The organism is Kitasatospora sp. NPDC088351 (genome assembly GCF_040685575.1).
Taxonomy (GTDB): domain Bacteria; phylum Actinomycetota; class Actinomycetes; order Streptomycetales; family Streptomycetaceae; genus Kitasatospora.
In genome coordinates this window covers 1-56,623 of sequence record NZ_JBFBIL010000043.1, presented here as the reverse complement: position 1 = coordinate 56,623, position 56,623 = coordinate 1, and the positions used below count along the sequence as shown (strand labels likewise).

General features: G+C 73.7%; 50 protein-coding genes. 14 read left to right on the top strand and 36 right to left on the bottom strand.

What is annotated here, in order from left to right:
- Positions 1-341: 341 nt before the first annotated feature.
- A complete protein-coding gene (locus AB0P06_RS26065; protein ID WP_363611332.1) occupies positions 342-1,151 on the bottom strand; it encodes an RNA methyltransferase in 810 nt (269 codons plus the stop codon).
- A gap of 275 nt (positions 1,152-1,426) precedes the next feature.
- On the opposite strand from AB0P06_RS26065, the gene AB0P06_RS26060 reads away from it, so the two are divergent.
- Positions 1,427-4,012 carry a SpoIIE family protein phosphatase gene (locus AB0P06_RS26060; RefSeq protein WP_363611330.1) on the top strand — a complete coding sequence of 862 codons (2,586 nt, stop codon included), beginning with the start codon at positions 1,427-1,429 and terminating at the stop codon, positions 4,010-4,012.
- Positions 4,013-4,060: 48 nt separating this feature from the next.
- Here AB0P06_RS26060 and cobA read toward each other — a convergent pair whose 3' ends face one another.
- The 17 genes from cobA to AB0P06_RS25975 all read right to left on the bottom strand — a co-directional run bounded on the left by cobA (position 4,061) and on the right by AB0P06_RS25975 (position 25,594).
- Positions 4,061-5,338 (bottom strand): uroporphyrinogen-III C-methyltransferase, encoded by a 1,278-nt coding sequence (gene cobA, locus AB0P06_RS26055; RefSeq protein WP_363611328.1) that lies wholly within the window; start codon positions 5,336-5,338, stop codon positions 4,061-4,063.
- Positions 5,339-5,440: 102 nt separating this feature from the next.
- Positions 5,441-9,220: a nicotinate-nucleotide--dimethylbenzimidazole phosphoribosyltransferase gene (gene cobT / locus AB0P06_RS26050; protein ID WP_363611326.1), complete on the bottom strand. Its 3,780-nt coding sequence runs from the start codon at positions 9,218-9,220 to the stop codon at positions 5,441-5,443.
- Positions 9,221-9,705: 485 nt separating this feature from the next.
- Positions 9,706-10,971: a precorrin-6y C5,15-methyltransferase (decarboxylating) subunit CbiE gene (gene cbiE / locus AB0P06_RS26045; RefSeq protein WP_363611324.1), complete on the bottom strand. Its 1,266-nt coding sequence runs from the start codon at positions 10,969-10,971 to the stop codon at positions 9,706-9,708.
- A 143-nt stretch (positions 10,972-11,114) separates the two neighbouring features.
- Complete coding sequence (locus AB0P06_RS26040; protein WP_363611322.1) at positions 11,115-11,750, bottom strand: GNAT family N-acetyltransferase; 636 nt, start codon at positions 11,748-11,750, stop codon at positions 11,115-11,117.
- 183 nt (positions 11,751-11,933) lie between these two features.
- Complete coding sequence (locus AB0P06_RS26035; RefSeq protein WP_363611320.1) at positions 11,934-12,764, bottom strand: MetQ/NlpA family ABC transporter substrate-binding protein; 831 nt, start codon at positions 12,762-12,764, stop codon at positions 11,934-11,936.
- 57 nt (positions 12,765-12,821) lie between these two features.
- Positions 12,822-13,559: a methionine ABC transporter permease gene (locus AB0P06_RS26030; RefSeq protein WP_363611318.1), complete on the bottom strand. Its 738-nt coding sequence runs from the start codon at positions 13,557-13,559 to the stop codon at positions 12,822-12,824.
- Complete coding sequence (locus AB0P06_RS26025) at positions 13,556-14,578, bottom strand: ATP-binding cassette domain-containing protein (RefSeq protein ID WP_363611316.1); 1,023 nt, start codon at positions 14,576-14,578, stop codon at positions 13,556-13,558. The genes AB0P06_RS26030 and AB0P06_RS26025 overlap by 4 nt, the downstream gene beginning before the upstream one ends.
- A 557-nt stretch (positions 14,579-15,135) precedes the next feature.
- Positions 15,136-15,639 (bottom strand): GNAT family N-acetyltransferase, encoded by a 504-nt coding sequence (locus AB0P06_RS26020; protein ID WP_363611314.1) that lies wholly within the window; start codon positions 15,637-15,639, stop codon positions 15,136-15,138.
- A 495-nt stretch (positions 15,640-16,134) separates the two neighbouring features.
- A complete protein-coding gene (locus AB0P06_RS26015) occupies positions 16,135-16,392 on the bottom strand; it encodes a hypothetical protein (RefSeq protein ID WP_363611312.1) in 258 nt (85 codons plus the stop codon).
- Between the two features lie 108 nt (positions 16,393-16,500).
- On the bottom strand, positions 16,501-17,940 hold the full coding sequence (argH, locus tag AB0P06_RS26010; RefSeq protein ID WP_363611310.1) for an argininosuccinate lyase: 1,440 nt from the start codon (positions 17,938-17,940) through the stop codon (positions 16,501-16,503).
- Between the two features lie 84 nt (positions 17,941-18,024).
- Positions 18,025-19,218, bottom strand: a complete 1,194-nt coding sequence (locus tag AB0P06_RS26005; protein WP_363611308.1) for an argininosuccinate synthase — start codon at positions 19,216-19,218, stop codon at positions 18,025-18,027.
- Positions 19,219-19,324: 106 nt separating this feature from the next.
- A complete protein-coding gene (locus AB0P06_RS26000; RefSeq protein WP_363611306.1) occupies positions 19,325-19,873 on the bottom strand; it encodes an arginine repressor in 549 nt (182 codons plus the stop codon).
- 17 nt (positions 19,874-19,890) lie between these two features.
- The gene (locus AB0P06_RS25995) at positions 19,891-21,099 is read right to left on the bottom strand and encodes an acetylornithine transaminase (RefSeq protein ID WP_363611304.1); all 1,209 of its coding nucleotides are present in this window, start codon (positions 21,097-21,099) and stop codon (positions 19,891-19,893) included.
- Entirely contained in the window at positions 21,096-22,031 is a 936-nt protein-coding gene (argB, locus tag AB0P06_RS25990; RefSeq protein ID WP_363611302.1) for an acetylglutamate kinase, read from the bottom strand. Before argB ends, AB0P06_RS25995 begins: the two co-directional genes overlap by 4 nt.
- 60 nt (positions 22,032-22,091) lie before the next feature.
- Entirely contained in the window at positions 22,092-23,243 is a 1,152-nt protein-coding gene (argJ, locus tag AB0P06_RS25985; RefSeq protein WP_363611362.1) for a bifunctional glutamate N-acetyltransferase/amino-acid acetyltransferase ArgJ, read from the bottom strand.
- Positions 23,244-23,257: 14 nt separating this feature from the next.
- Positions 23,258-24,286 carry an N-acetyl-gamma-glutamyl-phosphate reductase gene (argC, locus tag AB0P06_RS25980; protein ID WP_363611300.1) on the bottom strand — a complete coding sequence of 343 codons (1,029 nt, stop codon included), beginning with the start codon at positions 24,284-24,286 and terminating at the stop codon, positions 23,258-23,260.
- 108 nt (positions 24,287-24,394) lie between these two features.
- Positions 24,395-25,594 carry a methyltransferase gene (locus AB0P06_RS25975; protein ID WP_363611298.1) on the bottom strand — a complete coding sequence of 400 codons (1,200 nt, stop codon included), beginning with the start codon at positions 25,592-25,594 and terminating at the stop codon, positions 24,395-24,397.
- A gap of 84 nt (positions 25,595-25,678) precedes the next feature.
- On the opposite strand from AB0P06_RS25975, the gene AB0P06_RS25970 reads away from it, so the two are divergent.
- Together AB0P06_RS25970 and AB0P06_RS25965 are read left to right on the top strand one after the other, a co-directional pair.
- Positions 25,679-26,080, top strand: coding sequence for a VOC family protein (locus AB0P06_RS25970; protein ID WP_363611296.1), 402 nt, complete (start codon positions 25,679-25,681; stop codon positions 26,078-26,080).
- Positions 26,081-26,135: 55 nt separating this feature from the next.
- A complete protein-coding gene (locus tag AB0P06_RS25965; protein ID WP_363611293.1) occupies positions 26,136-26,510 on the top strand; it encodes a S4 domain-containing protein in 375 nt (124 codons plus the stop codon).
- A gap of 60 nt (positions 26,511-26,570) precedes the next feature.
- Here the strand turns inward: AB0P06_RS25965 and AB0P06_RS25960 are convergent, their stop codons facing one another.
- Both AB0P06_RS25960 and AB0P06_RS25955 read right to left on the bottom strand, forming a co-directional pair.
- On the bottom strand, positions 26,571-27,077 hold the full coding sequence (locus tag AB0P06_RS25960) for an FBP domain-containing protein (RefSeq protein ID WP_363611291.1): 507 nt from the start codon (positions 27,075-27,077) through the stop codon (positions 26,571-26,573).
- Between the two features lie 320 nt (positions 27,078-27,397).
- The gene (locus AB0P06_RS25955) at positions 27,398-28,282 is read right to left on the bottom strand and encodes an SAM-dependent methyltransferase (protein WP_363611289.1); all 885 of its coding nucleotides are present in this window, start codon (positions 28,280-28,282) and stop codon (positions 27,398-27,400) included.
- A gap of 266 nt (positions 28,283-28,548) precedes the next feature.
- Between AB0P06_RS25955 and AB0P06_RS25950 the strand changes: the two genes are divergently transcribed.
- A complete protein-coding gene (locus tag AB0P06_RS25950) occupies positions 28,549-29,463 on the top strand; it encodes a polysaccharide deacetylase family protein (protein WP_363611287.1) in 915 nt (304 codons plus the stop codon).
- A gap of 25 nt (positions 29,464-29,488) precedes the next feature.
- Here the strand turns inward: AB0P06_RS25950 and AB0P06_RS25945 are convergent, their stop codons facing one another.
- Positions 29,489-30,307, bottom strand: a complete 819-nt coding sequence (locus AB0P06_RS25945; RefSeq protein ID WP_363611285.1) for an SDR family oxidoreductase — start codon at positions 30,305-30,307, stop codon at positions 29,489-29,491.
- Between the two features lie 284 nt (positions 30,308-30,591).
- On the opposite strand from AB0P06_RS25945, the gene AB0P06_RS25940 reads away from it, so the two are divergent.
- The 3 genes from AB0P06_RS25940 (at position 30,592) to AB0P06_RS25930 (ending at position 33,080) form a co-directional block, all read left to right on the top strand.
- On the top strand, positions 30,592-31,461 hold the full coding sequence (locus AB0P06_RS25940) for a 3-hydroxybutyryl-CoA dehydrogenase (RefSeq protein ID WP_363611283.1): 870 nt from the start codon (positions 30,592-30,594) through the stop codon (positions 31,459-31,461).
- Positions 31,462-31,674: 213 nt separating this feature from the next.
- Positions 31,675-32,841, top strand: a complete 1,167-nt coding sequence (locus AB0P06_RS25935) for a peptidoglycan-binding protein (RefSeq protein WP_363611281.1) — start codon at positions 31,675-31,677, stop codon at positions 32,839-32,841.
- Between the two features lie 14 nt (positions 32,842-32,855).
- A complete protein-coding gene (locus AB0P06_RS25930; protein ID WP_363611279.1) occupies positions 32,856-33,080 on the top strand; it encodes a holin in 225 nt (74 codons plus the stop codon).
- A gap of 9 nt (positions 33,081-33,089) precedes the next feature.
- On the opposite strand, the gene AB0P06_RS25925 is transcribed toward AB0P06_RS25930, so the two are convergent.
- The 10 genes from AB0P06_RS25925 to infC form a co-directional block, all read right to left on the bottom strand.
- Positions 33,090-33,641, bottom strand: a complete 552-nt coding sequence (locus AB0P06_RS25925) for an NUDIX hydrolase (RefSeq protein WP_363611277.1) — start codon at positions 33,639-33,641, stop codon at positions 33,090-33,092.
- Between the two features lie 81 nt (positions 33,642-33,722).
- Positions 33,723-34,085, bottom strand: a complete 363-nt coding sequence (locus tag AB0P06_RS25920; protein WP_363611275.1) for an SET domain-containing protein-lysine N-methyltransferase — start codon at positions 34,083-34,085, stop codon at positions 33,723-33,725.
- Between the two features lie 467 nt (positions 34,086-34,552).
- Entirely contained in the window at positions 34,553-35,395 is an 843-nt protein-coding gene (locus AB0P06_RS25915) for a chitosanase (protein ID WP_363611273.1), read from the bottom strand.
- A 288-nt stretch (positions 35,396-35,683) separates the two neighbouring features.
- On the bottom strand, positions 35,684-38,185 hold the full coding sequence (gene pheT / locus AB0P06_RS25910) for a phenylalanine--tRNA ligase subunit beta (RefSeq protein WP_363611271.1): 2,502 nt from the start codon (positions 38,183-38,185) through the stop codon (positions 35,684-35,686).
- Positions 38,185-39,306 (bottom strand): phenylalanine--tRNA ligase subunit alpha, encoded by a 1,122-nt coding sequence (gene pheS / locus AB0P06_RS25905; protein ID WP_363611269.1) that lies wholly within the window; start codon positions 39,304-39,306, stop codon positions 38,185-38,187. Before pheS ends, pheT begins: the two co-directional genes overlap by 1 nt.
- A 292-nt stretch (positions 39,307-39,598) precedes the next feature.
- A complete protein-coding gene (locus AB0P06_RS25900) occupies positions 39,599-40,702 on the bottom strand; it encodes an ATP-binding protein (RefSeq protein ID WP_363611267.1) in 1,104 nt (367 codons plus the stop codon).
- Positions 40,703-40,828: 126 nt separating this feature from the next.
- Positions 40,829-41,695, bottom strand: coding sequence for an RNA methyltransferase (locus AB0P06_RS25895; protein WP_363611265.1), 867 nt, complete (start codon positions 41,693-41,695; stop codon positions 40,829-40,831).
- A gap of 85 nt (positions 41,696-41,780) precedes the next feature.
- A complete protein-coding gene (gene rplT, locus AB0P06_RS25890; protein ID WP_030055649.1) occupies positions 41,781-42,176 on the bottom strand; it encodes a 50S ribosomal protein L20 in 396 nt (131 codons plus the stop codon).
- A gap of 107 nt (positions 42,177-42,283) precedes the next feature.
- Positions 42,284-42,478: a 50S ribosomal protein L35 gene (gene rpmI, locus AB0P06_RS25885; RefSeq protein ID WP_030055648.1), complete on the bottom strand. Its 195-nt coding sequence runs from the start codon at positions 42,476-42,478 to the stop codon at positions 42,284-42,286.
- Between the two features lie 142 nt (positions 42,479-42,620).
- Entirely contained in the window at positions 42,621-43,346 is a 726-nt protein-coding gene (gene infC / locus AB0P06_RS25880) for a translation initiation factor IF-3 (RefSeq protein WP_363611360.1), read from the bottom strand.
- Between the two features lie 459 nt (positions 43,347-43,805).
- Here infC and AB0P06_RS25875 point away from each other — a divergent pair, with 459 nt between their 5' ends.
- Positions 43,806-44,183: a DUF1844 domain-containing protein gene (locus AB0P06_RS25875; protein WP_363611263.1), complete on the top strand. Its 378-nt coding sequence runs from the start codon at positions 43,806-43,808 to the stop codon at positions 44,181-44,183.
- A gap of 84 nt (positions 44,184-44,267) precedes the next feature.
- Here the strand turns inward: AB0P06_RS25875 and AB0P06_RS25870 are convergent, their stop codons facing one another.
- Positions 44,268-45,011 carry an SseB family protein gene (locus AB0P06_RS25870; RefSeq protein WP_363611261.1) on the bottom strand — a complete coding sequence of 248 codons (744 nt, stop codon included), beginning with the start codon at positions 45,009-45,011 and terminating at the stop codon, positions 44,268-44,270.
- Positions 45,012-45,111: 100 nt separating this feature from the next.
- Between AB0P06_RS25870 and AB0P06_RS25865 the strand changes: the two genes are divergently transcribed.
- From AB0P06_RS25865 to AB0P06_RS25855, 3 genes are all read left to right on the top strand, one after another.
- On the top strand, positions 45,112-46,359 hold the full coding sequence (locus AB0P06_RS25865) for an alanine racemase (protein ID WP_363611259.1): 1,248 nt from the start codon (positions 45,112-45,114) through the stop codon (positions 46,357-46,359).
- Positions 46,360-46,440: 81 nt separating this feature from the next.
- Positions 46,441-46,884, top strand: a complete 444-nt coding sequence (locus AB0P06_RS25860; protein ID WP_363611257.1) for a hypothetical protein — start codon at positions 46,441-46,443, stop codon at positions 46,882-46,884.
- 297 nt (positions 46,885-47,181) lie between these two features.
- Entirely contained in the window at positions 47,182-48,102 is a 921-nt protein-coding gene (locus AB0P06_RS25855) for a lytic polysaccharide monooxygenase (protein ID WP_363611254.1), read from the top strand.
- A gap of 137 nt (positions 48,103-48,239) precedes the next feature.
- On the opposite strand, the gene AB0P06_RS25850 is transcribed toward AB0P06_RS25855, so the two are convergent.
- From AB0P06_RS25850 to AB0P06_RS25835, 4 genes are all read right to left on the bottom strand, one after another.
- Positions 48,240-49,346: a DUF2510 domain-containing protein gene (locus AB0P06_RS25850; RefSeq protein WP_363611252.1), complete on the bottom strand. Its 1,107-nt coding sequence runs from the start codon at positions 49,344-49,346 to the stop codon at positions 48,240-48,242.
- A 111-nt stretch (positions 49,347-49,457) separates the two neighbouring features.
- Positions 49,458-50,264, bottom strand: coding sequence for a 3-oxoacyl-ACP reductase (locus AB0P06_RS25845; protein ID WP_363611250.1), 807 nt, complete (start codon positions 50,262-50,264; stop codon positions 49,458-49,460).
- Between the two features lie 10 nt (positions 50,265-50,274).
- Complete coding sequence (locus tag AB0P06_RS25840; protein ID WP_363611248.1) at positions 50,275-51,642, bottom strand: aldehyde dehydrogenase family protein; 1,368 nt, start codon at positions 51,640-51,642, stop codon at positions 50,275-50,277.
- Positions 51,643-51,647: 5 nt separating this feature from the next.
- A complete protein-coding gene (locus tag AB0P06_RS25835) occupies positions 51,648-53,033 on the bottom strand; it encodes a glutamine synthetase family protein (RefSeq protein WP_363611246.1) in 1,386 nt (461 codons plus the stop codon).
- Positions 53,034-53,188: 155 nt separating this feature from the next.
- Here AB0P06_RS25835 and AB0P06_RS25830 point away from each other — a divergent pair, with 155 nt between their 5' ends.
- The 3 genes from AB0P06_RS25830 (at position 53,189) to AB0P06_RS25820 (ending at position 56,339) form a co-directional block, all read left to right on the top strand.
- Complete coding sequence (locus tag AB0P06_RS25830; RefSeq protein WP_363611244.1) at positions 53,189-53,932, top strand: gamma-glutamyl-gamma-aminobutyrate hydrolase family protein; 744 nt, start codon at positions 53,189-53,191, stop codon at positions 53,930-53,932.
- A 381-nt stretch (positions 53,933-54,313) separates the two neighbouring features.
- Positions 54,314-55,378 (top strand): cation diffusion facilitator family transporter, encoded by a 1,065-nt coding sequence (locus AB0P06_RS25825; RefSeq protein ID WP_363611242.1) that lies wholly within the window; start codon positions 54,314-54,316, stop codon positions 55,376-55,378.
- 58 nt (positions 55,379-55,436) lie between these two features.
- Positions 55,437-56,339, top strand: coding sequence for a 5'-3' exonuclease (locus tag AB0P06_RS25820; protein ID WP_363611358.1), 903 nt, complete (start codon positions 55,437-55,439; stop codon positions 56,337-56,339).
- Positions 56,340-56,623 lie beyond the last annotated feature (284 nt).

Here is a 56,623-nt window from a genome sequence, read left to right as displayed (position 1 = left end):
CGGGCGGAGGGCTCGGTGCCGGTGGACCTGGTCCAGCTGTTCTCCTTCAACGGGGACACGCCCGTCCCGCTTGCCTCCCGTTCCTCGGCCGCGGATCCGCAGTCGACGGCGACCTGGCGGCTCGACAACGGTGCGCTGGTCCGCGAGGAGCGGGTCACCCAGACCGGTGCGGTCACGTCCACCCGGTACACCGTGCGGGGCGACGGCACCATCGAGGAGTCCTGGCCCGGCGCGGGCGCTTCCGGCGGCACCGGCCTCAGCTCGGTCGCGCCGCCCGCCGCGGCCCCCGCGCCGCCGACCTCTCCGACGGGCTGACGGCACGGACGGGGGCGCCGCCCGGTTCAGGAGGCGGCGGTGACGGCGTAGAAGGCCACGGCCGCGGCGGCGCCCACATTGAGCGAGTCGATGCCGTGGGACATCGGGATGCGGACCGGACGGTCGGCCGCGGCGAGGGCCTGCGGGGTGAGTCCGTCCCCTTCGGCACCGAGCAGCAGGGCGGCCTTGGCGAGGCGGTGCGGGGCCAGGGCGGCGAGGTCGACGGCGGTGTCGGCGGGGGTGAGGGCCAGCAGGTCGAAGCCGGCGGCACGGACCGTCCCCAGGGCAGCTGGCCAGGGCTCCAGCCGGGCGTAGGGGACGGCGAAGACCGCACCCATGGAGACCTTGACCGCGCGCCGGTAGAGCGGGTCGGCGCAGTCGGGCGAGAGCAGGACGGCGTCCATGCCGAGCGCGGCGGCGCTGCGGAAGATCGCGCCCAGGTTGGTGTGGTCGACCAGCCCCTCCAGGACGGCCACCCGGCGGGCACCGGCCAGCAGCGCGGCGGCGTCCGGCAGCGGCTTCCGTTCCATCGAGGCGAGCGCGCCGCGGTGGACGTGGTAACCGGTGACGGCCTCGGCCAGGGCGGGTTCGACGACGTGGACGGGGGCGTCGGCCTCGGCGATGACGTCCGCCATCACGTCCAGCCACTTGGCCGTGAGCAGCATCGACCGCATCCGGTAGCCGGCGGCGAGGGCCCGGCGGATGACCTTCTCGCCCTCGGCGATGAACAGGCCTTCGGCGGGTTCGCGTCGGCGGCGCAGTTCGACGTCGGTCAGGCCGGTGTAGTCGCCGAGGCGCGGGTCGGCGGGGTCGGTGACGGTGCTGGGTTCGGACACCCTGCGATCTTGCCAAGCCCGGGAGGAGAAGACCAAACGGGCGTACGGCCGGACCGGCTGGCCTTGGCCCGACGGCGGCGGGAGTGCGAGGATGGCGTATGGCCCGATTTCCGGGTCGATCATGGGCTCCGTCGGCCTCTGGCACTTCCGGTTCCGCCGTATCCTCCCGTTCCGCCGGTGCCACCGGCTCCGCCGGTGGGGGCCCACACGGTCGGCCAGCACAGCCGTCGGCGGCCCGTTCGCGCTCACCGAAGCGTCGGTCGCTGGCCAGGCAGGTGTTCGCGCTCCAGGTGTTCGTGGTGGTGCTGCTGGTGATCGCCGCGGCGCTGGCGCTGGTCGTGCAGTCGCGCAACAACGCCACGGACGAGGCCCGCAACCGGTCGGTGGCGGTGGCCCAGACCTTCGCCAACTCCCCCGGCGTGGCCGCCGCGCTGGTCGGCCCCGATCCCACGGCCGTCCTGCAACCGTCGGCGGAGGCCGCCCGGACGGCCTCCGACGTGTCCTTCATCGTCGTGCTGAACCTCTCCGGCGTCCGCTACACGCACCCGAACCCGAACCTGATCGGCGGGATGTTCAACGGCACCTTCGAGCCCGCGGTGCACGGGCAGGTGGTCACCGAGAAGGTCAACGACTCGCTCGGGCCGCTGATCCAGGCGGTGGTACCGGTCTACGGGCAGAACCACACGGTGGTCGGGCTGGTGTCCGCCGGGATCACGATCGCCAGCGTGAGCAGCGCGAGCGAGCGGCAGCTGCCGCTGGTGCTGGCGGCCGCTGTGGTCACGGTCGGGCTGGCCACCTGCGGGACGGCGCTGATCAGCCGGCGGCTGCGGCGGCAGACGCACGGGCTCGGTCCGGCCGAGATGACCCGGATGTACGAGCACCACGCGGCGGTGCTGCACGCGGTGCGCGAGGGCGTGCTGATCGTCGGCGGTGACGGCCGGCTGCTGCTCTGCAACGACGAGGCGCGCAGGCTGCTGGACCTGCCGCCGGACGCCGAGGGCCGGCCGGTGACCGAGCTGGGGCTGGACCGGGCACCCGAGGAGCTGCTGACCGCGAACCGGCCGGTCAGCGACGAGGTGGTGCTGGCCGGTGAGCGGCTGCTGGCGGTGAACATCCGGCTGACCGACCGCGACGGCGGCCCGCCCGGCTGCGTCGCCACGCTGCGCGACTCGACCGAGCTGCTGGCGCTCTCCGGGCGGGCCGACGTGGCGCAGCAGCGGCTGCGGCTGCTGTACGACGCCGGGGTGGCGGTGGGCAGTTCGCTGGATGTGACGCGGACGGCGGAGGAGCTGGCGCAGGTGGCGGTGCCGCGGTTCGCGGACTTCGTCACGGTGGACCTCGCCGAGCAGGTGCTGGAGGGCGAGGAGCCGCCGCCGGGGCCGGCGCTGGGGCGGATGCGCCGGGCGGCGCTGAGCGGCGTCCGGGACGACGCGCCGTTCTATCCGGTGGGCACGGTGCTGAACGTGGTGCCGTCGGCACCACTGGCGGGAGCGCTGAACAGCGGGCTGCCGGGGGTGGAGCCGCGGCTGGCGGAGGCGCACGAGTGGCGGGAGCAGGATCCGGAGCGGTCCGCGCAGGTGCTGGCGTACGGGGTGCACTCGCTGGTCCGGGTGCCGCTGCGGGCGCGCGGGGCTCTGCTGGGGGTGGCGCGGTTCTGGCGGGCGGACCGCACGGAGCCGTTCGAGGAGGACGATCTGGCGCTGGCCGAGGAGCTGGTCGCGCACGCGGCGGTCTGTATCGACAACGCGCGCCGGTACACCCGGGAACACGCGATGGCCGTGACCCTGCAGCACAGTCTGCTGCCGCGCACCCTGCCGGACCAGAACGCGCTGGAGATCGCGCACCGGTATCTGCCGGCGCAGGCGGGGGTGGGCGGGGACTGGTTCGACGTGATCCCGCTGCCGGGGGCCCGGGTGGCGCTGGTGGTCGGGGACGTGGTGGGGCACGGGCTGCACGCGGCGGCGACGATGGGCCGGCTGCGGACGGCGATCCACAACTTCTCGACGCTGGACCTGCCGCCGGACGAGCTGCTGGGGCACCTGGACGACCTGGTGAACCGGATCGACCAGGAGGAGTCGGGGACCGGGGCGGCGGTGACCGGCGCGACCTGCCTGTACGCGATCTACGATCCGGTGTCGCGGCGGTGCACGCTGGCCAGCGCGGGGCATCTGCCGCCGGCGCTGGTCGGCCCGGACGGGCGGGTGGACTTCCCCGAGCTGTCGACCGGGCCGCCGCTGGGGCTGGCGTCGATGCCGTTCGAGACCACCCAGCTGGAGGTGGCGGAGGGCAGCCGGCTGGTGCTCTACACCGACGGGCTGGTCGAGGACCGCGAGCGGGACATCGACGTCGGGCTGGAGCTGCTCCGGACGGCGCTGAGCGGGCCGGACCGGACGCCGGAGCAGACCTGCGCGGACGTGCTGCAGACGATGCTGCCGGCGCATCCGCAGGACGACATCGCGCTGCTGGTGGCACGGACCAGGGTGCTGGCGCCCGACCAGGTCGCGGAGTGGGAGGTGCCGTCCGACCCGGCCGCGGTGGGCGAGGTCCGGGCGGCGGTCGCGGAGCGGCTGACCGGGTGGGGGCTGGAGGAGGCGGCGTTCGTCACCGAGCTGATCCTGAGCGAGCTGGTGACCAACGCGATCCGTTACGGGACCGGGCCGATCCGGGTACGCCTGCTCCGCGACCGGGCGCTGATCTGCGAGGTGTCCGACACCAGCAACACCTCGCCGCATCTGAAGTACGCGGCCACCACGGACGAGGGCGGGCGCGGGCTCTTCCTGGTCGCCCAGTTCGCCGACCGCTGGGGCACCCGGTACACGGGGACGGGGAAGGTGATCTGGACGGAGCAGCCGCTGGAGTAGGCGGTGCGCCGGGCGAACGGGGTGTTCGCCCGGCGCGCCGCGCCGGTGTCAGAGACGCAGGCCGGGGGCCAGCACGTTGACGACGTCGCCGACGACGATCACGGCGGGGGGCTTGATCCGCTCGGCCTCGACGGTGGCGGCGACGGTGCCGAGGGTCGCGTCCACGCGGCGCTGCGCGGCCGTGGTGCCCTCCTGGACGACGGCGACCGGAGTGTCGGCGGGGCGGCCGCACTCGACCAGCCGGGCGGCGATCTCGCCGATCTTGTCCACCGCCATCAGCAGCACCAGGGTGCCGCTCATCCGCGCGGCGGCCTCCCAGTTGACCAGCGAGCGCGGGTCGGAGGGACCGACGTGGCCCGACATCACCGTGAACTCGTGCGTCATGCCGCGGTGGGTGACCGGCACGCCGACGGCCGCCGGGACACTGATCGAGCTGGAGATCCCCGGGACCACGGTGACCGGCAGCCCGGCCTCGGCGCAGGCGAGCAGCTCCTCGCCGCCGCGCCCGAACACGTACGGGTCGCCGCCCTTGAGCCGGACCACGAACTTGCCCGCCTTGGCGTGCTCGACGAGCGTCCGGTTGATCGCCTCCTGGGCCATGAACCGCCCGTACGGGATCTTGGACGCGTCGATCACCTCGACGTGCTCCGGCAGCTCGGCCAGCAGCTCGCGCGGGGCGAGGCGGTCGGTGACCACCACGTCCGCGGCGGCCAGCAGGCGGCGGCCGCGCACGGTGATCAGATCGGGGTCGCCCGGGCCGCCGCCGACCAGGGCGACGCTCCCCCGGCCTGACGGCCTGGAGGTACCCCCAGCGCCGTGCGAGCGGAACCGGCGGGCGGCCAGCGAGCCGTCCCGCAGGCCGTCCACGATCGAGTCGCGCAGGGCCGCGGAGTGCCGCGGGTCCCCGGTGAGGACGGCGACGGTGACGCCCGCGTCGCGGCCGCTGGCCGGGGTCCAGGCGGTGGCGGCCGACGCGTCGTCGCTGCGGGCGCAGAACACCCGCTCGCGCTCGGCCTCGGCGCTGACCGCGGCGTTGACGGCCGGGTCGGCGGTGGCGACCAGCGCGTACCAGGTGTCGGCGAGATCGCCGTCCTGGTACGGGCGGGCGTGCCAGGTCAGCTCACCGGCGTCGGCCATGGCCTGGACGGCCGGCGTGGTGGTCGGCGACACCAGGTGCAGCTCCGCGCCCGTGGCGATCAGCGCCGGCAGCCGCCGCTGAGCGACCTGGCCGCCGCCGACCACGACCACGCGGCGGCCGGCGAGCAGCAGGCCGACCGGGTACGGGGTACGTCCCTCGGTGCTCGGGTGCGGGTTGGGCGCGGTCATCGGCGGAACTCCTGGATCGGGGACGGACAGGTGGGGGTACGACGGCACCGCCGCGCGTACCGGCCCGGGGGTGCGCCGGTACGCGCGGCGGTGCGGGCGGCGTCAGGCCTTCTCGGTGACCCCGGCGGAGTCGAAGGTGGCTACATCGTGCATCGCCCGGGCCGCGCTCTGCACCAGCGGCAGGGCCAGCAGGGCGCCGGTGCCCTCACCGAGCCGCAGGTCGAGGTCGATCAGCGGGCGCAGACCGAGCTTGGCCAGCGCGGCCTGGTGGCCGGGCTCGGCGGAGCGGTGGCCGGCGATGCAGGCGGCGAGCACCTCGGGGGCGATCGCCTTGGCGACGAGCGCGGCCGAGCCGGCGATGACGCCGTCCAGGACGACCGGGGTGCGCAGCGAGGCGGCGCCGAGCAGGAAGCCCGCGATGGCCGCGTGCTCCAGGCCGCCGACGGCGGCGAGGACACCGATCGGGTCCGCCGGGTCGGGCTCGTGCAGGGCGAGCGCGGCGCGGACGACCTCGACCTTGCGGGCGTGCGTCTCGTCGTCGATGCCGGTGCCGCGGCCGGTGACCTCGGCCGGGTCCAGGCCGGTGAAGACCGAGATCAGGGCGGCGGAGGCGGTGGTGTTGGCGATGCCCATGTCGCCGGTGACCAGCGCCTTGTTCCCGGCGGCGACCAGGTCGCGGGCGGTCTCGATGCCGACCTCGATGGCCTTGAGGGCCTCCTCGCGGCTCATCGCCGGACCCTGGGTCATGTCGTCGGTGCCGGGCCTGACCTTGCGCGGCAGCAGGCCGGTGGTACGGCCCTGCTGGACGGCGTCCGGCAGCTCGGCGGCGACGCCGACGTCCACCACGCAGACCTCGGTGCCGATCTGCTTGGCGAAGGAGTTGATCACCGCTCCCCCGGCCAGGAAGTTGCCGACCATCTGGACGGTGACCTCCTGCGGCCAGGGGCTGACGCCCTGGGCGTGGACGCCGTGGTCACCCGCGAAGATCGCCACGCAGGCGGGCTCGGGGACCGGCGGCGGGCACTTGCGGGAAAGACCGCTCAGCTGCGCGGAGATGATCTCCAGCATGCCGAGGGAACCGGCCGGCTTGGTCATCCGCTTCTGGCGGTCCCAGGACTCGCCGAGCGCCTTGGCGTCCAGCGGGCGGATGCCCCGCAGGGTCTCGGACAGCAGGCCGTGCGGCTCCTCGCCCGGCAGCGCGCGGTTGCCGTACTGCTCCTCGTGGACGACCCAGGACAGCGGGCGCTTCCTGGCCCAGCCCTGCTGCTGGAGCTCGGGCTCGTCCGGGAAGGCGTCGACGTAGCCGACGCAGAGGTAGGCGACGACCTCCAGGTGCTCGGGCAGGCCGAGCTCCCGGACCATCTCGTCCTCGTCGAAGAAGCTCACCCAGCCGACGCCGAGGCCCTCGGCCCGGGCGGCCAGCCAGAGGTTCTCGACCGCGAGGGCGGCCGAGTACGGCGCCATCTGGGGCTGGGTGTGCCGGCCCAGGGTGTGGCGGCCGCCGCGGGTGCGGTCGGCGGTGACCACGATGTTGACGGGCGTTTCGAGGATGGCCTCGATCTTGATTTCCTTGAACTGCTTGGCCCGGCCCTTGGGGAGCGAGTCCGCGTACGCCTCGCGCTGGCGCTCGGCCAGTTCGTGCATCTTGCGGCGGGTCTTGGCCGAGCGGATCACCACGAAGTCCCACGGCTGGGAGTAGCCGACGCTGGGCGCGGTGTGGGCGGCCTCCAGGACCCGGATCAGCACCTCGTGCGGGATCGGGTCGGGGCGGAAGCCGTTGCGGACGTCGCGGCGCTCGCGGATGACCTGGTGGACGGCCTCGCGGCCGGCCTCGTCGTAGCCGGGGGCGGCCGGGCCGCGGGGCTCGGCGGGCTCCTCGGGAGCGGGCTCCTCGGCGACGGGCTCGGCGGTGACGGGCTCCTCCGCGGCGGGCTCCTCCGCGGCGGGCTCGGCGACCGGGTCGGGTGCGGGGTCCTGCCCGGGGGCGGGGTCCTCGGTGGCGTCCTGCGCGGCGGCGGTGTCCGGTGCGGCGGCGGGCTCGGCCCCGGGGCCGGCCTCGGGCTGGGGCCCGGCCTCGGGGGCCGTCTCGGCGACGGGCTCCTCGGCGGCGTCCTGACCCGGAGCGGGTTCCTCGGCGGCGTCCTGCGCGACGGCGGGCTCGGCCTCCGCCACGGCCTCGGCCCCGGGCTCGGTTTCGGCGGCGGGCTCGGTCACGGCGGGCTCGGCGGCCGGGGGGACCTCGGCGGTGGCCGGCTCGGCGGGTCCGGCCTCGACCGGGGTGGCCTCCTGCGGCTGCTCGGCCGACGGGGCCACGACGGCCTGCCCGGAGGGCATCTCACCGGTGCCGGCGGCGGTCTCGGCAGCCTGCTGGGTCTCGGCGGCGACCGCCGTCTCCGTGGTCTCGACGGTCTCAGCGGTCTCGCCGGCCTCGACCGCCTCGGGGGCCGGGGCGGCAGGCTGTGCCTCGGTGGCGGTGTCCGCCGGGGCGGCCTGCTCCGGCTCCGTGGCAGCCTGCGCCGACGCGGCGTGTTGTGCCACCTCGGCAGGGTGTGCCACCTCGGCGGCCGGTGCGTCACCCTGCTCGGCGACCGCTATGGGGGCGGGCTGCTGGGCGGTCGTCTCCGCGACCACCGGAGCGGGCTCGACCGCCTCGACCTGCGGGAGGCCGTGCGGGGTGGGGGCGGCGAGGAAGGCGGAGATGCGGCGGGGCTGGCCGGCCGGGGCGGGCTGCTCCTCGGCGGCCACGGCGGGGACGGCCTGCTCGGCGGGCACGGTCGCGGCCCCGGCCTCGGCGGCACCGGGCGCGGGGACCTGCTCGGCGGCGGGGGCCTCGGCGGTGTCCTGCGCGACGGCGGGGGCCTCGGTGACCGGCTCGGTGACCGGCTCGGCGGTCGGCTCGGCGACGGGCTGCGCGGTGGCGTCCGCCACCGGGGCGGCGACGGCGGCCTGCGGGGCCACCGGGGCGGCGGGCTCGGCCTCCGGCACCTGCTGGACGTTCTGAACCGGCACACCCGGCTGCGCCGACCCGGCCGGCGCGGCCTGCGGCGCGAAGCCCTGAGCGGGCACCGCGGCCTGCGGCTCCGGCTGCGGGCCGACCACGACGGGAATGCCGTGCGCGGGCGTCGCCCCCTGCGAGGGGCCGCGGTCGGCGAGCGAGCGGACCGGGACGTGGCCGGTCATCAGCGACGGGTCCGGGATCGGCGGGCCGGCGTGCAGCGGGCGTCGCGGCGCCTGAGCCACCGTCAGCGGCTCCGATCCCTGCGCCTGGACCGGCGGCTGGCCATGCGGCTGACCCTGTGCCTGGACCGGCTGTCCCTGCGTCTGTGTCTGGGGCTGCGCCTGGACGTACGACTGGGCCTGCGCGTGCAGGGCGGCCGGGTCGGCGGCGCCCAGCAGCGGCGGGTCCAGCGGCGGCCAGGACGGCTCGACCGGAGTGCCGGGCACGGCGGCCCCGGTCTGCTCCTCGGCGCCGTACGCCAGCTGGTCGGCGGGGACGGGCGGCTCGCCCCAGGAGCCCTGCGGACCGGGCATCAGCAGCACATCGTCCTCGTCGTCGAGCGGGTCCGGCTGGTCGGGCTGGTCGAGGAAGTGGAAGGCCGGGCGCGGGGCACCCGGGTCGACGGCCCAGCCCCCGCCGGGCGCACCGACGGCCGGAGTGCCGTGGCCGGGCACGCCCTGCGGCAGCCCCTGCCCGTGGACGCCCTGCGGCGGGATCCCGCCCGCCCCCGGCACCGCGGGGTTCGGGACCGCACCGCCGTCCATCGCGACGCCCTGGACGGGTGCGACGGGTACCGCGACGCCCTCCGGGCCGCCGAGCGGGGCGGGCCCGGCGAGCAGGTGCTCCGGCAGTCCCTCGTTCGGGACGTGGCCGCCATCGGTCATGTCAAAGCTCCTTCCAGGCCGCTGCCGCGCCCTTGGCGACGCGATCACCGACCGCAGCGCCCATCCGCACGGGCCGGGCCTGCACCGACCCGCCCCTCAACCACACACGGCCGCCGCGCCGAGGCGCTGCGGCCGAAGTCCTACTTCCGGCGCGCTGCGGCACCCCGGCCCACGCACCACCCACGAGGAGCGGCGCGCCATCTGAAACAACGACAACCCGGGGCAACCGGCACGTCCGCACCGGACCCTACGGCATTCTCCCGGTCCGGCACGCGGCCCGTCGAATTGCCCACACTCCGAGCCACACCGGGTTGCACCACGTCAAAAAGGCGACAAACCGACCGGATCGGGCAGGTCACCGGCCGCCACAGCCGCCCAGGACGCCACACTACCGGCCCGGCGGTGTCACCTCTCGAATCGGTGTCCGGATGCGACCTGGATCACCGCCGGGCGCCTTCGGGACCACGGGCGGCGGCACTTCGCCTTCACACGATCTGCTCACCCCAGAGCAGGAGCACGCCCGGCTCCCCCGCCCCGAACCGCAGCCCGCCACCGCTCCCGTCCGTCCGCAGGGGCGTGGACTGGAGCAGCGCGCCGTCCGCCCGGTAGCCGGCCTCGGCGATGGCCCGGCGGATCTCCTCCGCCTCCGCGAGCGTGCGGGCCACCGCGACGAACCGCTCGGGCCGGCGGGCCAGGACGGCGCGCACCACCTCGGAACCGCCGGATTCGACGACCGCCGCGTCCGGCTCCGGCAGACCGCCGAGCACCTCGGGGCCACGGCCGTGGACGGTCTCCACCTCGACGCCGTAGCGGCGGGCGTTGACGGCCAGCCGGGCGCAGGCCGAACGGTCGGACTCGACCGCGACCACCGCCGCGCCGAAGCGGGCGGCCTCGACGGCGAGGGCTCCGCTGCCCGCGCCCACGGACCAGACCAGGTCGCCGGGGCGCGCGCCCAGCCGGGCCAGCACCAGCGCACGCACCTGCGCGGGGAGCGCCTCCGACGCGCCGGGCTCGTCCTCCGCACGCCCGGCGCCCGCGTAGGCATCGCCGGGGAGTGCCCAGCCGCGGTCCGCGCCGGGGAAGCCGACCGGACGCCCGGCCAGCCAGCCGGCCGCCTCACCGGGCGCGCCCGACTGCGGGCCGCCACTGTGGCCGCCGATGACCAGTACCACGTTCGGGTCGCGCCAGATGTGGTCCGCGACCCGGTCCGAGGTGAGCACCGTGACGTCCTCGTCGGGGGTGCCGAGGGCCTCGCAGACGACGAAGGTCCGGTGCACCCCACGCAGCATCAGCGCGAGTTCGCTGGGCCCGGCGCCCGGGGCGGTGAGGACCGCCACCTTCGGGTTGGCCCGGCAGATGTTGGCGGCGCGGCGCAGTCGTCCGCCGTGGGCGCTGACCACCTGGGCGTCCTCCCAGGGCATGCCGGCCCGGGCGAAGGCGACGGCCACCGAGGAGACGGCGGGCAGCACTTCGAGTTCGAGGCCGTACTCGGGCCGGCGCAGGGTGCGGACGACGCCGAAGAAGCCCGGGTCGCCCTCGGCGACGACGACGGCGGCGCCGCGGTGCTCGGCGATCCTGCGGGCGGCCAGCTGGACGCTGCCGAGGGCCAGCCGTTCGGCGGCGGGTGGCACCGGGAGGGCGTTGAGTTGGTAGGGTGCGCCGGCCACCAGGGTCGCCGCGGCGAGGGCCGCGCCGGCGGCCTCGGTCAGCGGTGTGCCGTCCCACCCGATGACCGTGATCCGGTCAGCCATCTGCGGCTGTTCTCCCTCGCCTTGGTACGCCGACATCCCGCGCCCGTGTACGGCGCCGGAGCAGAGGCTACCGGGTGTGATCCCCTCGGCGCCGACATCTCGTACACATGTCCGCCACCGGTCGCGTCCGGTGGACGGGGCAGTCAGTCGCGGAGCACGTAGTGGTGGTCGCCGGGCCAGACCGTGACGTCGGCGGGCTCGGTCTCCATGTCCTCGGGGAGCAGGCTCCACAGGATGAGGTCGCTGCGGCTCTCCCCTCCGGCCCGGAGCCCGTCGCCGCGCACTATCCAGGCGCTGCGCAGGACGCCCTCGCTGATGCCGCCGATCTTCTGGGCGACCTGCTGGGCGGCGGTGTTCCCGGCGGCGGTGCGCATCTCCAGGCGCAGGAAACCGCGGTCCTCGAAGAGCCACTGGGCGACGCCGAGGACGGCCTCCGGCGCGTAGCCCTCGCCGCGGCCCCAGGGCGCGGTGACATAGGTGATCTCGGTGGAGCGCAGCCGCCAGTCGGTGTTGCGCAGTTCGACCAGGCCGACCAGGCGCTGGGTGAGGTGCTCGGCGACGGCGAAGACGATGCCGCGGCCGGCGGCCCGGTGCCCGGGCGCGAGGGTACGGGCGAGCGTGGCGGCGTACTCCTCGGTGAAGGGGTGCGGCAGGTCCGTCCAGGCCAGGACGAGTTCGTCGGCCATCATGGCGGCCAGGCCGGGGGCGTCGTCCTCCGCAAGGGGGCGCAGCAGCAGCCGTTCGGTGCTGATGGCGGTCTCGGGGAAGCTCGCTGCCATGCCGTCTCTCCTCGCCGGGTCCTGGACACACCGTACGCCTCGCCGGTACCCGGGTGTCACGCGGTGCACGGCTCGCACGACGGTACGTCAGAACTCGGCCTGTCAGGGTGTCACTCCCGCATACTGCCCGACCGGGCCCCCGCCGAGGTGTGGCGGGGGCCCGGTCGAACGGTGCGCGACGGATCAGAAGGCGGGGATGACCGAGCCGTTGAAGGTGTCGTCGATGTACTTCTTCACCTCGGGCGAGTGGAGCAGCTCGGCGAGCTTCTTGACCCGCGGGTCGTTCTCCTTGCCCTTCTTGACGGCGAGGATGTTGGCGTAGGGGTTGCCCTCGGCCTTCTCCAGGACCACCGCGTCGGTGGCGGGCTTCAGGCCGGCGTCGATCGCGTAGTTGCCGTTGATGACGGCCGCGTCGAGGTCGCCGATGGAGCGGGGCAGCTGGGCGGCCTCCAGCTCCTTCCACTTGAGGTTCTTCGGGTTGCCGGTGACGTCGGCCGGGGTCGCGGCGGTGCCCGCGCCCTCCTTGAGCGTGATCAGCTTGTTGTCGGCGAGCAGCTTGAGCGCGCGGCCCTCGTTGGTGGCGTCGTTGGGCAGGCCGATGGTGGCGCCGTCGGCGATGTCGCCGATGGACTTGACCTTCTTCGAGTACACGCCCAGCGGCTCCAGGTGCACCGGCTCGACGGAGACGATGTCGGTGCCGTGCTTCTTGTTGAAGTCCTCCAGGTACGGCAGGTGCTGGAAGTAGTTGGCATCGGCCGAGCCGTCCTGCACCGCGGTGTTGGGGGTCACGTAGTCGGTGACCTCCTTGATGTTGAGCTTGAGGCCCGCCTTCTCCGCCAGGTTGTCCTTGACGAACTTCAGGATCTGGGAGTGCGGCGTGGGGCTGGCGGCGACGGTGAGGGCCGCGTTCGGGTCGGAGGACCCGGACGACGAGCCGGAGCTGCCGCAGGCGGCGAGCGAGAGGGCGATGCCGGCGGTGGCGAGGACGCTGGTGAACTTCAGGGCGTTGCGCACGAAAAGTGCCTTTCTGCGTGATACGGGGAGCCGCGTCCGGAGTCGGACGGCGGGAAGTCAGGGGGCGACGAGGTCCTCGTCGGGGGTGGCCGCCGGGGTCGCGCCGCCGCGGAGCAGCCGGGTGCGGCCGCCGCCGCGGCCGCGGTTGGCGAGCCGGCGGACGGCGTAGTCGCCGAGCAGCTGGATGGCGGTGACGATGATCGCCAGCTCCGCGACGATGACCCACATGAAGGTGGTCTCGAAGCGCAGGTAGCCATAGGTGATGGCGAGGTTGCCGAGGCCGCCGCCGCCGACGGTGCCGGCCATCGCCGAGTAGCTGATCAGCGTGATGACCGTGGTGGTCAGCGAGGCGGTCAGGCTGGGCAGGGCCTCCGGGATCAGCGTCTTGCGGACGATGGTCCAGGTGCTGCCGCCCATGGCCCGGACGGCCTCGACCAGGCCGCCGTCCACCTCGCGCACCGAGGTCTCGACCAGGCGGGCGAAGAACGGGATGGCGCCGATGGTGAGCGGCACGGTGGCGGCCTGCCAGCCGAGGGAGGTGCCGGCGATCAGCTTGGTGAAGGAGAACAGCGCGACCATCAGTACCAGGAAGGGCAGCGAACGGGCGATGTTGACGACCGTGCCGATCACCCGGTTGAGGAAGACGCTCTCCAGCGCGCCGCCCTTGGCGGTGAGCACCAGCAGGACGCCGAGCGGCAGTCCGAACAGCACGCTGCCGACGGTGGAGACGGCGACCATCTGGAAGGTCTCCCAGGTGGCGGGCCACAGCAGTTCCTGCATCTGGTCCCAGGTCATGCCACCGCTCCGTTCACGTCGAGCACGTCCACCTGAAGGCCCTGCTCGCGCAGGTAGCCGATCGGCACCACGTTGTCCTGGTGGCCGCCGGGGAGTTCGACCCGCATCCGCCCGACCATGCGGCCGGCGATGGTCTCGACGGCGGCGCCGAGGATGTTGACGTCGATCTGGTAGGTGCGGGCGAGCTGCGAGACGAAGGGCTCGGCCGAGGTTTCACCCTGGAAGGTGACCTCCAGGACGGTCCCGCCGGGGTGGCCGGAGCCGAACTCGCTGAGCGGGAAGAGCTCGCGGGCGAGCTCGGAGCCCGGCTTGGCGAGCAGGTCGGTGAGCTCGCCGGACTCGACCACCCGGCCGCCGCGCATCAGGGCGGCGGAGTCGCAGACGGACTTGATGACGTCCATCTCGTGGGTGATCAGCAGGACGGTGAGGCCGAGCTGCTGGTTGAGGTCGCGCAGCAGCTTGAGGATGGAGCGGGTGGTCTCGGGGTCGAGCGCGGAGGTGGCCTCGTCGGAGAGCAGCACCTTGGGGTCGCCGGCGAGGGCGCGGGCGATGCCGACGCGCTGCTTCTGGCCGCCGGAGAGCTGGCCGGGGTAGCTGCGGGCCTTGTCGGCGAGGCCGACCAGGTCGAGCAGTTCGGAGGCCTTGCGGCGGCGCTCGGTGCGGTCCAGTCCGATGATCTCCAGCGGGAGTTCGACGTTCTGCTGGACGGTACGGGAGGCGAGCAGGTTGAAGTGCTGGAAGACCATGCCGATGCGGCGGCGGGCCTCGCGCAGCTCCCGGCCGGCCCGGTTCTCGCCGCCGGACAGCGCGGTGAGCTCGACGCCGTCCACGGTCACCGTGCCGGAGCTGGGGCGCTCCAGCATGTTGACGCAGCGGATGAGGGTGGACTTGCCGGCACCGCTGGTGCCGACGACTCCGTAGACCTCGCCGGGGCGGACGTGCAGGTCGACGCCGGCAAGGGCGGTCACCTCGCGGCCGCGGGAGCGGTAGACCTTGGTGAGGTCCGTGGTGGTGATCACAGCTGCTTCCGTGGGTCGGGGGCGGGCGGCGGACGGCGACCGGACCGGGTTTCGGGTCGGTGGCGTGGCCGGCGCTGCGCCAGGGGGATCCGGACCTGCCACCCCTTGATCGTGGCCGCTGGGCGACCGGGCCGCGCGACGGCGTGGCCCTTACGAGTCATCGGGGACGACCACCGCCCGTGGGTGGGCAGGCGGAGGGAGAGGGTGCGGCAGGCGGGGCGCGCTCACACGGACGGGAGCGGGCGGGGTCTCGCTTCGGGGCGCGAGGAGGGGGGTGCTCCCAGCCGGAGGCTGGGAGGGAACAGTGGCCCTCAGCGGTGACACATTCGACGACACATGGCACGCTCACCTGCCGGCAGAGTGCCGGTGGGGGTCCATTTCGTCGTCGCAGTCATGTGAGCCAGTAAATCAGATGGGCCGGTTTCGTCCCAATTATTTGGATCCGCTGTCCGCAATACGGACAGGAAACGCCGCTACCAGGGACGATACGGCTCGGCGCCGCCACCGAAAGGCTCGAATGGTGGCGGCGCCGACCGGGTGGGGCCGGGTGGCGGGGCTCAGGCGGTGGCGGCGAGCGGCGCCTCGGCGGACTTCTCCAGGTGGACCAGGCTGATCCGGCCGTCGGCCTGCTCGACGGCGGTCTGCCGGTAGCCCTGGCGGGCATAGAGGCGCAGGTTCCCGAGGCTGCGGTGGCCGGTCACCAGCCGGTAGGACGTCACCGGGCGGCCGTCCTCGGCGAGGCGGCGCTCCAGCGCCTCCAGCAGGCGCCCGCCGAGGCCGTGCCGCTGCATCCGCGGGTGGACGACCAGGCGCTCTATCCGGCCGACGCCGTCGGGGCCGATCCGGCCGCGCACCGTGCCCACCACCTCGCCGCCGAGCCGGGCGACCAGGAAGTGCTGCTCGGTCAGCTCGTCGCGCAGGCTCTCCAGGGTCTGCGTCAACGGCTCGATGGCCCAGTCGCCGTACAACTCGGCCTCGCTCTGGTAGCCGAGGTACTGGAGCTTGAGGATCTGCTCCGCGTCCTCGGCGTCCGCCGCCGAGATGATCACGCTCATGCCCATGTGCTGGGGCCTCCCCAATGTCGTGCCCGGCGCGCGAACGTGAGGGTGCCGCACCGGATGTCCTGCCGGAGATGGACCGGCCGGGGATCCGCCCTGGCCGGGGGTGGCGCACGAACGTACCAGCCGCACGGCCCGGTGGGGCCCACGTCGCCGACGGCGCGCTCACGCTCAGTATCCAAGTGATCGCGCCGTCGTCAAGAGCTACGTTCGCCAGCGCTCTACCCGCGTGTCAGCTTCCCTCAACCTTCCGGCCGCCCGACGTGGCGAGGGTCACGTCGGGCGGCCTGGCGGGGGCGGCGGGCGAAAGGGGCGGTGAGGGCCGTGCGCCCAAGGGGCCGGCCGGGGCGGAGGACGTCCGGCGTGGTGGGTGCGCCCCGGACGGCGGAGGGGTCGGCGGCCGGCCGGCGCGGGGGCGGGAGGGGTGCCCGACGTGGCGAGGGTCACGTCCGAACGGGGGGCGCGCGGTGACTGGGTGTGTCGGAGCACGGGCCGGCCTCAGCCATGACGCTCGCCGTGCAGGAGCACGCGCAGGCAGGCGAGGCAGCGGGAGCGGGTGGGGCCGATGGAGCCGCGCGGCATGCCGAGGCGGACGGAGAGCTCGTGGTAGGTCGGCGGCGGGTCCTCGGCGAGGGCCGCGACCAGCCGGGGACAGCGGCCGGGCAGGGCGGCCACCGCCTCGCGGACGAGACGGCGCCGGAGCTCGGCGAACACCTCGTCCTCGGCGGAGGGGACGGAGGGAACGTTGGTGCGCATACCGTGCATGACCGGGTCCGGGCGGGGGCGGTCACGGTCGGGCGGGCGTGCTCGCGCGGAAGGGGCGTGACGGTCGGCCCGTCACGCCCCTTCCGCCTGGCTCACCTGTCAGCCCTGGACCCACTCCTGCTGGAGCGCGAGGTCCGCCTTCACCTCGGCCAGCTGGACGGCGACGGCCGAGGGGGCGGTACCGCCGCGCCCGTTCCGCGAGGCGATCGCGCCGTGGACGCTGAGCACCGAGCGCACCTCGGGCGTCAGGTGCCCGGAGATCGCGGCGAACTGCTCGTCCGTCAGGTCGGACAGCTCGATGCCCTGGGCCTCGCAGACCTTGACGCAGGCGCCGGCCACCTCGTGCGCGACCCGGAACGGCACGCCCTGCTTGACCAGCCACTCGGCGATGTCGGTGGCGAGCGAGAAGCCGGCCGGGGCCAGCTCCTCCAGCCGCTCCCGGTGCACGGTGAGGGTGGCCATCATGCCGGTGAAGGCCGGCAGCAGCACCTCAAGGGTGTCGCAGGAGTCGAAGACCGGCTCCTTGTCCTCCTGGAGGTCCCGGTTGTAGGCGAGCGGCAGCGCCTTCAGCGTCGCCAGCAGGCCGGTCAGGTTGCCGATCAGGCGGCCGGACTTGCCCCGGGCCAGCTCGGCGATGTCCGGGTTCTTCTTCTGCGGCATGATCGAGGAGCCGGTGGAGAAGGCGTCGTGCAGCGTGATGAAGCCGAACTCCTTGGTGTTCCAGATGATCACCTCCTCCGCGATCCGGGAGAGGTTGATCCCGATCATCGCGGTCACGAAGGCGAACTCGGCGACGAAGTCGCGGGAGGCCGTGCCGTCGATGGAGTTGCCGACCGAACCGCCCTCGAAGCCGAGGTCGGCGGCGACGGCCTCCGGGTCCAGGCCGAGCGAGGAGCCGGCCAGCGCCCCGGAGCCGTACGGGGAGACGGCGGTCCGGGCGTCCCACTGGCGCAGCCGCTCGGCGTCCCGGCCGAGGGCCTGCACGTGCGCGAGGACATGGTGGGCGAAGAGGACCGGCTGGGCGTGCTGGAGATGGGTGCGGCCCGGCATGGCGGTGTCGGGGTGGGCCTCGGCCAGGCCGACCAGGGCGTGCTGGAGGTCGAGGACCAGCCCGCCGATGATCTTCGCGTGGTCCCGCAGGTACATCCGGAACAGCGTGGCGATCTGGTCGTTGCGCGAGCGGCCGGCCCGGAGCTTGCCGCCGAGTTCGGCGCCGAGCCGCTCCAGCAGGCCCCGCTCCAGCGCGGTGTGCACGTCCTCGTCGGCGACGGTCCCGGTGAAGGTGCCCGCCTCGACGTCGGCGAGCAGCCGGTCGAGCCCCTCCAGCATGCCGGCCAGCTCGTCGGCGCTCAGCAGCCCGGCCTTGTGCAGGACCCGGGCGTGCGCCTTGGAGCCGGCGATGTCGTACGGCGCCAGCCGCCAGTCGAAGTGCACCGAGGCCGAGAGCCTGGCCAGCGCCTCGGACGGGCCGTCCGCGAAGCGCGCGCCCCAGAGGCGCAGCTCAGGACCGGTACTGGCGGCGTTCTGGTCGGCAGGCATCGCGCGGGCTCCTTACAAGCTGAAGGGTGTCGGGGGTGGGCCCCGGCCGTGGGGTGGGACGGCCGGGGCCCGGGAGGGAGTGGATCAGGCGAGGTCGCGCCGCGCGGCGATCTTCGAGGAGAGGCCGAAGATCTCGATGAAGCCCTTGGACATCGACTGGTCGAAGGTGTCACCGGTGTCATAGGTGGCGAGGTTGAAGTCGTACAGCGACTGGTCCGACTTCCGGCCGTTGACGACGGCCCGGCCGCCGTGCAGGACCAGCCGGATCTCACCGGAGACGTGCTGGTTGGCCTCGTTGACGAAGCCGTCCAGGGCGCGCTTGAGCGGGGAGAACCAGAGGCCGTCGTAGACCAGCTCGGCCCAGCGCTGCTCCACCTGCCGCTTGTAGCGGGCGAGTTCGCGCTCGACGGTGACGTTCTCCAGCGCCTGGTGGGCGGTGATCAGGGCGATCGCACCGGGAGCCTCGTAGATCTCCCGGGACTTGATGCCGACCAGCCGGTCCTCGACCATGTCGAGCCGGCCGACACCCTGGGCACCGGCCCGCTTGTTGAGCTCCTCGATGGCCTGCAGGACGGTGACCTTGCGGCCGTCGATGGCGACCGGGACGCCGGCGTCGAAGGTGATGACCACCTCGTCGGCCTCGCGCTGGGTGGCCGGGTTCTGGGTGTACTCGTAGACGTCCTCGATCGGGGCGTTCCAGATGTCCTCCAGGAAGCCGGTCTCGACGGCGCGCCCGAAGACGTTCTGGTCGATCGAGTACGGGGACTTCTTGGTGGTGGCGATCGGCAGGCCCTTGGCCTCGGCGAAGGCGATCGCCTTGTCCCGGGTCATCGCGTAGTCGCGGACCGGGGCGATGCACTTCAGGCCGGGGGCCAGGGAGTTGATGCCGACCTCGAACCGGACCTGGTCGTTGCCCTTGCCGGTGCAGCCGTGGGCCACGGTGGTGGCACCGTGCTTCTGCGCGGCGGCGACCAGGTGCTTGACGATGACCGGCCGGGAGAGGGCGGACACCAGCGGGTACTGGCCCTGGTAGAGGGCGTTGGCCTTGACGGCCGGCAGGCAGTACTCGTCGGCGAACTCGTCGCGGGCGTCCGCGACCTCGGCCTCGACGGCACCGCAGTCCAGCGCGCGCTGGCGGATGACGTCCAGGTCCTCGCCGCCCTGGCCGACGTCGACGGCGACGGCGATGACCTCGGCGCCCGTCTCCTCGGCGATCCAGCCGATGCAGACGGACGTGTCCAGACCGCCCGAGTAGGCGAGTACGACGCGCTCGGTCACGGCTTTCTCCTTCACAACTGTGCGAACAGGTTTACGGCGATAGGCATAAGTATGCACTACACCGTATGAAATTCAAAACCCATCGCCGCATCCCGGTGAGCGGGGGTTACTGGGCCTTGGCCTGGGCGAGTTGCATCAGGTGGTCGGCCAGGGCCTGCCCGCCGGCCGGGTCGCGGCTGATCAGCAGGACGGTGTCGTCGCCGGCGATGGTGCCGATGATCTCGAAGACCTCGGCCTGGTCGATCGCCGAGGCCAGGAACTGCGCGGCGCCCGGCGGGGTGCGCAGCACCACGAGGTTGCCGGAGGCGGTGGCGGAGACCATGAGTTCGCCGGCCAGCCGGGCCATCCGGCCCTCGCTGGCCGACTCGCCCATCGGCGCGCGCGGCGTGCGGTCGCCGCCCTCGGCCGGGACGGCGTAGATGAGCGCGCCGTCCCGGTTGCGGATCTTGACCGCGCCCAGCTCGTCCAGGTCCCGGGAGAGGGTGGCCTGGGTGACCACCAGTCCGTCGTCGGCGAGCAGCTTGGCGAGCTGGCTCTGCGAGCGCACGGGCTGGCGGGTGAGCAGATCCACGATCCGCCGGTGGCGCGCGGTGCGGGTCTGCGGGACCTGCGGCGTCGGCCCGGCGGAGGACTGGCCGGAGTTGGGTACGGTCATGTGATTATTCTCCCGGACTACGCTCGGCTCGCACCGGCCGGGGCGCTCTCGCGCACCGTCCGGAGGATGCCCGGCAGCGCGGCGAGGAAGGCGTCCGCCTCCTGCTCGGTGAGCACCAGCGGGGGCGCCAGCCGGACGGCGTCCGGAACGGCGGCGTTGACCAGGAAACCCGCCTCCTGGGCGGCGGCCTGGACCCTCGCGGACACCGGCTCGGTGAGCACGATGCCCAGCAGCAGGCCGGCGCCGCGGACATGCGAGACCAGCGGGTCGCCGATCGCCTCGACGCCCCGGCGCAGCCGCTCGCCGAGCGCGCGGACGTGCGCCAGCAGCCCCTCGGACTCGATGGTGTCGAGCACCGCGAGGGCGGCGGCCGCGACCACCGGGTTACCGCCGAAGGTGGTGCCGTGCTGGCCCGGGGTGAGCAGGTCGGCGGCCTCGCCGAAGGCGAGCACGGCGCCGATCGGCAGCCCGCCGCCGAGCGCCTTGGCGAGGGTGACGACATCCGGCTCGACGCCCTCGAAGGCCTGGTGGGCGAACCAGTACCCGGTCCGGCCGATGCCGGTCTGGATCTCGTCCAGGACCAGCAGGGTGCCGGTGGCGCGGGTGATCTCGCGGGCCGCCTTCAGGTAACCGTCGGGCAGCGGGATCGCGCCGTTCTCGCCCTGGACGGGCTCCAGGAAGACGGCGGCGGTCCCGGTGGTGACGGCGGCCCGCAGGGCCTCGATGTCACCGAACGGCACATGGGTCACCTCGCCGGGGAGCGGGAGGAAGGGCTCCTGCTTGGCGGGCTGGCCGGTGAGCGCGAGGGCGCCCATGGTCCGGCCGTGGAAGCCGCCCTGGAGGGCGACGACATGGGTGCGGCCGGTCCGGCGGCTGATCTTGAAGGCGGCCTCGTTGGCCTCGGCGCCGGAGTTGCAGAAGAACACCCGGCCCGCGCGGCCGTCCAGCCGGAGCAGCCGCTCGGCCAGTGCGATCGTCGGTTCGGCCATGAAGAGGTTGGAGACGTGCCCGAGGGTGGAGATCTGCCGGGTGACGGCCTCGACGACGGCCGGGTGGGCGGTGCCGAGGGCGTTGACCGCGATGCCGCCGAGCAGGTCGGTGTAGACGTTGCCGTCGGCGTCCCAGAGCCTGGCGCCCTCGCCCCGGACCAGCGGGATGCGGGGGGTGCCGTAGTTGTCGGTGAAGGCGTGCCGCCACCGCTCGGTCAGCGCGCTGTTGTCGGTCATGCCAGTCCCCCGGTCACGGTCGCCTCGTCGTCGTCCGGCACGACCATCGTGCCGATGCCCTCGTCGGTGAAGATCTCCAGCAGCAGGCTGTGCTGCACCCGGCCGTCCAGCACGCGGGCGGTGCCCACGCCGGAACGGACGGCGCGCAGGCAGCCCTCCATCTTGGGGAGCATGCCGCTGGCCAGCTCGGGCAGCAGGCCCTCCAGCTCGCTCGCGCTGAGCTGGCTGATCACGTCGTCGGAGATCGGCCAGTCCGCGTACAGGCCCTCGACGTCGGTGAGGACGACGAGCATCTCGGCACCGAGCGCCACCGCCAGGGCGGAGGCGGCGGTGTCGGCGTTGATGTTGTAGACGTGGCCGTCGGCGCCGCGGGCGATCGAGGAGATCACCGGGATGCGGCCGTCGGCGATCAGCGCCTTCACCGCGCCGGCCTCGATGTTGACGATCTCGCCGACCAGGCCGATGTCGACCTGCTCGCCGTCGACGACGGCGTAGCGCTTGACGGCGGTCATGGTGTGGGCGTCCTCGCCCGTCATGCCGACCGCGAACGGGCCGTGGCTGTTGAGCAGCCCGACGAGTTCGCGCTGGACCTGGCCGGCCAGCACCATCCGGACCACGTCCATGGTCTCGGGGGTGGTGACCCGCAGGCCGTTGGTGAAGGAGGACTCCAGGCCCAGCTTGTTCAGCTGCGCGCTGATCTGCGGGCCGCCGCCGTGCACCACGACGGGGTGCAGGCCGGCGTAGCGCAGGAAGACCACGTCCTGCGCGAACGCGGCCTTGAGGCTCTCGTCCACCATGGCGTTGCCGCCGAACTTGATCACGATGGTCTTGCCGTGGAAGCGCTCCAGCCACGGCAGCGCCTCGATCAGCGTTATGGCCTTGGGCAACGCGGTGTTGTTGCGGGCCTGTTCGCCCTTGGGTGCGATCTGCACGGTTCCGGTGTCCCTCGTGGGCTCGGTGTCGGTTGGCGTGGCCGTCGGACGGCGCGCCGGTCAGGTGGAGTAGGCGCTGTTCTCGTGCACGTAGTCGGCGGTGAGGTCGTTGGTCCACACGGTCGCGGCGGCCTCGCCGGCGTTCAGGTTCGCGGTGATGACGACCTCGCGGCCGGCCATGTCGACGAGGTCCCGGTCCTCCCCCACGCTGCCGTTCCGGCAGACCCAGACGCCGTTGATGGCGACGTCCAGCCGGTCCGGGTCGAAGGTGGCGGCGGTGGTGCCGATCGCGGCCAGGACGCGGCCCCAGTTGGGGTCCTCGCCGTGGATGGCGCACTTGAGCAGGTTGTTGCGGCTGATGGTGCGGGCGACCTCGACGGCCTCGTCCTCGGTGGCGGCGCCGGTGATGTCGATCCGGATGTCCTTGCCGGCGCCCTCGGCGTCGCCGATCAGCTGGCGGGCGAGGTCGGCGCAGACGGTGCGGACGGCCTCGTCGAACGCGGCCTGGTCCGGGGTGGTGCCGGAGGCGCCGGAGGCGAGCAGCAGCACGGTGTCGTTGGTGGACATGCAGCCGTCGGAGTCGATCCGGTCGAAGGTGGTGCGGGTCGCGGCGCGCAGCGAGGCGTCCAGGGCGGCCGGGTCGAGGGCGGCGTCGGTGGTGAGGACGACCAGCATGGTGGCGAGGCCCGGGGCGAGCATGCCGGCGCCCTTGGCCATGCCGCCGACGGTCCAGCCGTCCTTCGTCACCTGGGCGGTCTTGTGCACGGTGTCGGTGGTCTTGATGGCGACCGCGGCGGCCTCGCCACCGGTCGCGCTGAGCTCCCGGGCGGCGAGGGCGACGCCGGGCAGCAGGATGTCCATCGGGAGCCGCAGGCCGATCAGGCCGGTGGAGGCGACGGCGACCTCGCCGGCCGAGAGCTCGAGCTCCTCGGCGACCTTCTCGGCGGTGGCGTGGGTGTCCTGGAAGCCGAGCGGGCCGGTGCACGCGTTGGCCCCACCGGAGTTGAGGACGACGGCGGAGACCTGGCCGCCCTTGAGGACCTGCTCGGACCAGAGCACGGGCGCGGCCTTGACCCGGTTGGAGGTGAAGACGCCGGCGGCGGCGAGCGAGGGGCCGTCGTTGACGACGAGGGCGAGGTCGGGGGTGCCGGAGGCCTTGATACCGGCGGTGACACCGGCGGCGCGGAAACCCTTGGCGGCCGTCACTCCCAGGTTCGGCTGGTCGGTCACGGTGCGACTCCGTTCAGGGGAAGGCCCAGCTCCTCGGGCAGGCCGAGGGCGATGTTCATGCTCTGCACCGCGCCGCCTGCGGTGCCCTTGACCAGGTTGTCGATCGCGCTGATCGCGATGATCCGCCCGGCGGTCTCGTCCAGGGTGACCTGGACCAGGGCGGCGTTGGAGCCGTAGACACTGCTGGTCTGCGGCCACTGCCCGGCGGGCAGCAGGTGGACGAACGGCTCGTCGGCGAACGCCTCGGCGTAGGCGGCGCGCAGGCTCTCGGCCGTCACCCCGGGCCTGGCCTTGGCCGAGCAGGTGGCGAGGATGCCGCGCGGCATCGGGACGAGGGTGGGGGTGAAGGAGACGGTGACCGGCTCGCCCGCGACCGGGCTGAGGTTCTGGGACATCTCCGGGGTGTGCCGGTGGCCGCCGCCGACGCCGTAGGGGCTGACGTTGCCCATGACCTCGCTGCCGAGCAGGCTGGTCTTGGCGGCCTTGCCGGCGCCGGAGGTGCCGGAGGCGGCGACGATCACGGCCTCGGGCTCGGCGAGCCCGGCGGCGTACGCCGGGAAGAGCGCGAGCGTGACGGCGGTCGGGTAGCAGCCGGGGACGGCGATGCGGTTGCTGCCCTTGAGCGCGGCGCGGTGACCGGGCAGCTCGGGCAGCCCGTACGGCCAGGTGCCGGCGTGCGCGGAGCCGTAGAACTGCTCCCAGTCGGCGGCGGCCTTGAGCCGGAAGTCGGCTCCGCAGTCCACGACCAGCACGTTTCCGCCGAGGGCCTCGGCGACGGCGGCGGACTGGCCGTGCGGCAGCGCCAGGAACACCACGTCGTGGTCGGCCAGCACCTCGGGGGTGGTGGGCTCCAGGATCCGGTCGGCGAGCGGCAGCAGGTGCGGCTGCAGCGCGCCGAGCCTGGTGCCCGCGTTCGAGCCGCCCGTCAGCGCCCCGATCTCCACCTCCGGGTGGCCCAGCAGCAGGCGCAGCACCTCACCGCCCGCGTATCCGCTCGCACCGGCAACGGCGACTCGCAATGCCATGGCGTTCCCTCCTTAGTCGTGGCATGAATATACGCAGTGCGGAACATTCATGCAAGGAGTTCGCGAGCGGCCTCCCGGCGGCGGAGCCCGCCGCGGCCGACGTCGCGGTCAGCGCCGGACGGCCCGCAGGACGACGAACTTGGGATTTCCGGCGACGAGTTGGCAGTTGCCGAAGAGCCGGCGGAGCTTGAGGTGGTACCCCAGGTGGCGATTGCCGACCACCCAGAGTTCACCGCCCGGACGCAGGGCTCGGCGGGCGCCGGTGAACATCCGCCAGGCGGTGGCGTCGGTGGTGGCCTGGTGGGAGTGGAACGGCGGGTTGTTGAGCACGAGGTCCACCGAACCGGCCGCGACCGCCTCGGCCGCGAGGGCGTCCGCGGTGAGGAACTCGGCCGGGGCGTCCGGGCCGAGATTGGCCCGGAAGGTCGCCTCGGCGGAGGCCACGGCCTGGTCGGACTCGTCGACGAAGACCAGCTCGGCGCCCGGGCCGGCGAGGGCGGCGGCCGTGCCGACCACACCGTTGCCGCAGCCGAGGTCCACCACCCGGTCGCCGGGGGCGGCCGTCGGCAGGTGGCCCAGGAAGAAGCGGGTGCCGATGTCCAGGCGCTCGGCGCAGAAGGTGCCGGCGTGGTTGACCACGGTGCGGCCGGACGCGATACCGATGTCACCGGGCAGGGCGTAGCTGTGCGGCCACGGGCTGGGCCCGGGGTCGAGCGCCGGGTCGGGGGTGCAGAAGATCAGCCGGGCCTTGCGGACCGCGAGCGAGGTGCGGGTCGGGCCGAGGATTCGCTCGAAGAGCTGGAGGGTGGAGGTGTGGATCTCGGTGACCATGCCGGCGCCGATCACCACGGTGCCGGGGTGGACGGCCGGGGCCAGCCGGTGCAGCTGGTCCTCCAGCAGCGCGAGGCTCTTGGGGACACGGACCAGCAGGACGTCGACGCGCTCCGGCGGGGTGTCCCGGGTGGAGAGCAGCCGGGCGGCGCCGGGGGCGGTGCCGGCCCGGGCGAGGTTCTCCAGGGTGGCCCGCCGGCCGAGGTGGGAGTCGCCGATCTGCACCGGGCGGTGGGCGGCGAGCGCGGTGGTGAGGGCGCCCCAGCGGTCGCCGAGAACCACGACCGTCCGGCCGGTGAGGTCGGTCGCCACGCCCTGCGCGCTGTCCGTCTCGCCGGCGAGATGGCGCAGCAGGTACTCGTCGGCCGCGTCCCAGGCCCGCAGCAGCTCGCGCGGGTCCGCCGGGAAGCGGGTGAGGTCGAAGGTGCCCCAGGACGTGGTGAAGGGCGTGGCGGCGGGCGTGCTGAGGCGGTTCATCGTGAGCTCAGGCTAGCCGACGGCCGGGCGGGGGCCGTCCGGGCGGCCGATACTGGGAGAGCCCGATCGGAAGGGGCAGCGGCCATGGACTGGAAGCTCGAAGTGGTGGTGGTCCCGGTGTCGGACGTGGACCGCGCGAAGCTGTTCTACGAGGAGCAGGGCGGCTTCACGGTCGACCATGACACCCGGATCCGTGACGGGGTGCGGGTCGTCCAGCTCACGCCGCCGGGTTCGGGGTGCTCGATCGTGGTGGGGGTCGGCCTCACGGAGGCGCCACCGGGCTCCATGAAGGGGCTGCAACTGGTGGTGCCGGACGTCGCCAGGGCGCACGCCGAGCTGGTCGCGCGGGGCGTGGAGGTCAGCCCGGTCCAGCACTTCGCGGACGGCGAGCGGGTGGACGGGCACGGCGGGGACTGGAACTCGTTCGTCTTCTTCAACGACCCGGACGGCAACGGCTGGGCCGTCCAGGAGTCGCCACGGCGGTGAGCCATGGCGGTGAGCGGGCTCGGGGCCCGGGCGAGCACGGCGTTAGGGTCTGGACATGGTCGAAGACGAGGGAAGCGTCCGGGTGGACAGCTGGATCTGGTCGGTACGGCTCACCAGGACGCGGGCGCTGGCCGCGGCGGCGTGCCGGGCCGGGCATGTCCGGGTGAACGGGGAGCGGGCCAAGCCGGCGCAGGCGCTGAAGGCCGGGGACGAGGTGCGGGTGCGCCAGGAGGGGTACGAGCGGGTCGTCGTGGTGAGGAAGCTGGTCCGCAAGCGGGTCGGGGCCGGGGTCGCGGCCGAGTGCCTGGTGGACAACAGCCCGCCGCGGCCGCCCCGGGAGCTGGCCGTGGCGGCCGGCGAGCGGGACCGGGGGGCCGGGCGGCCCACCAAGCGGGACCGGCGCGAGCTGGACCAGCTGCGCCGGGGGTAGCGGGCGGCCCGGCCGCCGGCCGTCGGTATCGGCGGCCGCCGGCAGCCGCAGGAGGCCGGGTCAGGCGAGGGTGTCGGTGAGGACCTGGGCGACGAAGGCGTCCAGGTTGGCCACCGTACGGGCGATCTGCTCCTCCCGCGACAGCGACTCGGTGGGCCGGCTGACCAGCGGGGACGTCTTCAGCCCGCGCACGTACAGCGAGCAGGCCAGATCGGCGCAGATGTAGGTGCCGACCGTGTTCCCCTCGCGCCCGGAGACGCCCGCCCGGCGGGCGGTGAGGAGTGCGACGCCGGAGCCCGCGTGGGCGGAGACGCAGAGCGAGCAGACGTTGCTCTTGCTCAGGCTGCGGCGGATCGAGGGCACCCGCAGCGTGATGCCGACCGGCCCGCCGTCGCGCTCGGCGACCAGGTAGCCGCGGTCGGGCGCGCCCTGGTCCCGCCAGCCGAGGAAGTCCAGGTCCTCCCAGGGCAGTTCGGCCAGGCCCCGGGGCAGGTTGAGCCGACGGGCCTCGCCCTTGGAGCAGTTGACGAAGGAACCGCGGATCTCGTTCTCGCTCAGGGGTCTCATGCCCCGGAAGCTAGCACCGGCCCAGGCGGCGCGTCGCGCCATTTTCCACCGGTGGGCCCGGCTTCGCCCCGCTACCGGACGGGGGTGCGCGGCCTGCACGGCCAGTCGGCGCCCGGCGTCGTCGCCGAGCCGGGTGAGCAGGTCGTCCAACGCCAGGAAGACCTCCCGCGGTTCACGCCCGGCGGCGTCGGGCAGGGGCGGGAGGGCCGCGGTCACGCCGCGGGGTAACTCGAACGGATGATGGTCTGTCAGTGGCGGAGGTTATGTTCCGGTGGCCGGATCCGGCGCCGGGAGGGGAGGCGCCGGATCCGGTGCCGGGGTCAGCGCTTGAAGGCGACGGCCGCGTAGCCGGAGACGTCCTGCCAGCCCTCGGGCAGTTCCGCGGTCGGCACATGGCCGGCCTCGGGGCGCCAGAGCGGGAGCTGGACCAGGCCGGGGCCGGCGAACTCGAAGTCGCCGAAGAACGGCTCGATGGCGGCGCGCGGGCGCAGCACCAGCGGGGCGCTGGCGCTCCGGTAGATCCGGGTGCCCTCGGCGGCGCTCTCCCGGGAGGCGAAGTCGGGGGTGCCGTGGGAGAGGATCAGCGCGCTGCCGGGGGCGAGCGCGTCGCGCAGGGTGCGGACGATCTCCCGGGCGCCGTCCTCGTCCCGGATGAAGTGCAGTACCGCGACCAGCATCAGGGCCACCGGCCGGTCGAGGTCCACGGCCTGGCGCAGGCCGGGGTGGTCCAGGATCGCGGCCGGGTCCCGCAGGTCGGCCTCGATGACGGAGGTGTGCCCGGCGGGGTGGCCGGCCAGCAGGGCGCGGGCGTGGGTGGCCACGATCGGGTCGTTGTCGACGTACACCACGCGGGCGTCCGGGGCGACCCGCTGGGCCACCTCGTTGGTGGAGCCGACGGCGGGGATACCGGTGCCGATGTCGACGAACTGGCGGATGCCCCGGCCGGCCGCGAACTCCACGGCGCGGCCGAGGAACTCGCGGTTGGTACGGGCCAGCAGCGGCAGCGCCGGATAGGCGGCGACAGCGGCCTCGGCGGCCTTGCGGTCGGCCTCGAAGTTGTCCTTGCCACCGAGGTAGTAGTCGTACATCCGGGCCGTGTGCGGCACGCCCGTGTCCAGCTCGGTCGGTGGCTCCCAGTCGTCCCGCTTCGCCCAGTGCCAGTCCGTGCCGGCCCGCGTGGCCGCCGCAACGGTGTCCTCGTGCATCCTGTTCCCGCCCCCTGTACTCACTGCCGGAATGCGTCCCGTCGCGCGTCCGAACACCGCGATCGGGCACCGAATTTCGCGGTCGGCCCGGCATGCCGCGACGTACCACGCGGTGCGCGGTGATCGTATCCGACGACACGCCGCGGAAACAGCGCGAGTTCGGGTTTCCGCACGCCCTCCGGGACGAAGCGTGCGCACGTCAACGGCGGTCGGCGGCCGTTTCCCCGAATCGCCGGAACGCGGCGCCGTCCCTATGCTGACTGCCGATGACTGTCGACCGCCGCACCGTACTGCGGACCACCGCCCGACTGGCCGCCCTCACCGCCGCCGGCGGGCTGCTCGCGGCTTGCGGCAGCGGCGACCCCCGCCGCGCCGACCCGGGGGCGCTCGCCGTGCACCCCGGCACCGTCGACCCGGAGGGCGGCGATCCGACCGCGGTCGACCCCGCGTGGGTGGACGGCGAGGGCCCGGCCTCGCCCGCCCCCGCGCCCACCCCCTCACCGGATCCGCAGCCCGACCCGACGATGGCCGCCACCACGGCGCCGCCCGTCCCCCCGGTGCTGCCGCCGCTGGCGCCCGGCACCCCCGTGGAGGTCGTGTACGGGCCGCGCACCGGCAAGAACGTCGCGCTCACCGTCCACGGCAGCGGCGACCCGAAGCTGGCCCTCGCCCTGCTGGACGCCGCCGAGCAGCGCGGTGCCAGGCTGACCGTGATGGCCGTCGGCAGCTGGCTCGACCAGCAGCCGCAGATGGCCCGGCGCATCCTGGACGCCGGCCACGAACTCGGCAACCACACCCAGAACCACCAGAACATCTCCGCGATGACACCCGAGCAGGCGCGTGCCGAGATCGCCCAGTGCGCGGAGCGGCTGCAGCGGCTCACCGGCTCGATCGGCCGCTGGTTCCGCCCGTCGGCGACCCAGTATGCCACCCCGATGGTGCGCGAGCAGGCCAGGGCCGTCGGGTACGAGCACGTGCTCTCCTTCGACGTCGACCCGCGCGACTACAGCGACCCGAGCGCCGCCTCGCTCCAGCGCCGGGTGCTCTCCTCGGTGAAGGGCGGCTCGGTGGTCGCCCTGCACATGGGCCACCAGTGCACCGTGGACGCGCTTCCCGGGATCCTGGACGGCCTCGCCAAGGCCGGCCTCAGGCCGGTGACGGCCAGTCAGCTCTGCGCGTAGGGCCAGGGCGCGCGGCGGGCCGGTGTCACGCCAGGGGGTCATCGGGCCCGTACGGGCGCAGCCGGAGGGTGCGGGCGTCCGCCTCGCGGATCTCGTCGGCGCGGTGGACCAGTTCCTCCAGATCGTCCCGGCCGGCGTGGACGAAACGGCCGTGCAGGGCGTCGAAGCGGCCGCGGGCGGCGTCGACGGTGACGGCGACCATGTACGGGATGCTGCCCCAGGTCTTGGTGTCCCGGAACATCGGCATGCCCGCGGTCATGTCGGTGGCGACCGCGCCGGGGCTGATGTCGAGGACCACCACCTGGTGCTCGGCGAGCGAGTCCGCCATGTTGTCGGAGAGCTGGAGCAGCGCGCCCTTGGAGGTGGCGTAGGCGGTGTAGTGGCCGTCGGGGCGCAGCGCGAAGCCGGAGTTGAGGTTGATGACGCGGCCGCCGCGGCGCTGGACCATACCGGGCAGGACGCAGCGCAGCAGGTTGTAGGGGCCGCGCAGATTGGTCTCGACGACCTGCCACCACTGGTTGGCGTCGGTCTCCCAGATCGGGACCTCGGAGGGGTCGACCTGGCCGGCGTTGTTGATCAGCAGGTCGATCGGGCCGAGGTCGCGTTCGACGATGCGCACGGCCTCGCGGACGGAGCCGGGACGGGTGACGTCGGCGGTGACGGCGACCCCGCGGGCGCCGTGCCGGGCGCACTCCTTGAGGGTCTCGGTGAGGGTCTCGTGGGTGCGGCCGACCAGGCCGACGGCCATGCCTTCGGCGGCCAGGCCGATGGCGATCTCCCGGCCGATGCCCCGGCCGGCACCGGTGACCAGAGCGACCTGTCCTGCGAGTGATCCCGTCGACATCCCGTGCTCCCTTCACGTCCCCGCGCCCGCCCCACCAGGACCGGCGTCGCGTCTGCGGCATTCTGTCCGGCCGCGGGCGTGCCGGAACCCGGGCGCACGGACGGCGGGAGCGGGCCCACCCGTTCGGAGGAGCCGGGGAGGGAATGCCCTACCGGCCGGTACGGAGTAGTAACGTCGTCAGGACGGTGCACCGGTCCACACACACCGGCGCCCACCCGCTGAACAGCAGCTTGCATGGGACACCTGTCGCTGGGCCACCCCCAGCACCACCGAAGGGCAACTGAGTGAGTGACATCGCGCGCGTCGGAGTGATCGGCTGCGGCCTGATGGGGTCGGGCATCGCGGAGGTCTTCGCCCGGGCCGGGCTGGACGTCCTGGTATCGGAGGCCAGTGGCGAGGCACTGGAGTTCGGCCGCACCCGGCTGACCAACTCCCTGGAGACGGCGGTCAAGCGCGGCAAGCTGGCCCCCGAACTGCGGGACGAGGCGCTGGCCCGGCTGACCTTCACCACCGACCTGGCCGACTTCGCCGACCGTGACCTGGTGGTCGAGGCGGTCGCCGAGCGCGAGGACATCAAGGTCCAGATCTTCCAGAAGCTGGACCAGGTGGTCGAGCGCCGGGACGCCATCCTCGCCTCCAACACCTCGTCGATCCCGATCGTGAAGCTGGCCGCCGCCACCTCGCGGCCGGAGCAGGTGATCGGTCTGCACTTCTTCAACCCGGCGCCGGTGCAGAAGCTGGTCGAGGTGATCCCGACGCTGACCACCTCGGGCGGCACCACCGAGCGGGTCGAGGCGTTCGCCTCCCAGGTCCTCGGCAAGGAGCCGATCCGCGCCCGCGACCGGGCCGGCTTCGTGGTGAACGCGCTGCTGGTGCCCTACCTGCTGTCGGCGGTACGGATGTTCGAGTCGGGCGTGGCGACCGCCTCCGACATCGACAAGGGCATGGAGGCCGGCTGCGCCCACCCGATGGGCCCGCTGCGGCTGTGCGACCTGATCGGCCTGGACACCATCGTGTCGATCGCCGAGTCGATGTACGACGAGTACAAGGAGCCGCTGTACGCCGCTCCCCCGCTGCTCTCCCGGATGGTCGACGCGGGCCTGCTGGGCCGCAAGTCCGGCCGCGGCTTCTACGACTACACCGCGAGCGCCTGACCCCCGGCCCGGCCGGACCGTCCTGGTCCGGCCGGGCCTTCCGCCCCTCCGGCCCCGTCTCCCCCACCAGCCCCCGCGCCGTCGGCCGGGGGTTTTTGCCTGCCCCAAACCACTGAAGCCCGAGGCCTGTTGTGCCGATAAGAAGCGTATCCACCCGTCCCGACCCGCCACCGAACCCTCCCGTTCGGGGCCCGCGCATGCCTGGAGGCCCGCATGCCCGATCTGTGGATACCCGGAGCCGAGGTCCATGACGTCGGCGATCACGCGCCGACCGACCAGCAGTACCCGCCCAAGGCGATCGCCCACATCACGTGGGACCGCGACGCCACCGCCGCCGCGCCGCAGGACTGGTGCGACTTCGACTCCCTGGTCGGCTACTTCACCGGCAGCGGCGCCGGCGAGGCGCCGCACATCGTCTGGGACCCGTTCAGCGGGCGGATCGCCCAGCTGTTCCCGGCCGACTCCCGCTCGAAGAGCCTCGTCGACGCGCCGGGCGGCACCCGCACCAACCGGGCGGGGCGGGTGGTGATCCAGATCGAGGCGGTGTTCTTCCCGTACTGCCGCTACAACGGCCAGGTGTACGCCCGGCTGACGGACACCCCGTGCGCCGGCTGGGACCGGCTGCACGCCTGGATCAGCGGCTGGGGCGTCCCGGACGTCTGGCCGATGGGCAGGCCGGTCGACTTCACCGCCCACCGCGACGAGGGCGTGTGGGAGACCCGGGGCGGCTGGTACGGCCACAGCCAGGTCCCGGAGAACGACCACACCGACCCGGGTTCGTGGCCCGACTTCACCCCCGGATCGCCGCCCTCGCCGCCGGCCCCCGGGCAGACCCCCGCCCGGTACCAGGTGACGATCAACGGCCTGCCGTACGGCTACGGCGCGCACGGCGACCAGGTGACCGAGGTCGGCCGGGCGCTCGTGGCCGCGGGCTTCGGCAGCCACTACCAGCAGGGCCCCGGCCCCGACTGGACGGACGCGGACACCCTCAACTACCAGGACTACCAGCGCAGTCTCGGCTTCAGCGGGTCGGACGCGGACGGCGTCCCCGGCGAGACCAGCCTCCGCCGGCTGCTCGGCACCCTGCCCGGCGGCACCGTCTCGCTGTCGCACGTCGTCGCGGCGGCGCAAACGGACCCCGGCGCCGAACAGGGCCACCGGACGTACGGCGCCGACGTCCTGATCGTCGAGCAGGCACTGGCCGACGAGGGCCTGCTCGACGGCCAGTGGGTGGACGGCTCGTTCGGCACCAGGACCGTGACGGCGTACTCCCGCTGGCAGCAGCGGCTGGGCTACTCCGGTACCGCCGCGGACGGCATCCCCGGCCGCGACTCCCTCCAGCGCCTGGGCGCCGCCCACGGCTTCACCGTCACCGACTGATCAAGGAGATCAGCATGCGCACGTTCCTCCTCGACCTCACCGAACGCACGGTCGCCACCTACCTCGCGGCCCTGCTCGGCCTGCTGCTGGCCGACCGCGTCGACCTGACGAGCGTCGGCACGCTGCGGGCGGCGGCGGTGGCCGCCCTGCCGGCCGCGCTGACCGTCCTCAAGGGCGGCATCGGCACCTTCGTCGGTGACCCGAACAGCGCCGCGATACTCCCCCGCGATCGCGGGTGACGGCCGCCCCTACCGCCTGGCAGCGGCCAGGCGGTAGGGGCCGAGGTAGTAGGTCAGGGCGGCCAGGGAGGCGCCGTCGTTGACCTTGCCGCCGGTCAGGAGGTCGAGGACGTCGGCCTCCGGGACCCACTCCACCCTGGTCGCCTCGCTGATGTCCTGGGGTGCCCCGACCCGGGTGCAGCCGGTGACGTGGAAGGAGTGGAACCGCATGGTGGAGATGCCGGACAGGGCGTCGTACGCGAGCAGGGGGTCGACCCGGCCGGGGCGCCAGCCGGTCTCCTCCTCGACCTCGCGGGCGACCGCGTCGGCCGGCTCCTCCCCGGGCTCGGCCCAGCCGGCGGGCACCTCCCAGCCCCACCGGCCGGTGATGAAGCGGTGCCGGTAGAGCAGGAGGAAGCGGCCCCGCTCGTCGGTGACGACCGCGGTGGTCGAGGCCCGGGGCATGGCGACGACGTGGTGGTCGACGCGGCCCACGCCGGGGATGTCGACGTCGTCGAGCCAGACCTCCACCCACGGCGATCCGTAGACCTGCCGCCGGCCGTAGCTCTTCCACTCCGACACCCTGGTCCTCCTCACGCGCGTGCGGTCTGGCGCCCCGACTCTCTCACGCGCGCGGCCGGCCTCCCCGGGCCCCCGGGGCCGTCACTGGGGGAACCACAGCTTCTCGGTGCCGCCCTCGGTGTAGTCGACGGTGATCTCGTACCCGGCCGGGATGTCGCGGGCGGCCACGATCTCGACGATGCCCGCGCCGAAGTCCTTGCGGTACCGCGCCCGGGGTTCGGCGGCGTGGTTGTACAGGCTGCCGAAGCCCAGGGCGATCGCGGCGGCACCGTCCTGCCAGGGGAAGCAGTAGTGGTGGAGGTGGGTCCGGTCGATCAGGTGGCGCTCGGCGGCCGGGACGACCAGCACGGGGCACCGTTCGACGGTCTCCCCCGCACGGTATCCGCGGGTGGCGAAGACCCCCCGGTCGTGGATGTGCGAGGTGTGGATTTCCAGCCCGTCCATGCCCATACGAAACCCCCGGTTCGGTGTCTGGCGGCGCGGTGGAGGCCGCCGGGTTCGCCGGGCGTCCCGGGTCGCCCCGCTCCAGCGGCGGCGCCGCACGGTGCCGCCGCACGGCAGGCGGGCGGACCACCGCCCGGGCCGCCGGCGGCGCTCCCGGCCGCGGGCAGTGAAGCGTCCACCCGGCGCCTCCTCCTGCCGCGCTGCCGCGGCCTCGCCCCGTTCTACCCCGGCGCCCGGGCTCCTGGAAACGACGGAACCGGCCAAGCGGGACCTCGACCGGAACGGTCGGTCCCGCCGTGCCGCTCCGCCGCGCCCGGGGGCCCGCGGTCACCGGAGGCACGGGGCGCGGTCCGGGGCGGTGGAGTCGGTGCGGACGGCCCGCCGCGCTCCCGCCGCCGGGCGATTCGCCGCCGACGGCCGTGCGGGAGGCCGGATCTCCGGCCCCCCGCAGCCTTGATGACGGTACGTCAGCTGTTGATGGCGTAGCTGTCGCCGTAGACCTTCCACTTGAGCGGCGGGTTGAGGTCGAAGTTCTTGGCGTTGAGGAAGACCAGCTGCTCGGTGTCGACGCGAGTGGTGTCCGAGTGCGCCTCCTCGGTCTTCATGGCGGCCCGGCGGGCGTCCAGGAAGGCCTTGAGGTAGGTGGCCTCGTCGCCGCCCTGGGCGGGGGTCCTGGCCTTCTTCAGGGCGGCCTTGCGGATGCCGCCGAAGCTGGTCGGGTCGGAGCCGTCGCCGTGCATGACGATGGCGTCGTAGTAGGCGAACTGGCCGAGGGCGCGCAGACCGTCCGCCTTGGCCTGCTTGACGGCGGGGTTGAAGTAGACGCGGTCCCGCTCGTCGTTCTGCGCCTGCTGGAAGACGGAGTCCTTGGCGGCCGTGGCCCAGTCCTTCTCGAAGGCGGCGCCGAGGCCGGAGTGCGAGTCGCTGCCGTTGACCTTGCGCAGCGCGGGCAGGTACTTGGCGAGGACGTTGCCGGACTTGAGGTCGGTGTAGTGCTGCACCAGGTCGAGCATGTCGCCGGTGCCGGAACAGAACCCGATGATGCCGGCGGTGTAGCCGCGGCCGTCGCCGATGTCCTCGATGTACTTGTACTGGGCCTTCCAGTCCAGCGAGGAGTTCTCGGCGCTGGACACCAGCTGCATCGCGATGTCCTTCTTGTGCGGGTCGTCCAGGCCTATGCCCTTGACCTGGACGGCGGCGGCGCCCGCCGGGGCGGCGTGGGCGGCCCCGGCGGCCGCGACCGTGGCCGGTGCGGCCACCAGCAGGGCGGCGAGGGCCATGCGTACGATGCGGTGCTGCTGACGGTGCATCTCGCGCTCCGGTTCCGTGAGGAGCGGGCAAGGGGGTGCGCCCGCTCGCGGGGAGTTAGGAAACTTTCCTAACCAAGAGATAGCGTCAGCCGCCGCACGCCCGCAAGGGCTTTGACCGAACCTCTTCAAAAAGCCGGGCCCGCTCACACCGCCCGGCGCCGCACCCACCGCACCGCGGCCGCGCAGGCCGCCACCCCCGCCGCCGCCGTCCAGCCGAACGCGATGAACTGGAACGGCCAGGGGCCCCGCCCGGACGGTGTCCGGGCGGGGCCCCTGGGGCCGGGCGGGTCAGGCGCCGCGCAGCACCGCGCCGGTGCGGGCGACGGCCTCGGCGACGGCCGCCTCGCGGGCGGCGCTCGCCTCGTCGGCGGTCAGCGTGCGGTCCGTGGCGCGGAAGCGCAGCGCGTACGCCAGCGACTTCTTCCCCTCGCCGACCTGCTCGCCGGTGAAGACGTCGAACAGCCGGATGGCCTCCAGCAGTTCACCCGCGCCGGAGCGCAGCGCGGCCTCCACCTCGGCGGCCGGGACGGCGGCGTCGACGATCAGCGCCACGTCCTGGGTGGCCACCGGGAACCCGGAGACGACCGGGCCCGAGACCCGCTCGGCGCCGTCGGCGGTGAGCAGGTCGAGGTCGATCTCCATCGCGCTGGTGCGGGCCGGCAGGCCGAGCGCCTTGACCACGCGCGGGTGCAGCTCACCGGCGTGGCCGACCACCCGGTCGGTGCCGGCGACCAGCAGCTCGGCGCAGCGGCCCGGGTGCCACGGGGCCAGCTGGCCCTGGCGCACGGTCAGCTCGACGCCGGCCGCGCGGGCCACCGTGCGGCCCGCCTCGACGGCGTCCGCCCAGCCCGCCGGCGCGCCCTTGCCCCACCAGCCGGAGGGCAGCCGCTCACCGGTCAGCGCGACGGCGATCCGGCGCGGCTGGTCCGGCAGGGCGGCGTCGAGCGCGGCCAGTTCCTCGTCGCTCGGACGGCGGTCCACGGCCGGGCGCGGCGCGACGGACAGCTCGTCCTTGGGCAGGAAGACCGTCCCGGTCTCGAAGACCGCCAGATCGGTGTTGCCGCGGCCGACGTTGCGGCGGAGCGCTCCGAGCAGGCCCGGCAGCAGCGTGGTGCGCAGCTCCGGCTCCTCGTCGTTGAGCGGGTTGACCAGCTTCACCGTACGGCGGCGCCGGTCCTCCGGCTCCAGGCCGAGCGCCTCGAAGGCGGCCTGGCCGAGGAACGGGTAGGTGTTGACCTCGACGTAGCCGGCACCGGCCAGCGCGACCCCGGTCCGGCGGTGGATGCGCTGGGCCTCGGTCAGGCCCGAGCCCGGCGGCACGGTGGGCATCCGCGAGGGCACGTTGTCGTAGCCCTCCAGGCGGATGACCTCCTCCGCGAGGTCGTACGGGTCGGTGAGGTCGGGCCGCCAGGTCGGCGGGGTGACCTCCAGGATGTCGGCGCCCGCGACCGAGCAGCCGATCTCCTGCAGACGCCGGGTGACGGTCTCGCGACCGTACCCGGTGCCGGCGACCCGGTCGGGCAGGTCGGCGGCGATGGTGATGGTGCGGACCGGGTGCGGGGCCGCGATGTCGGTGACCCCGGCCTCGGCGGTGCCGCCGGCGATCAGCACCAGCAGGTCCACGGCGCGCTGCGCGGCGGCGCGGGCGGCCTCCGGGTCCACGCCGCGCTCGAAGCGCTTGGACGCCTCGGACGGCAGCTTGTGCCGCTTGGCGCCGCGGGCGATGGCGACCGGGTCGAAGTGCGCCGCCTCGATGATCACCTCGGTGGTGCCCGGGCCTGCGGCCGGGTCGAGGATCTCGGTGGAGGCGCCACCCATGACACCGGCCAGGCCGATCGGGCCGCTGTTGTCGCAGATCAGCAGGTCCTCGGCGGAGAGCTTGCGCTCGACGCCGTCGAGGGTGGTGAGGGTCTCGCCCTCCTCGGCCCGGCGGACCAGGATCGGCCCGTCCACCCGCTGCTTGTCGTACGCGTGCAGCGGCTGGCCGACCTCCAGCATCACGTAGTTGGTGATGTCCACGGCCAGCGAGATCGGGCGGATGCCGGACTTCTGCAGGCGGCGCTGGAGCCAGATCGGGGACTTGGCGGCCGGGTCGAGGCCGACCACCGTGCGGGCCACGAAACGGTCGCAGCCGGCCGGGTCGGCGACCTTGACCAGGTAGCCGTAGGAGTTGGCGGGCGGCACGTCGAGCAGCGCCGGGTCGGCCAGCGGCAGCCCGTACGCGGCGGCGGCCTCGCGGGCGACGCCGCGCATGGAGAGGCAGTAGCCGCGGTCCGGGGTGACGGCGATGTCCAGCACCTCGTCGACGAGCTGGAGCAGCTCGATCGCGTCGGTGCCGGGCTCGTACTCGGGCGGGAGCACGATGATGCCGTTGTGGTCGTCGCCCATGCCCAGCTCGCGGGCGGAGCAGATCATGCCGGCCGAGGTCCGGCCGTAGGTCTTGCGGGCGGCGATCGGGAACGGGCCGGGCAGCACGGCGCCCGGGAGCACGACCACGACCTTGTCGCCGACGGCGAAGTTGGTCGCGCCGCAGACGATCTCCTGCGGCTCACCGGTGCCGTTGGCGTCGCCGACGTTGACGAAGCAGTGCCGGATCGGCTTCTTGAAGCCGGACAGCTCCTCGATCGAGAGCACCTGGCCGACCACCAGCGGGCCCTTGAGGTCGGTGCCGATCTGCTCGACGGTCTCGACCTCGAGGCCGGCGCGGACCAGGCGCTCCGCCACGTCGCGGCCGGTCTCGCCGGCCGGCAGGTCCACGTACTCGCGCAGCCAGGAAAGCGGGACGCGCATCAGATCTCCATCCCGAACGGGAGGGTGAAGCGGATGTCACCCTCGACCATGTCGCGCATGTCGGCGACGTTGTGACGGTTCATCAGGATTCGCTCCAGGCCCAGGCCGAAGGCGAACCCGCTGTAGCGGTTCGGGTCGACACCGCAGGCGACCAGCACCCGCGGGTTGACCACGCCGCAGCCGCCGAGCTCGATCCAGCCCTCGGAGGAGCAGGTGCGGCAGGGCCGGTCCGGGTCGCCGACGCTCTCGCCGCGGCAGACGAAGCACTGCAGGTCGATCTCGGCGCTCGGCTCGGTGAACGGGAAGTACGAGGGGCGCCAGCGCAGCTCCAGGCCGTCGCCGATCAGCGTGGACACCAGCTGCTCGATGGTGCCCTTGAGGTCGGCGAAGGTGATGCCCTCGTCCACGGCCAGGCCCTCGACCTGCCGGAAGACCGGGGTGTGGGTGGCGTCCAGCTCGTCCGTCCGGTAGACCCGGCCGGGGCAGATCACGTAGACCGGCGGCTCGCGGTCGAGCAGGGTGCGGGCCTGGACCGGGGAGGTCTGGGTGCGCAGCACCACGCCGGAGTCGGCGGAGCCGTCCGGGGCCTGGACGAAGAAGGTGTCCTGCATCGAGCGGGCCGGGTGGTCCGGACCCAGGTTGAGGGCGTCGAAGTTCAGCCACTCGGCCTCGACCTCGGGGCCCTCGGCGACCTGGTAACCCATCGCGACGAAGGTGTCCTCGATGCGCTCGGCCATCGTGGTCAGCGGGTGGCGGGCGCCGCGCGGGGTGCGGTCGTAGGGCAGCGTGACGTCCACCGCCTCCTCGACCAGCACGCGGGCGTCGCGCTCCGCCTCCAGCTCGGCCTGCCGCTTGGCGAGGGCCTGGTTGACGGCGCCCCTGGCCTGGCCGATCAGCTTGCCTGCGGCGGCCTTGGCATGCGGCGGGAGCGCGCCGATCTCGCGGTTGGCGAGGGAGAGCGCGGAGCGGTCGCCGGTGTGGGCGACCTTGGCCTGCTTCAGCTCGTCCAGGGTGGTGGCGGCGGCGAAGGCCGCGACGGCCTCGTCCCGGGCCTGCTCCACCGCCTCGGGCTTGAGGGCCTCGACCTCGACCGGGTCGTACGACTTGTTGGGTGCCGACATCTCTATCTTTCCCGTGCTCCTGCTCGTCCGTGCTCAGGTAAGGGTGGACTCGCGCCCTCCCGGCCCGCCAGGGGACGGGAGGGGCCCAGTGCGCTACGCCCGGCGGGGCCGGGGCGCGGGCAGCCGATCTCCGTACGGGGAGGAGGGTTGTCCGCGGCACAACCGCGCAGGGCGTCCCACAAACGCCAAAGGTCGAGTGTAGTCGCAGCGCGTAGCGCAACCGCCGTGAAGCCCGTCCGGGGGCCGATCCAGAGCCTGCTCCGCCGCTGCGGCCGAGGCGGCCGGTGGGCGGTCAGAGCATGAAATCGGGCACGCCGGCGGGCAGGATAAATCGGAACCGGGCGCCGCCGCCGGGCGCGCGGTCGACGCGGATCGAGCCGCCGTGGGCCTCCACGATGCCCTTGACGATGTAGAGGCCCAGGCCCGTGCCGCCGCGCTTGGAGCCGCGCCAGAAGCGGGTGAAGACGCGGGGCATCGACTCCTCGGGGATGCCGCTGCCTTCGTCGCTCACGGTGATCGCGGTGCCTTCCAGGGTGCGGGGCGGGGTGCCGGGGCGCTCCCAGATGTGCGCCTCGACGACCTCCTTGGCCGGTGCCACCTCGATCGTGACAGTTCCCTCACCGTGCCGCACCGCATTTTCCAGCAGGTTGGCCAGCACCTGGTCGACCTTGTCGGGGTCGGCCCAGAGCACGGTGAGCGGCTCGTGGATCCGGATGTCGAAGCGGTCCTCGGGGATGCCGGTCGCGACCTTGCGCTCGACGTGGCGGCGGACGGCGGCGGCCAGGTCCACCACCTGCTTGCGCAGCTCCAGCCGGCCCGCGTCGATCCGGGAGATGTCCAGCAGCTCGGCGATCAGCCGGGTGACCCGGTCGGCGTCCGCGTCGACGGTCTCCAGCATCAGCCGCTTCTGCCCGTCGGTGAACCGCTCCCACTTGGCCAGCAGGGTCGCGGTGAAGCCCTTGACGCTGGTGAGCGGGGAGCGCAGCTCGTGCGCGACGGTGGCGATCAGCTCGGCGTGACTGCGCTCGGTCCGCCGCCGCGCCTCCGTGCCCCGCAGGGCGATCACCAGCCGCTCCAGCGGCCCCTGCGGGCGGGCGCGGACGTACCGGGCGGAGACCAGTACCTCACGGCCGCCGGGCAGCAGCAGGTTGCGCTCCGGCTGGCTGGTGCGGATCGCCAGGCCGCCGTACGGATCGGTCAGCTGCCACCAGCGGCGGCCGTCCAGGTCCTCCAGCGGGAGCGCCTCCTCCAGCGGGCTGCCGAGCGCCAGCTCCGGGGGGATGCCGGTCAGCCGGGCGGCGGCGCGGTTGAAACAGACCACCCGGCCCAGGACGTCCGCGACCACCAGACCGTCCGGCAGGTCGTCCGGGTCGAGCTCTGGCCCGCTGCCGACCATGGGTGTCCTCCCCGATTACCCACCGTGTCTTTCCCCCCACCGAGGCAGACCCTAGCGTCTCGCGGCCCCCCGCAGTAGGGCCCGCGGCGTCGCGATCACGACTTCCGGGGGCTCGCGGGGCGTGCCCTACGCCTGCGCGCGACACCCGCCGGGCGAGCGCTGCGCCCGGGCCGAGGCGTAGAGGCAGACGGCGGCGGCGGTGGCCAGGTTGAGGCTCTCGGCGTGCCCGTGGATCGGCACCCGCACCACCTCGTCGGTGAGCGCGCGGGTCTCCTCCGGAAGCCCCCAGGCCTCGTTGCCGAACACCCATGCGCCGGGCGCGCCCAGGGTGCCCTCGTCCAGTTCCTGATCCAGGTCGCGCTCCCCCGCGCCGTCCGCGGCGAGCACCCTGACGCCGGCCTCGCGCAGCCGGCCGACCGCCTCCTCGACCGGCACGCCGACGGCGACCGGGAGGTGGAACAGGCTGCCGACCGAGGCCCGGACGGCCTTCGGGTTGTACAGGTCCACCGAGGCGTCGGTGAGCACCACGGCGTCCGCGCCGGCCGCGTCGGCGGTGCGCAGCACGGTGCCGGCGTTGCCGGGGTCACGGACGTGGGCGAGGACGGCGACCAGCCGGGGGCGGGCCCTGAGCACCTCGTCGAACGGGGTGTCGATGAAGCGGCAGAGCGCCACGATGCCCTGCGGCGTCACGGTGTCGCAGATCTCCGCGATCACCTCGTCGGTGGCGGTGAGCACCGGCAGGCCCTCGGCCTCGGCGGCGGCGACGATGCCGGCGTGCCGCTCGGCGGCCTCCAGGGTGGCGTACACCTCGACCACGGCGTGGTCGGACGAGCCCGGCAGCCTCCCGAACGCGACCGCCTCGCGGACGGCCTGCGGGCCCTCGGCCAGGAAGCGGCGGTCCTTGCTCCGCTGGTTGCGCTTGGCGAGCCGGCGGGCGGCGACGACGCGGGGCGAGCGCAGGGAGGTGAGCAGGGGGGTGTCGGTGCTCTGCATGGTCTCGTCTCTGTGGCGGAGGAAAGCAAAACCGGACCCGCAGGGAGAGCCTGCGGGTCCGGTCAGCTCAACTGATCCAGGAAGATCAGGCGGCGTCGGCGGCGGCCTTCGGGGCGTTGACGTCGGCCGGCAGCGCCTTCTGGGCCACCTCGACGAGCGAGGCGAACGCGCCCGGGTCGTTGACGGCGAGGTCGGCCAGCATCTTGCGGTCGATCTCGACGCTGGCGGCCTTCAGGCCCTGCACGAAGCGGTTGTAGGTGATGCCGTTGGCACGGGCCGCAGCGTTGATGCGCTGGATCCACAGCTGACGGAAGTCGCCCTTGCGCTTCTTGCGGTCGTTGAAGTTGTAGACCAGCGAGTGGGTGACCTGCTCCTTGGCCTTGCGGTACAGGCGCGAACGCTGGCCACGGTAGCCGCTGGCGCGCTCCAGGATGACCCGGCGCTTCTTGTGGGCGTTGACTGCCCGCTTGACGCGTGCCACTTGATTACTCCTTGGGTTGGACCACGGACTACTTCACGTGGTCCGTCATTCGAATGGGTCGGGAAGGATCAGCTGCCCCGCTCGGCTCGCGCCGGGCGGGAGGGCGATCACTTGCCGAGAAGCTTCTTGATCTTCTTGGCGTCAGCGGGGGCCAGCTCGACGGTCCCGGCCAGCTTGCGGGTCAGCGTCGAGGGCTTGTGCTCCAGGAGGTGGCGGCGGCCGGCGCGCTCGCGCAGCACCTTGCCAGAGCCACTGATCTTGAAGCGCTTGCTGGCGCCACTGTGCGTCTTCTGCTTCGGCATTTCGCCGTATCTCCTCGTCGGTCCGCCCACGCCCGCGCGGATTGCGCCGCGCGGGCGTGAACTGGATGGATCTGCGGTGACCGGGCGGGACGCCCCGTCACCTCTGGTGGCCGGTCTCCCGGGCCGCCCTGGCCGTTACGGCTCAGGCGTCCTGGGAGGCCTCGGCCGGCTGCTCGACCTCGGCGGCGTCCTCGACGTCGGCCTCGTCGGCGTCCGCCTCCGCCTCGGCCGCGGCGTTCTCGGCCTCGAGCGCCGCGTCGTCGGCCGCGGCGTCGTCGTCGGAGCCGACGGTGCGGCCCTGACGCTCGGCCTTGCGGGCGTCCGCGAGCGCGCGGGCCTCGGCCATCGCCTCGGTCTTCTTCTTGTGCGGGCCAAGAACCATGATCATGTTTCGGCCGTCCTGCTTGGCCGAGGACTCCACGAAGCCCAGGTCCTGGACGTCGTTCGCCAGCCGCTGCAGCAGTCGGAAGCCCAGCTCGGGGCGGGACTGCTCACGACCGCGGAACATGATCGTGATCTTGACCTTGTCGCCCTGCTTGAGGAACCGGACGACGTGACCCTTCTTGGTGTCATAGTCGTGCGGGTCGATCTTCGGCCGGAGCTTCATCTCCTTGATGACCGTGTGCGCCTGGTTCTTGCGCGCCTCACGGGCCTTCATGGCCGACTCGTACTTGAACTTGCCGTAGTCCATGAGCTTGCACACCGGCGGCCGGGCGGTCGCCGCGACCTCGACCAGGTCGAGGTCGTACTCCTGCGCGAGCTCCAGCGCCTTGGCAAGCGGCACGATGCCGACCTGCTCGCCGCTGGGACCGACGAGTCGCACCTCGGGGACGCGAATCCGGTCGTTGATGCGGGGCTCGGTGCTGATGGGGCCTCCTCGGTTGCACCTTCTGCGATGCGGCCGTCGGACGGCGGTCGCACGTAGTGGACTCGACCACTGGGCGGGGCTTCATTCGTGCTGCGCTGCCTGACTTGCTGCTAGGCACTGCATGCACCGCGACACGAAAAAAGCCCCGCTCGGTACAAGCGGGGCTCCACACAACCGGGGGCGGCGCCCGGTGAGGGGCACTGCGGGCGACTCGGCGCCTGGGCGCCCGTCGCGGACCGGACCCGTCGACGGTGAAGCCGATCAGGTGGGAGACTTTCGGGATTGCCCCTCGGGGCCTCCTGGGTGGAGCCTCCACTTGCTGGCCCGGCGTCCTGAGGACTCCTGGCCGGTCAGTCTCGAAGCTTACCGTGCCGCCCGGTCGAACGCCATTCCGCCCCTTCGCGCGCCCCCTTGTACGCTCCCTGTGTATCTACACCGGCACGACGGAACGAGCCACCCTTGAGCAGCGAGCCCACCAAGAACCCCGCCGCGGACGACGACGCGATCGGCTTCGACGACCTCACCCGGGACATCGCCGAGGTCCCGGCCGTCGAGGTGATCACCACCGTCGCGGTGCACCTGATGAGCGCCGCCGCCGTCAAGTGCGGCCTGGCCGAGGGCGGCGAGGCGGACAAGGACCTCGACGAGGCGCGCAAGCTGATCACCGCGCTGGCCGGGCTGGTCACCGCCGGCGCCCCCGAGATCAGCAACTTCCACGCCGCGCCGCTGCGGGACGGCCTGAAGTCGCTCCAGCTGGCCTTCCGCGAGGCCTCCCTCGTCCCGGACGCGCCGGGCGCGGGCCCGGGCGAGAAGTTCACCGGGCCGGTCTACGCCTGAGCCCTCGCACCCCGACGCGGGAAGGTGCCCCCTCGAAACCGAGGGGGCACCTTCGTATTCGGAGCGGGAGGCGCGGGGTGCGCGCTACCGCCGGTAGAGCGGTTCGCCGGGCAGCTGCGCGTCCGTCGGCAGCACGGCCAGGCTCAGGCCCCGGTCGAGCCGCACCCGCAGCACCGGGTCGGCCGCGACGGCCTGCCCGACCCGCTGCGCGGCCTCCTGCACGGACGGCTGGTCCAGGGCCGGGTCCAGCACCACCGCGAGCAGCCCGTCCCCGTCCTCGTACGGCGCCAGCAGACCGCTCACCACCTGCGGCTCGGCCGCCAGCAGCGCCCGGACGGCCTCCCGCACCTCGGGGTCGCGCACCGGCGGCAGGTACGGGCGGTTCTCCGCCAGCGCGCGCAGCCGGGCGCCGCTCAGCCGGTACGTGACCGGGCCGGCCGGGTCGATCAGCAGGGTGTCGGCCCGCTCGGAGAAGGCCACCATCGCGGCCTGCGGCGCGGCGACCGGAGCCGGGCGGGCGTCAGCGCGCCAGCGGGCCAGGGTCTCCAGCGAGGTGAAGGCCGGCAGGGCCCGGCGGCCGTCGGCGGCCTCGATCACCGGGACGGCCATGTCGCTGGTCTTCTCGCGCTTGAGCCCGTTCTCGTCCAGCTCCACCTCACCGAGGATGGCGACGATCGGGACCATCAGCCGGGTCGGCGTCAGCGCCGCGAGCAGCTCCGGTTCGGCCGTGTCGCCCTGCGACCAGCGCGCGAGCGCCTCGACGAGCGCCGGGTCGGCGGTGCCGTCGTCTCCGGCGAATCCTGGGTTCGGGATGTTCTTGCGGTCCACGCGGCCGACCCTATGCCACCTCACACCCGCGGCCCGCGGAGGTCGGCGGACGCCGTCACACCCCTACCCACCGGTAGGAGGGGTGTGGCAGTCTGCGCGCATGGCCACGCCCGATGTCGCTGCCGCCCCCGCCGTCCCCGCCACCGTCCCGGCCGGCTCGCCGAGTGCCGACCGGGCCCGGTACGACCGGGCCACCGCCCATCTGGACGGGCCGGTGGCCGTCGTCGACCTCGCGGCCTTCGACGCCAACGCCGCCGACCTGGTGCGCCGCGCCGCCGGGAAGCCGGTCCGGGTGGCCAGCAAGTCGGTGCGCTGCCGGGCCCTGCTGGAGCGGGTGCTGGCGATGGACGGCTTCGCCGGGGTGATGAGCTTCACCCTCGCCGAGTCGCTCTGGCTGGCCCGCTCGGGCCTGCGCGACATCCTGCTCGCCTACCCCTCCGCCGACCGGGCCGGTTTCGCCGAACTGACCGCCGACCCCGGGCCGGCCGCCGCCGTCACCGTCCTGCTGGACGACCCGGCCCAGCTCGACCTGATCGACGCCACCCGGGCCGGCGACGCCGAGGTGCGGGTCTGCCTGGAGCTGGACACCGCGCTGCACCTGCTCGGCGGGCGGATCCGGGTCGGTGCCCGGCGCTCGCCGCTGCGCACGCCCGAGGACCTGGCCGCGTTCGCCGAACTCGTCCAGCTCCGCCCGGGATTCCGGGTGGTGGGGCTGATGGCGTACGAGGGGCACGTCGCCGGGGTGGGCGACCGGGTGCCCGGGCGGCCGGTGCGCTCGCGGCTGATCCGGCTGATGCAGTCCGCGGCCCGGGCCGAGCTGGCCGAGCGGCGCGCGGCGGCGGTCCGACGGCTGCGGCAGGTCGCGGAACTGGAGTTCGTCAACGGCGGCGGTACCGGCAGCGTGGAGTCGACCGCGGCGGAGCCGGCGGTCACCGAGGTGGCGGCCGGCTCCGGACTGTACCAACCGCGGCTGTTCGACAACTACCGCTCGTTCCACGGCAGGCCGGCCGCGCTGTTCGGCCAGCCGGTGGTGCGCCGGCCCGGCGTCGGCGTGGTGACGGTGCTCGGCGGCGGCTACCCGGCCTCCGGCGCGGCCGGCCCGGACCGCTCGCCGGTGCCCTGGCTTCCGCCGGGGCTGCGCTACGACCCGATGGAGGGCGCCGGCGAGGTGCAGACCCCACTGCTCGGTGCGGCCGCCGACGACCTGCTGATCGGCGACCGGGTCTGGTTCCGGCACGCCAAGGCGGGTGAACTCTGCGAGCGCTTCGCCGAGCTGCACCTGATCGAGGGCGACCGGGTGGTGCACACCGCCCCGACCTACCGGGGCGAGCGGAAAACCTTCCTCTGAACGGTCCGGGCCGGCGCGCCGGTCGGGCGGGTGCTCTACCGTGGTATAAGCGGGAACCGCAAGCGACCAGAGGGGGCAGCTGTGGAAGCCGAGATCGTGCAGCAGCTGGTGACGTCGGGTGCCACGACGGTGGTCGGACTGATGGCCACCGAGGCCTGGACGCAGGTGCGTTCGCGTCTCGCGACGCTGCTGGGGCGGGGCCGGGACGTCGCGGAGGTGAGCGCCGAGCTGGAGGTGATCCGGGGCGAGGTGGTCGAGGCGGACGGCGACGACGAGGTGCTCGCCGACCACGCCGCCGAGCTGCGCGGCCGGCTCCGCCGGATGATCCGCCAGAACCCGGAGGCGGCGGCCGAACTCCGGTCGATTCTGGACGAGTTCGCGCCTGCCACCCGGCCCGGCGAGGGCGCCGCGGTGCACAACGTGATCAGCGGTGGGACGGTGCACGACGGCACCGTGGTCCAGGCGCACACGGTGAACGGACTGGCCATCGGCCAGGTACCGGGCGGCCACCGGCCGCGGCGCTGAGCCGGGGGCGCCCCGGGGATATCCCGGGCCGCCGGGGGCGGTTCAGGCCCGACACCTTTTCCGAGCCTTAAGAAGGCCCGATGGAACGGCTAACTTCGCCGACCTGTCGGGCCTTTGCATCGCTCGTACGACTACAGTCCGTCAAAAAGTGCGACACAACGGGCTATTGCCAGTTGGTCTAGTCCAATCATACGCTCAGCCGGGGGTCGGCGCGCCGGGCCGACGGCCCCCGGGCAGACGTGCCCGTTCGTCCCCCCACAACCTCGGCCCGGAACACGGTCAAGGAGTCCCCACCCCATGTCCATCAAGCGAAGTGTCCTGTCCGTCGGCGTCGTCGGCGCCGCATTCCTCGCCGTGGCGGCATCCACCGCCGGCACCGCCAGCGCCCACGGCACCATGACCAACCCGGTCAGCCGCGTCGCGGCCTGCTACGCCGAAGGCCCGGAGACCCCCAAGTCCCAGGTCTGCAAGGACCTCGTCGCGATGAGCGGCACCCAGCCGCTGTACGACTGGAACGAGGTCAACATCGCCAACGCGAACGGCAACCACCAGGCGCTGATCCCGGACGGCAAGCTCTGCTCGGCCAACCGCGACAAGTACAAGGCGCTCGACATGCCGCGGACCGACTGGCCCGCCACCCCCGTGCACGCGGGCAGCTTCGACTTCAAGTTCCGCGTCACCGCGGCCCACGTCGGCACCCAGACGGTCTACATCACCAAGCCGGGCTACGACCCGACCAAGCCGCTGAAGTGGTCCGACCTGGACCCGACCCCGGTCGCCCAGGTGCCGGTCACCCGCAACCCCAGCGACGGCTACTACAACTACACCGGCACGCTGCCGCAGCGCACCGGCCGTCAGCTGCTCTACATGGTGTGGCAGCGCAGCGACAGCCCGGAGGCGTTCTACAGCTGCTCCGACGTCGACTTCGGCCAGCCCGCCGCGGCCGGCCAGGCCGTCTCGGCACTGTCCGCGCAGGCTCCGGCCGCGCCGAGCGAGCAGCAGATCGCCGCGGACGCGCCCAAGTCCACCGTCGCCCACCACGGGCACGGCGGCGACCAGAACGAGCCGGCCGGCGCGGTGGTTCCGACCTCCAGCGCCGCCGTCGGCAGCTCGCCCACCGGTCCGCTGCTGCTGAGCGGTGCCGCCGCGATCAGCGTCGGCTGGGCCGGCATGGTGCTCCGGCGCCGTCGCATCGAGGCTGTTCGACGCGACTTCTGACCGCCGGAGGCCGGGGTCGGACCGCCCGCCAACCCCCGGACGGTCCGGCCCCCGCCAGCCCGTAGTGCAGACCCGAACGACGACGGCCCACCCGGATCCTTCCGGGTGGGCCGCCGTGCGTGAGCTGAGCGGTGCGGTCAGGTGGTGGCGGTGCCGCCGTCGGGGCCGGCGCCGCCGCCGGGGAAGGCGGGGATCTTGCCGCTGTAGTCGGCGATGCCCTTGACGATGGTGTCCATCACGGAGACGTCGGGCGCCTTGGCGGCGATGTCGAAGCCCAGGTGGACGGAGACCAGCGACTTGCCGTCGGCGGACGGGAAGACCACGGTCTGGACGTAGCCGTCGTTGCCCTTGGCCGCGTCGACCTTCCAGCGGACCAGGTAGCCGTCGCGGCCGTCGACCTTGACCGCCTCGGACTTCAGCTCCTCGTGGGAGTTGATGTCGTTGTAGGAGTCCTTGGCCGCCTTCTCGATGTCCGCCTTGGCCGCCGCCTGGACGTCGGTGCCGCCGCCGGAGATCTGGCCGGTGTTGGCCCCGCCGAGCGAGCAACTGCCGCCGCCCTCGCAGGTGTAGGAGCCGACGCTGAGCGCGGCGAAGCCGTCGGTGGTGGTGCCGCCCTCCCAGCCGGAGGGGACGGGCAGGGTGATCCGGTTCACCAGGTCGGGGGCGATCCCGCTGCCGGACAGCGGGCCGCCCTTGCCGTTCCCGTTCCCGTTGCCCTTTCCGTTCCCGTTGCTGCCACCGCCGTTGCTGCCACCGCCGTTGCCGTTGCCTCCGTTGCCGGGCTGGCCGTCCCCGGGGCCGTTACCGCCGTACGGCGGGGCCTGCCGAGCGGTGCGGTGGGGCGCCCGGTCGCCGTGCCCGTCCATCGCCAGGTAGGTGACCCCGGACCCGACGCCCAGTCCGAGCACCGCCGCCACGGTGGCCGCGACCACGAGCTTGGAGGGCTTGCGCCGGGGCCTGGGCGCGGGCGGCACCGCGGCGCCGTAGGCGGCGCCGAAGGGGGGCGGCCCGGGATGGCGGACCGTCGGCCCACTCTCCAGCACCTCCCCCTCCAGCACCCGGGTCTCGGCGGTCGCGTCCGGCCCCGGAGCGTCCGCCACCGGGGGTACCGGGGCCGGCGCGTCCGAGGGTGCGGGCCGGGTACTGGCCGTCCAGCCCTTGCCGTCCCACCAGCGCTGCGGTCTCGGGTCGCTGGTGGTGTCCTTCGGGTCCGGGTACCACCCGGCGGGAATCTGCTCACTCACGACAGAGAATCTAAAGGCACGCGGATAAACGCGATATCAGCGGGACCGCGAATTCCGGGGTTTTTCGATGAGATTACGGTGAGAACCCGCCGGGCGGCCCCGCGCCGCCGCCTACAGCGGGGTGACGTACGCCCCCGCGATCCCGCCGTCGACCAGGAACTCGCTCGCCGTGATGAAGGAGGAGTCGTCGCTCGCCAGAAAGGCGACGGCGGCCGCGATCTCCTCGGCCCGGGCGAACCGGCCGAGCGGGATGTGCACCAGCCGGCGGGCCGCCCGCTCCGGGTCCTTGGCGAACAGCTCCCGCAGCAGCGGGGTGTCCACCGGCCCCGGCGAGAGCGCGTTCACCCGGATCCCCTCGCGGGCGAACTGCACCCCCAGCTCCCGGGACATCGCCAGCACCCCGCCCTTGGAGGCGGTGTAGGAGATCTGCGAGGTGGCCGCGCCCATCCGGGCCACGAAGCTGGCGGTGTTGATGATCGAGCCGCGCCCGTGCCGGCGCATGTACGGCAGCGCGGCCTTGCAGCACAGGTAGACGGAGGTGAGGTTGACCTCCTGCACCCGCCGCCAGGCCTCCAGGCCGGTGGTCAGGATGGAGTCGTCCTCCGGCGGCGAGATCCCCGCGTTGTTGAACGCCACGTCCACGCCGCCGTACGTCTCGTAGGCCTGGTCGAACAGCGCCTCGACCATGTACGGGTCGGTGACGTCGGTGTGCACGAAGAGGCCGCCGACCTCCTGGGCGGCCGCCTTGCCGCTGCTCTCGTCGATGTCGGCGCAGACCACCTTGGCGCCCTCGGCGGCGAGCCGGCGGGCGGCGGCCAGACCGATGCCGCTGCCCGCGCCGGTGATCACGGCGGTGCGGCCGACCAGGCGCCGGCAGACCGGCGCGTCCTTCCCGGTGGTGGCGGGCTTCTCGGTCATGGCTGGTCCCCTACTCCTCGCTCCGGATGAAGACGTTCTTGGTCTCGGTGAAGTGGGCCAGCGCGTCCGGCCCCAGCTCCCGGCCCACGCCGGACTCGCCGAAGCCCCCGAACGGCGTCCAGTACCGCACCGAGGAATGGGAGTTGACCGAGAGGTTGCCCGCCGCGACGCCCCGGGCCAGGCGCAGCGCCCGGCCGAGGTCCCTGGTCCAGATGGAGCCGGAGAGGCCGTAGCGGGTGGCGTTGGCGAGCCGCAGGGCGTCCGCCTCGCCGTCGAAGGGCAGGACGACGGCGACCGGGCCGAAGATCTCCTCGGTGACGGCGGGCACGTCCGGGTCGGTGGGCGCGAGGACCGTCGGCGGGTACCAGAACCCGGGGCCGTCGGGCACCCGGCCGCGGGCGAGCACCGGCAGGTCGGGGGTGACGTAGGAGGCGACCCGGCGGACCTGGGCGGCGGAGATCAGCGGCCCGAGCCGGGTGTCCGGGTCGGCCGGGTCCCCGGTGCGGACGGCCTCGACGGCGGGCAGCAGCAGGGCGAGGAAGTCGTCGAGGGCCTCGCGCTGGACCAGGATCCGGCTGCGGGCGCAGCAGTCCTGGCCGCTGTTGTCGAGGAAGGACATCGGGTCGGCGGCGCGGGCGAGATCGGCGTCGGCGAAGACGATGTTGGGGCTCTTGCCGCCGAGTTCGAGGGTGACCCGCTTGGCGCGGGCGGCGCACCGGGCGGCGACCTCCTTGCCGACCACGGTCGAGCCGGTGAAGACGATCCCGCGGACGGCCGGGTGGTCGACCAGGGCCCGCCCGGTGACGGGGCCGGCGCCGGGGACGACCTGGAACAGGCCTTCGGGCAGCCCGGCGGCGAGGGCGAGTTCGGCCAGCCGCAGGGCGGTGAGCGGGGTGGCCTCGGCGGGCTTGAGCAGGACGGCGTTGCCTGCGGCGAGGGCGGGCGCGAAGCCCCAGGCGGCGATCGGCATCGGGAAGTTCCACGGGGCGATCACGCCGACCACGCCGACCGGCTCGTGGAAGGTGACGTTCAGGCCGCCCGCCACCGGGATCTGCCGGCCGGTCAGCCGTTCCACTCCCCCGGCCGCGTACTCCAGCAGGTCGCGGACGTTGCCGACCTCCCAGCGGGCGTTGCCGAGGGTGTGGCCGGCCTCGCGCACCTCCAGGGCGGCGAGTTCGGGGATGTGCACCTCGACCTGGTCGGCGAAGCGGCGCAGCAGCCGGGCGCGTTCGCCCGGGGCGAGGGCGGCCCAGCCCTGCTGGGCCTTGAGGGCGCGCTGGACGGCGGCGTCGAGCTGCTCGGGGGTGGTGTCGGGGACGGTGGCGAGCGGCTCGCCGGTGGCGGGGTTGAGGACGGTGCTGGCGGTGGGCTCGGGCATGGTGCTCACATCCGCTCGAAGGATCGGTAGCGCTCCCAGTCGGTGACGGCGCCGTCGTAGGCGGCCTGTTCGACCCGGGCCATGTGGAGGTAGTGCTCGACCACGTCGTCGCCGAACGCGGCGTGGGCGAGTTCGCTCTCCGCCCAGAGGCCGGCGGCCTCGCGCAGCGAGCCGGGCACCCGGGCGTACTCGTCGGCGGCGTAGGCGTTGCCGAGGCAGGGGGCGGGCAGGTCGAGCTTCTGCCGAAGGCCGTGCAGCCCGGCGGCGATCATTCCGGCCACGGCGAGATACGGGTTGGCGTCGCCGCCGGGGACGCGGTTCTCCATCCGCAGGCCGGGGCCGCGGCCGACGACGCGGTAGGCGCAGGTGCGGTTGTCCCGGCCCCAGGCGACGGCGGTCGGGGCGAAGGAGCCGGGCCGGTAGCGCTTGTAGGAGTTGATGTTGGGCGCGTAGAGCAGGCCGAACTCGCGCAGCGCGGTGAGCTGTCCGGCGAGGAAGTGCCGCATGGTGTCGGTCATCCGCCCGTCGCGGCCGGCGAAGGCCGGGGCGCCGTCGGCGTCGCGCAGGGAGAGGTGGATGTGGCAGCTGTTGCCCTCGCGCTCGTCGTACTTCGCCATGAAGGTGAGCGCGCAGCCCTGTTGGGCGGCGATCTCCTTGGCTCCGGTCTTGTAGACGCTGTGCTGGTCGCAGGTGGTGAGGGCGTCGGCGTAGCGGAAGGCGATCTCGTGCTGGCCGAGGTTGCACTCGCCCTTGGCGGACTCGACGACGAGCCCGGCGCCGGCCATCTCGTTGCGGATCCGGGCGAGCAGCGGCTCGACCCGGGCGGTGCCGAGCAGTGAGTAGTCGACGTTGTACTGGTTGGCCGGGGTGAGGCCGCGGTAGCCGCCGAGCCAGGCCTGTTCGTAGGTGTCGCGGAAGACCAGGAACTCCAGCTCGGTGCCGATGTCGGCGGCGAGTCCGTGCTCGGCGAGGCGCTCGATCTGGCGGCGGAGCAGCTGGCGGGGCGCGGCGGCGACGGGGTGGCCGCCGTGCCGGGCGAGGTCGGCGGTGACCTGGGCGGTGCCGGGCTGCCAGGGGGTGCGCCGGAGGGTGGCGAGGTCGGGGCGCATCGCGAAGTCGCCGTAGCCGCTCTCCCAGGAGGAGAGGGCGTAGCCGTCGACGGTGTTGAGGTCGATGTCGACGGCCAGCAGGTAGTCGCAGGCCTCGGCGCCGTGTTCGGCGACCTCGTCGAGGAAGAAGCGGGCGGCGAAGCGCTTGCCCTGGAGGCGGCCCTGCATGTCGGTGAAGGCGAGCGCGACGGTGTGGATCTCGCCGGCGTCGACCAGCGTGCGCAGTTCGTCCAGGGTGAGCGGCGGGCGCGGCGGCGCGCCCGCGGTGGCGTGGTCGGGCATGGCGGAACCCTCCTCCTCGATCACTCTGCGAGATCGGTCGGTCACAGCGAACCGTACGGCCTGCCCCTGACAGCGCGGAAGAGGGCGGGCGGGTGTGGCGCGCCGAGAGCCCGGATTGACGGGTTATCAGGTGGTGCGGGAGGAGAATGCGCGCCATGGATCGCAGGCCTTTCATCGGCGTCAGCACCTACGTGGTGGACGCGAGTTGGAGCGACTGGCGGGATCGCCGGGTGGCGTTGGTCCCCGAGCGGTACACCGCGTACGTGCGGGATTCGGGCGGGATCGCGGTGCTGCTGCCGCCGGACGCCCCGGAGCGCGCGCCGGAGGTGCTCGCCCGGCTGGACGCGCTGGTCATCGCGGGCGGGCCGGACATCGACCCGGCGTACTACGGGCAGCCTCCGCACCCGTCGACGGAGGCGGACGCTCCGGAGCGGGACCAGTGGGAGTCGGCGCTGGTCCGGGCCGCGCTGGCCGCGGGCATCCCGCTGCTGGGCATCTGCCGGGGCATGCAGGTGCTCAACGTGGTGTGCGGCGGCTCGCTGGTGCAGCACCTCCCGGACGTGGTCACCCCGGACGTGCACGGCGGCTCGCCCGGCCGGTACCGGGAGCACGCCGTACGGCCGGTGCCGGGGACGCTGCTGGGCGGGCTGCTGCCGGAGAGCGAGCTGACCGTGCCGACCTTCCACCACCAGGCGGTGGACCGGCTGGGCTCGGGGCTGCGGGTGAGCGCGCACGCGCCGGACGGCACGGTCGAGGCGGTGGAGGGCCCGGGCTTCGCGCTGGGCGTGCAGTGGCACCCGGAGCAGGGCGACGACCTGCGGGTGATGCAGGCGCTGGTACGGGCGGCGACGGCGGCGCGTTCGGTGCCGCTGGAGGCCGTGGAGGCGGCGCTGGGCTGAGGCCCGGCGCGGAACGGGCGGCGGGCCGGGGGCGGGCTGGGGCGGGCCCGCCGGAGTGGCGGGCACCCCGGCCGCGCCGGCGGCGAGCAGCGTGGGCACCACGCCCCGGCGGGCCGCGACCGGCCGGGGCGGCGCCTCCCGCCGCCGGCCGTGGCCGAGCGGGGCGGCGATCGTCGCCGGGCCGAGCGGTCCGGCGCCCCTCATGGCGGTTCCTCCCCTGCTCAGCGGCGGCGTGGCCCTACCGGAGCGAGGTGCCGCGACGGCAACGACAACGGTCACCAGTACAGCCTTTGGATCTCCGTCCGATCTGCGGTTCACTTCGGGTGCAGGGCGGTCGCGCCCCTTCCCCCCTACCCCCCGTGCGTCCAGGAGAGGACATCGATGGCCGGGTACGAGCACTCCCACGATGATCATGCGCATGACCACGGGCACACGCCCGACCGGCAGCCGTCCGGCGGTCACGGGCACGGCGGGCACTCGCACGGGGTGGCCGCCGACGCCGACCGCCGCTGGCTGCTGAGCGCGCTCGCGCTGATCGTGGTGTTCATGGCCGGCGAGGTGGTGGTCGGCTTCGCCGCCAAGTCGCTGGCGCTGATCTCGGACGCCGCGCACATGCTCACCGACGCCGCCTCGATCGTGCTCGCCCTGGTCGCGATGCGGCTGGCCGCCCGGCCGGCCCGGGGCGGGTACACCTACGGGCTCAAGCGCGCCGAGATCCTCTCCGCGCAGGCCAACGGGGTCACCCTGCTGGTGCTCTCCGCCTGGCTCGGCTACGAGGCGATCACCCGGCTGTTCGAGCCGCCGGAGGTGGCGGGCTCGCTGGTGCTGGTCACCGCGCTGGTCGGGATCGTGGTCAACCTGGCCGCCACCTGGTGCATGTCGAAGGCCAACCGCACCTCGCTCAACGTCGAGGGTGCCTTCCAGCACGTGCTCACCGACCTGTACGCGTTCATCGCCACCGCCGTCGCCGGCGTGGTCATGCTGACCACCGGCTTCGTCCGGGCCGACTCGATCGCCTCGCTGATCGTGGTCGCGCTGATGCTGCGGGCCGGTATCGGCCTGGTCCGGGACTCCGGGCGGATCTTCCTGGAGGCCGCGCCGGCCGGCATCGACCCGGACGCCGTGGCGGACCGGCTGGTCGCGCAGCCGCTGGTGGCGGAGATCCACGATCTGCACATCTGGGAGATCACCTCCGGCCAGCCCGCCCTGTCGGCGCACATCCTGGTCACCCCGGGCGGCGACTGCCACGCCGTCCGCCGCGAGCTCCAGCGGCGGCTGGCCGGCGAGTACGGGATCACCCACAGCACGCTCCAGGTCGACCATGTCGGCGAGGACGAGGCCGGCGCGCTGCTCCAGATCACCGCGCCGACCGGGCGCGGCCCCGACCCCGAGCACTGCGCCGACTCGCACGGTCCGGTCCACCGCGCCGGCCCGCACCAGCACTGAAACCGGCGGGCTGTCCGCCCGGTACGGCATGATCTGAGGCGTGACCGCACCGCGACTGATGCTGCTCGACTCCGCCAGCCTGTACTTCCGGGCCTACTTCGGTGTGCCGGACACCCTGCGCTCCCCGCAGGGTGAGCCGGTCAACGCCGTCCGGGGCCTGCTGGACTTCATCGCCCGGCTGGTCCAGGACCACCGGCCCGACCAGCTGGTCGCCTGCATGGACGCCGACTGGCGCCCGCAGTGGCGGGTGGACCTCATCCCCTCGTACAAGACGCACCGGGTCGCCGAGGCGGCCGAGGACGGCGAGGAGGAGGTGCCCGACACGCTCGCCCCGCAGGTCCCGGTGATCGAGCAGGTCCTGGACGCGCTCGGCATCGCCCGGGCCGGCTCCCCCGGTTACGAGGCGGACGACGTGATCGGCACCCTCACCGCCCGCGCCACCGGCCCGGTGCAGATCGTCACCGGGGACCGCGACCTGTTCCAGCTGGTCGACGACGCCCGGGCGGTCACCGTGCTCTACCCGGTCAAGGGCATGGGGAACCTACAGGTCACCGATGACGCGCTGCTGCTGGAGAAGTACGGCGTGCGCGGTGCCCGGTACGCCGACATGGCCGCGCTGCGGGGGGACCCGAGCGACGGCCTGCCGGGAGTCAAGGGCATCGGGGAGAAGACGGCCGTCCAGCTGATCAACGAGTACGGGGACCTCGCCGCCGTCCGGGCCGCCGCCCTGGACGCCGGCTCCAAGCTCACCCCGGCCCGTCGGCGCAACATCGTCGAGGGCGCCGGCTACCTGGACGTCGCGCCGACGGTGGTCCGGGTCGCCACCGACGCGCCGCTGCCGGAGTTCGACCCCGCCCTGCCGCGCGAGCCGCTGGACCCGATGACCCTGGAGGAGCTGTCCGCCCGCTGGGGCCTGGGCACCTCGCTGGAGCGGGTCGTGGAGGCCCTCGCCACCCGCTGAACCCGTACGCGAGGGCGGCCGGGATCGGACGGTTGGGCACGAGGACAAGGGGATTAGGGCCGTCCTCGACACCTCGCTCCCGGCAGGCCGATGAACTCCCGCCCGCTATCCGATAGTTGAGCTCGCGTCAAGAACGGCGGTCCACCGGTCCAGGGCCCGTCACACAGGCGAACCCTTGGAGTCGGGCGCTCGCCGGCGGACATCGTCATCCGCCGGTTTCGACCCGGGCTACGCCGCCCAGCAGAACATGGCGATCGGCTGCATCAGCCCCAACGACCACCAGC

Coding starts and splice junctions, on each gene's coding strand:
- cobA (WP_363611328.1), bottom strand. CDS start 5,338: ATGACCGCGCCCAACCCGCACCCGAGCACCGAGGGACGTACCCCGTAC.
- cobT (WP_363611326.1), bottom strand. CDS start 9,220: ATGACCGATGGCGGCCACGTCCCGAACGAGGGACTGCCGGAGCACCTG.
- cbiE (WP_363611324.1), bottom strand. CDS start 10,971: ATGGCTGACCGGATCACGGTCATCGGGTGGGACGGCACACCGCTGACC.
- AB0P06_RS26040 (WP_363611322.1), bottom strand. CDS start 11,750: ATGGCAGCGAGCTTCCCCGAGACCGCCATCAGCACCGAACGGCTGCTG.
- AB0P06_RS26030 (WP_363611318.1), bottom strand. CDS start 13,559: ATGACCTGGGACCAGATGCAGGAACTGCTGTGGCCCGCCACCTGGGAG.
- AB0P06_RS26020 (WP_363611314.1), bottom strand. CDS start 15,639: ATGGGCATGAGCGTGATCATCTCGGCGGCGGACGCCGAGGACGCGGAG.
- AB0P06_RS26015 (WP_363611312.1), bottom strand. CDS start 16,392: ATGCGCACCAACGTTCCCTCCGTCCCCTCCGCCGAGGACGAGGTGTTC.
- argH (WP_363611310.1), bottom strand. CDS start 17,940: ATGCCTGCCGACCAGAACGCCGCCAGTACCGGTCCTGAGCTGCGCCTC.
- AB0P06_RS26000 (WP_363611306.1), bottom strand. CDS start 19,873: ATGACCGTACCCAACTCCGGCCAGTCCTCCGCCGGGCCGACGCCGCAG.
- AB0P06_RS25995 (WP_363611304.1), bottom strand. CDS start 21,099: ATGACCGACAACAGCGCGCTGACCGAGCGGTGGCGGCACGCCTTCACC.
- argC (WP_363611300.1), bottom strand. CDS start 24,286: ATGGCATTGCGAGTCGCCGTTGCCGGTGCGAGCGGATACGCGGGCGGT.
- AB0P06_RS25975 (WP_363611298.1), bottom strand. CDS start 25,594: ATGAACCGCCTCAGCACGCCCGCCGCCACGCCCTTCACCACGTCCTGG.
- AB0P06_RS25970 (WP_363611296.1), top strand. CDS start 25,679: ATGGACTGGAAGCTCGAAGTGGTGGTGGTCCCGGTGTCGGACGTGGAC.
- AB0P06_RS25965 (WP_363611293.1), top strand. CDS start 26,136: ATGGTCGAAGACGAGGGAAGCGTCCGGGTGGACAGCTGGATCTGGTCG.
- AB0P06_RS25960 (WP_363611291.1), bottom strand. CDS start 27,077: ATGAGACCCCTGAGCGAGAACGAGATCCGCGGTTCCTTCGTCAACTGC.
- AB0P06_RS25955 (WP_363611289.1), bottom strand. CDS start 28,282: ATGCACGAGGACACCGTTGCGGCGGCCACGCGGGCCGGCACGGACTGG.
- AB0P06_RS25950 (WP_363611287.1), top strand. CDS start 28,549: ATGACTGTCGACCGCCGCACCGTACTGCGGACCACCGCCCGACTGGCC.
- AB0P06_RS25945 (WP_363611285.1), bottom strand. CDS start 30,307: ATGTCGACGGGATCACTCGCAGGACAGGTCGCTCTGGTCACCGGTGCC.
- AB0P06_RS25935 (WP_363611281.1), top strand. CDS start 31,675: ATGCCCGATCTGTGGATACCCGGAGCCGAGGTCCATGACGTCGGCGAT.
- AB0P06_RS25930 (WP_363611279.1), top strand. CDS start 32,856: ATGCGCACGTTCCTCCTCGACCTCACCGAACGCACGGTCGCCACCTAC.
- AB0P06_RS25920 (WP_363611275.1), bottom strand. CDS start 34,085: ATGGACGGGCTGGAAATCCACACCTCGCACATCCACGACCGGGGGGTC.
- AB0P06_RS25915 (WP_363611273.1), bottom strand. CDS start 35,395: ATGCACCGTCAGCAGCACCGCATCGTACGCATGGCCCTCGCCGCCCTG.
- pheT (WP_363611271.1), bottom strand. CDS start 38,185: ATGCGCGTCCCGCTTTCCTGGCTGCGCGAGTACGTGGACCTGCCGGCC.
- pheS (WP_363611269.1), bottom strand. CDS start 39,306: ATGTCGGCACCCAACAAGTCGTACGACCCGGTCGAGGTCGAGGCCCTC.
- AB0P06_RS25900 (WP_363611267.1), bottom strand. CDS start 40,702: ATGGTCGGCAGCGGGCCAGAGCTCGACCCGGACGACCTGCCGGACGGT.
- AB0P06_RS25895 (WP_363611265.1), bottom strand. CDS start 41,695: ATGCAGAGCACCGACACCCCCCTGCTCACCTCCCTGCGCTCGCCCCGC.
- rpmI (WP_030055648.1), bottom strand. CDS start 42,478: ATGCCGAAGCAGAAGACGCACAGTGGCGCCAGCAAGCGCTTCAAGATC.
- AB0P06_RS25865 (WP_363611259.1), top strand. CDS start 45,112: ATGGCCACGCCCGATGTCGCTGCCGCCCCCGCCGTCCCCGCCACCGTC.
- AB0P06_RS25855 (WP_363611254.1), top strand. CDS start 47,182: ATGTCCATCAAGCGAAGTGTCCTGTCCGTCGGCGTCGTCGGCGCCGCA.
- AB0P06_RS25845 (WP_363611250.1), bottom strand. CDS start 50,264: ATGACCGAGAAGCCCGCCACCACCGGGAAGGACGCGCCGGTCTGCCGG.
- AB0P06_RS25840 (WP_363611248.1), bottom strand. CDS start 51,642: ATGCCCGAGCCCACCGCCAGCACCGTCCTCAACCCCGCCACCGGCGAG.
- AB0P06_RS25835 (WP_363611246.1), bottom strand. CDS start 53,033: ATGCCCGACCACGCCACCGCGGGCGCGCCGCCGCGCCCGCCGCTCACC.
- AB0P06_RS25830 (WP_363611244.1), top strand. CDS start 53,189: ATGGATCGCAGGCCTTTCATCGGCGTCAGCACCTACGTGGTGGACGCG.
- AB0P06_RS25825 (WP_363611242.1), top strand. CDS start 54,314: ATGGCCGGGTACGAGCACTCCCACGATGATCATGCGCATGACCACGGG.
- AB0P06_RS25820 (WP_363611358.1), top strand. CDS start 55,437: ATGCTGCTCGACTCCGCCAGCCTGTACTTCCGGGCCTACTTCGGTGTG.